Genomic DNA, 57266 nt, shown 5'->3' on the forward strand with positions numbered 1-57266 from the left:
CCCGGCCCACGGCAAGATCCTCTCCCGCATCGGCGCCCACCACGTGATCTTCCCCGAGGCCGACGCCGGCCGGCGCACCGCGCACCTGGTCTCGGGCCGGCTGCTGGACTACATCGAGTTCGACGACGACTTCGCCATCGTCAAGATGCACCCGCCGCGGGAGGTGCAGGGCTTCACGCTCGGGGAGGCCCACGTGCGCTCCAAGTACGGCGTGACGGTGGTGGGCGTGAAGTCGCCCGGGGAGGACTTCACCTACGCCCGTCCCGAGACGAAGGTGACCTCCCGGGACCTGCTCATCGTCTCCGGGCACGTGGACCTGCTGGAGCGCTTCGCCGCCCGGCCCTGACCGGACCCAAGCGGGCCCCGGGCGGGCCGGCGCAGGGGGCACGGCGCGCCCGGGTCCGGGGGCGGCGCGGGGCTCAGCCGGCGCTGAACTCCCGGGTCAGCTCCGCGGAGCGGTCGGCCGAGGCCTGCGCGGCGGCGGCGACGAGGTCCTCGAAGCCGTTCTCCTGGAAGGTCGTGATCGCCCGGTCCGTGGTGCCCTTGGGGCTGGTCACGGCCCGGCGCAGCGCCGCGGGGTCGGCCTCGGCCGGGCGCAGCAGCTCACCGGCGCCGGAGACGGTCTCCTTGGCCAGCACCCGGGCGACGTCGGCCGGCAGCCCCATCCGCTCCCCCGCCTGCTGCATCGCCTCGGCCAGGAGGAACACGTAGGCCGGTCCGGAGCCCGAGACCCCGGTCACGGCGTCGACCTGGTCCTCGGGGACCTCCACAACGGTGCCGACGGCCTCGAGCACCCGGCGCACGGCGCGGGTCTGATCGGCGGTGGTGGCGGCGCCCGGGGTCACCGAGACGACGCCGCGGCCCACGCTCGAGGGGGTGTTGGGCATGGTCCGCACCACCGGCTGTCCGGCGGGCAGGGCCTGCTCGAGGGCGCCGACCGAGATGCCGGCGGCCACGGAGGCCACGACGGTGCCCGGGCGCAGGGCGGGGGCGATCTCGCGGGCGAGCTCGAGGATGCCGACCGGCTTCACGCCGAGCAGCACGACGTCGGCCTCGCGGGCGGCCCGGCGGTTGGCCTCGGGGTCCTCCCCGGTGACGTACGGGCGCACCTCCGTCTCCTCCTGGAGCCGGTGCGCGCTCTCGGCGGAGCGGACGGTGGCCCGGACCTGCTCCACGGGCACGCCGGAGGCCAGCACCCCCCGCAGGATGGATCCGTTCATGGAGCCGCAGCCCAGGAAGGCGAGCACAGGTGTCATGGTCGGTGGGGTCCTCTCGAAGCGGGGATGGGTCGGTTCGGGGCGGCCGTCAGCCGCCCGGGGCCTCGTCGGCCGGTGCCCCGTCGGCCGGGGGGTCCTCGGCCGGGGCGTCCTCGGCGGGGGTCGTGTGGCGCCGGGCGAAGTCCAGGGACTCGGCGAGCCACTGGGTGCGCTCCTCGGTGCTCGTCGAGCGGCGGGTGGAGACCTCCACCCCGATCACCCCCTGCCACCGGGTGGCGGCGAGGTGCTGGAGCGACTCGGCGACCGGCTGCACGCCGTGGCCGGGCAGCAGGTGCTCGTCCGCGGTGGTCTCCCCCGACCCGTCCGTGAGGTGGACGTGGCCCAGGCGGGGACCGAGCTCCTGGATCGCGGCGAGGGAGTCCATCCGGGCGGTCGCGGCGTGGGAGAAGTCCCACGTCACCCAGTCGTAGTCCTGCCCGAGCGGGCTGTAGTGCGGGGCGTAGACCACGGTGTCGCGCCCGCGCACCCGCCAGGGGTACATGTTCTCCACGGAGATCTTCACGCCCGTGGCCTCCGAGACCACGCGCACGCCCTCCACGAAGTTCGAGGCGTACTTGCGCTGCCACCGGAAGGGCGGGTGCACGACGACGACCTCCGCGCCGACCTGCTCGGTGAGCGCCGCGGCCATCTGGATCTTGGTCCACGACTTGCCCCAGACCTGCTGGGTGAGCAGCAGGGTGGGGGCGTGGATGGTGGAGATGGGCAGCTGGTGGCGCTGCACGAGGTCGCGCAGCTGGTGGTTGAGCTGGCTCATCCGCTCGTGGGTGACGAGCACCTCCACGCTGTCGTAGCCCAGCTCCACGGCCGCCTCGAAGGTCTCCGGGACCCCGAGCGGGTAGAGCGAGCTGGTGGACAGCGCCACGTGCGCCCGGTACGGCTCCGCGGCGGAGCCCTGCTGCTCGCTCATGCCGCCCCCACCAGGTGCCGGGGGTCGACGGTGCGGACGTCGGCGTGGCTGCTGAGCTGGTCCAGACGGCGCAGGATCAGCCCCTCCCGCAGGGCCCACGGACAGATCCGCAGCGAGTCGATCCCGTAGGCGTCCATGGCGGCCTCGGCCACCACCGCGCCCGCCAGGATCTGCCGGGCCCGGGCGGGCGAGACCCCGGGCATCTCGGCCCGCTCGTCCGGGGTCATCGCCTCCATCCGCCGGGTCCACAGCCGCAGGTCCTCCAGGTGCAGGGTCCGCGGGACGTAGGGCCCCATGGCGTAGGGGGCGGCCCCGCAGATCCGGGCGAGGGAGCGGAAGGTCTTCGACGTGCCGGCCACGCAGGTGGGCTCCCCGGCCGCCCGGACCTTCGCGACGGCGGGCTTGAGCTCCCGGCGCACGTGCTTGCGCAGGGCCTTCATCTCCTGGGGCGTGGCGAGGTCACCGGCGATGAACGTGCGGGTGAGCCGCCCCGCGCCCAGCGGCACGGAGGTCGCCACGGCGGGCAGGGCGTTGTCGCCCAGCGCCATCTCGAAGGACCCGCCGCCGATGTCGAGGTCCAGGACGGTGCCCGCCCCCCAGCCGAACCAGCGGCGCACCGCGAAGAAGGTGACGGCCGCCTCCTGGTCCCCGGCCAGCTCGGTGAGGGTCACCCCGGACCGGGACTGCACGTGGTCCAGCACCTGGGCCCCGTTGCCGGCCTCGCGGATCGCGGAGGTGGCGAAGGCCAGGAAGTCCTCCGCGGCGTTGTCCACCGCGAAGTCCCGGGCCTCGATTACGAAGGAGGTCAGGGCGTCCCGGCCGGCGTCGGAGATGTTGCCGTCCTCGTCCAGGTACTGCACGAGCCGCAGGGCCAGCTTGTGGGACGCGTACGGCTCGGGCCGGGAGCCCGGGTAGACGTCCAGCAGCAGCAGGTGGACCGTGTTCGATCCGACGTCGAGGACTCCCAGACGCATGCCGTGGTGCTCCTTCGAGTTCCGTGTCCGTCCCGCGGCGCGGGGCGGCTCAGCCCTTGGTCCCGGCGCGGGCGGGGCGGCCCGTCGCCGGCTTCCCGGCCGTGCTCTTCCGCGTGCCGCTCTTCGCGGCCGGGGACTTCCCTGCTGCCGACTTCCCGGCTGCGGACTTCCCCGCTGCCGACTTGCCGGCCGTGGACTTGGCCGGGGCCTTGGCGGTGGAGCGCGCGGCGCGCTTGGGCGCCGGGCCCTGGGCGCGCTTCTCGGCGAGCAGCTGGCTGGCGCGCGCCGGGGTGATCTGCTCCACGGTCTCCCCGCGGGGGACCGTCACGTTCGTCTCCCCGTCGGTGATGTAGGGCCCGAAGCGCCCGTCCTTGATCACCATGGGCCGCTCCGTGATCTGATCGGTGCCCAGGTCCGCGAGCGGCGGCTTGGCGGTGCCCCGCCCGCGCTGCTTGGGCTGGGCGTAGATCTGCAGCGCCTCCTCGAGGGTGATCGTGAACAGCTGCTCCTCGGACTGCAGGGAGCGGGAGTCGGAACCCTTCTTGAGGTAGGGGCCGAAGCGGCCGTTCTGCACGGTGATCTCGTTGCCCTCGGCGTCGGTGCCCAGGGTCCGCGGCAGGGACAGGATCTTCAGCGCGTCCTCGAGGGTCACGTCCTGCAGGGTCATCGAGGACAGCAGCGACCCCGTGCGCGGCTTCTCCTTGACCGGCTTCTTCGGGGGCTTCGGCTTGCCGTTCTTGTAGTACTCGACCGGCTGGGCCGCGAGCTCCTCGGCGGTGGGCTCGGGGATCACCTCGGTGACGTAGGGGCCGTAGCGGCCGTCCTTCGCGATGATGGCCCGCCCGGTGCCCGGGTCCCGGCCGAGCTCCCGGCCGTCGGCCTTGCCGGTCTCGATGAGCTCGCGGGCCTTCTCGGGCGTCAGCTCGTCCGGGGCCAGGTCCTCCGGCACGTTCGCGCGGATCGGCTCCGTGATCTCGCCCGTTCCGGGGTCCACCGCGCCCGCGACCTCGAGGTAGGGGCCGAACTTGCCCACGCGCAGGGTGATGGTGTCGGTGACGGGGATGGAGTTCACCGCGCGGGCGTCGATCTCTCCGAGGTCGTCGACGATGGGCTTGAGCCCGTTCTCGTGCTCCTGGGAGCCGAAGTAGAAGTCCTGCAGCCAGTCGGTGCTGTCCTCCTCCCCGCGGGCGATGCGGTCCAGGCCCTCCTCCATCTCGGCCGTGAAGTCGTAGTCCACGTAGTCGGAGAAGTGCTCCTCGAGCAGGCGCACCACGGAGAACGCCGTCCACGACGGGATGAGCGCCGAGCCCCGGACCCGGACGTAGCCGCGGTCCATGATCGTGGAGATCACGGCCGCGTAGGTCGACGGCCGCCCGATGCCCAGCTCGTCGAGGACCTTGACCAGGGACGCCTCGGTGTAGCGCGGGGGCGGGGAGGTGCGGTGGCCGTCCGCGGCGACGTCGGTCGCCTCGAGCCGGTCGCCCTCCGCCATGCGCGGCAGCCGCTTGTCCCCGTCCTTGCCCTCGGCCGGCTCCTCGTCGCGGCCCTCCTCGTAGGCGGCGAGGAAGCCGCGGAACGTGATGACGGTGCCGGACGCGGAGAACTCGGCGTCCCGCCCGGAGGACGAGGTCGCCCCGAGCCGCACGGTGGCCGTGGAGCCCTTGGCGTCGGCCATCTGCGAGGCGACGGTGCGCTTCCAGATCAGCTCGTAGAGCCGGTAGGCGTCCGCGGAGAGCTCCCCGCGGACCTGGTTCGGCGTACGGAAGGAGTCCCCGGCGGGGCGCACGGCCTCGTGCGCCTCCTGGGCGTTCTTCGACTTCGAGCTGTAGACGCGCGGGGAGCCCGGCACGGCGTCGGAGCCGTAGAGCTCCGCGGCCTGCCGCCGGGCGGCCGAGACCGCCTGGTCGGACAGCGCCACGGAGTCGGTGCGCATGTAGGTGATGTAGCCGTTCTCGTAGAGCTTCTGCGCCACCTGCATCGTGGTGCGCGAGGTGAACCGCAGCTTGCGGGCGGCCTCCTGCTGCAGCGTGGACGTGGTGAACGGCGCGGCCGGGCGGCGGGTGTAGGGCTTGGTCTCCAGCGACCGGACCGCGAACGCGGCGTCCTCGAGCCCGGCGGCGAGGTCCCGGGCCGCCGTCTCGTCCAGGTGCACGAGCTTGCCGGCCGCACCCTTGAGCGCGCCGTCGTCGCCGAAGTCCCGGCCCCCGGCCACCCGCTTGCCGTCCACGGAGGACAGCCGCGCGCTGAAGGCCGTGCCGGCGTCCTCGCCGTCGGTGCGGGCGAAGGTCCCGCTGAGGTCCCAGTAGTCGGCGGGCACGAAGGCCATGCGCTGGCGCTCGCGCTCCACGACCAGGCGCGTGGCCACGGACTGGACGCGGCCCGCGGACAGGCCGGAGGCGATCTTGCGCCACAGCACCGGGGAGATCTCGTAGCCGTAGAGCCGGTCCAGGATCCGCCGGGTCTCCTGCGCGTCGACCAGGTCCTGGTCCAGCTCGCGCAGCTCCCCGAAGGCGCGCTCGATGGCCTCGCGGGTGATCTCGGGGAAGGTCAGCCGGTAGACGGGGACCTTCGGCTTGAGCACCTCCAGCAGGTGCCAGGCGATGGCCTCGCCCTCGCGGTCGCCGTCGGTGGCGAGGTAGAGGGCGTCGGCCTCCTTGAGCTTGCGCTTGAGCTCGGTGACCTTCTTCTTCTTGTCCGGGTTCACCACGTAGTACGGCTCGAAGCCGTGCTCCACGTCCACCGCGAACTTGCCGTAGGGCCCCTTCTTGAGCTCCGCCGGCAGCTCCGAGGGCTGCGGGAGGTCACGGATGTGCCCCATGGAGGACTCCACCTCGTAGGCGTCGCCGAGGTACCCGGCGATGGTCTTGACCTTGGAGGGGGACTCCACGATGAGCAGGCTCTTGCCCGTTCCCGGGCTCTGGGTGGCCTTCGTTGGCACGGTACTCCTTGCTGCGGTCCGCGCAGGCCGCGGGACGCGGCGCTGCTGGACGTCGGGTCGGACGGGCGGGCGTCGTCCGGCCCGCCTTGCGCTCCACCATAACGTGTCGCCGGCGGCGTCCCTCGCGCCGCGGAGGACACGGAGGACGCCGTCGGCCGCCGGCGCGGTCGGACCCGTGGCCGGGCCGCCGGCTCAGGAGGGGTAGTGCTCCGGCTCCTCGGCGATCGTGAACTCGCGTCCGGTGGCGGTCTCCACGTCGATGACCACGAAGTTGTACTTCAGCGTGGGCGCCCACGGCTTCAGCGGCAGCTCCTCGGCGGCCTCGATCTCCGCGCGGGTCTCCAGCCGGCGGGCCCGGCCGTGCACCACGACGGAGCGCACCACGTCGTCGTCCGTGACCTCGTCGATCTCGAAGGCCACCTGGTCGTTGACGATCAGGCTGGAGAGCTTGGAGCCCTGGGCCGTGCGGAAGTACAGCTTGTGCTGGTGCACCACGTAGTTCACCGGGAAGATGTCCACGAGCCCGGCGGCCTCCACGGCCAGGCGGCCGAACGGGTGCTCGGCCAGCAGCTGCCAGACGGTGTCCTTGTCCAGGGTCTTGATGGGGTTGAGGTTGTCTCCGATGCTCATGCCCTCATCCTTCCACCCGCGACGCCCCGGCGTCCCGTGCTCATCCGCCCACATCCGTCCGGGCCCGAGGTCAGGCCGGTGGCTGCTCGAGCGGCACGAGGAAGCCGTCGAGCACGAGGTGCCGGACCTCCTCCGTGAGCCGCTCCCGCTCGTCCCCGGCCCACTCCAGCAGCGCGGCGAGCGCGGCGAGGATCTGCCGGGCGCTCAGCTCGCCGTCGCAGGCGCCGGCGAAGCCGCGGCCTCGCTGGTGAGCACCGTGGTCCGGCGCAGCCCCGCCCCCTGCCGGAGCAGGATCACCCCCGGGTGCTCGGCGCCGGGGCGCTGGTGGCGCTCCTCCGTGACGTCCTCGGCCGCGACCAGGTGGGCGTCCGGCCAGTCCTGCGGGTGCTCCGCGAGCCAGTCGGCGCGCGCCCACGCGGCCGCCAGCGCCGGGGCGAGCGGCTGCTGCACCGGGTGCGGGACGTGCTCGAAGCGGCGCAGTGCCCCGCCGTGCGGGCGCGGCGCGTGCGGTCGGCGCAGCCGGATCATCCCGAAGCCCACGGCCTCGACCCCGCGGGCGGCGAAGTCCTCGAGGTAGGCCCGGTAGGCCCGTTCGTAGTGCTCCGGGTCCCGGGACTCGGCGGCGTCGCGCAGCCACGTCTCGGCGTACTCCTCCGGACCGGCCAGCTCCCGCTGGATCCACCACGTGTCGATCCCCTCGGGCACCCAGCGCTGCGGCCGGTGCATCCACCGCTCGGCGACGGGCACGGGCTCCCCGGCGTCCTCGGCGGTGTCCTCGGCGGCGAGGACCTCCCAGTTGCCGAGCAGGTGCGCGGTGGCCCCCGGGGCCATGACCCCGGGCAGCGCCCGCACGAGGTCGGCCACGATCCGGTCCCCGGCCAGGCCGCCGTCGCGGTAGGTGAAGCGGTCCGCCGGGGTCTCCCCCGGGGCGCGGGGGGTGATGACGAACGGCGGGTTGGAGACCACCAGGTCGAACCGCTCCCCGGCCACGGGCTCGAGCAGGGAGCCCGCGCGGAGGCTCACCCGGTCCTCCAGCCGCTGCGGGTCGAGGGCGAGGGCCTCGGCGTTGAGCAGCAGGTTGAACCGCGTGAAGCCCAGGGCCCGGTCGGAGAGGTCGGTGGCGGTCACGTGCCGGGCGTGGGCGAGCAGGTGGAAGGTCTGGATGCCGCAGCCGGTGCCCACGTCCAGCGCCCGCCCCACCGGCCGGCGGTCGGTGGTCTGCGCCAGCGTCAGCGAGGCCTGCCCGATGCCCAGCACGTGGTCGCGGCGCAGCACGCCGGGGCGCTGGGACTCGCCCAGGTCGCTCGCCACGTAGAGCTCGGTCCCGTCGTCGGCGGCGTGGGGCCGCAGGTCCACCGTGGAGCGCAGCCCGCCGGGGATCTGCTCCGCGAGGCCCAGTCCGACCAGGTCCTCGGGGTCGACGGCCGAGGCGGCGAGCACCTCGGCCGGGACGGCGCGGCCCAGCAGGAACAGGACGACCAGTCCCGCCGTCCCGCGGTCCGGGTGCCCGGGCGTGCCGAGCACCGGCTCGAGCACCCGCAGGGCGGGCACGGCCTGGTCGCGGGCGAGCGCGTCCATCGCGGCCGCGCCCAGCAGCCCGGCCACGCGGTCGTGGGTGAAGCCGCTGCCGCGCAGGGCGCCGTGCAGGGCGGCCAGCCGGCGCGGGTCGTCGGAGACGGGGGTGCCGGGCACCCGGGAGAAGGCGGGGGCGACGTCGGGGCTGTCCGGGACCATGTCAGTGCTCCTGTCCGGGCGTGGTCGCGCCGTGCGGGAGCAGGGCGGGGGGCGGGGTGCCGCCGGGCGTGCTGCCGCACCCCGCCGGGCAGGTTGCCGCAGGGTGCTCCCCGCGGCAGGCCGGGCAGGCCAGGAAGAGGGCGCGGCAGGAGCCGTCCGCGCAGTTGACGAAGCGGTTGGCGGGCGCGCCGCACCGGTCGCAGCGCCCGATCGTCACGGCCTCCGGGGTGAACTGCACGTGCATCCGCCGGTCGAAGACGTACAGGGACCCCTCCCACAGGCCCCGGTCCCCGCGCTCGCGGCCGTACGCCGCGATGCCGCCGTCGAGCTGGTATACCTCGTCGAAGCCGCGGCGGCGCATCAGCGCGGAGAGCACCTCGCAGCGGATGCCGCCGGTGCAGTAGGTCACCACGGGCCGGTCCTTGAAGTGGTCGTAGGCCCCGGAGTCGAGGGCGGCCACGAAGTCGCGGGTGTGCGCGACGTCCGGCACCACGGCTCCGCGGAAGCGCCCGATCCGCGCCTCGTGGGCGTTGCGCCCGTCGAAGAACACGACGTCCTCGCCGCGCCGTGCCACCAGGCGGTCGACCCCGTCCGGGCTCAGCCGCGTCCCGCCGCCCACCACGCCGTGCTCGTCCACCTCGAGCTCGTCCGGGGCGCCGAAGGAGACGAGCTCGTCACGGACCTTGACCGACAGCCGGGGGAAGTCCTCGGCCGAGCCGTCCGACCAGCTGAGTGCCACGCCCCGCAGCGCCGGGTGGGTGCGGGTGTCCCGCGCGTACCGCTTGAGCGCCCCGACCTCACCGCCGACGGTGCCGTTGAGCCCGTGCGGGGACACCAGGATCCGCCCGCGCAGCCCCAGGGTCTCGCACAGGGTGCGCTGCCAGAGCATCACGGCCGCGGGGTCGGGCAGCGGGGCGAAGACGTAGTGGGAGAGGATCCGGTGCTGTGCCACCGCACCAGGCTACAAGTGCCGCGGCGCCCCCGCGCCGCCCGGGTCAGTCCCCCCGGGTCAGTGCCCCAGGCGGAACACGCGGCCGGTGACCTTCGTGGGGGCCACCTCCACGTACTCGGGCTTGGTGGTCTCCACCCACGGCCGCAGCGGGAGCTCGTCCACCCGGGCGGTCTCCTCGGGGTCGGTCAGCCGGCGGGCCGTGCCGCGCACCATCACCGACCACGCCTCCCCGCCCTGGGCGTGGTCGACCTGCACCGCGACGTGCTCGTTGAGCACCAGGTGCAGCAGCTTGGTGCCCTGGGCGGTGCGGAAGTAGATCTTCCCGTCGTCGGCCACGAGGTTGACGGGGGTGATCTCGATCTCGTCGCCGTCCGTCGTGGCGATCCGCCCGAAGCGGGCGCTGCAGAGGTGCTCCCAGCACTGCTCCTGGGACAGCTCCGTGACCGGGGGCCGGTGCGTCCGGTCCTCCTTCGCGGGGTTGTGCCCGGAGATGTCCATGGGGTTGCTCATGCGGTCATTCTGGCACGCGGGCCCGGCGGGAGTGACGCGTGTCATGTTCGTGACCACCCCGTCGTCGCCGCGTGCGCGGGCCCGCCCGCTGGGCGCGAGCGGGTCCTCCCCGCGGTTCGGGCCCCTCGCCGGGACCGGCCGCGCGCCCCGGTGCGGTGTCCGCCCGGGGCGGGGCGGCGGGCTCAGCGGACCCGGCCCGCCCCCTCCCCGGGGGCGACCACGAACGTGCCGGGGGCCCGGTGGCCGGCCCGGGCGAAGGCCTCGGTCACCGCGGCGGCGGTCCGCTCGGCCTCCCCGGCGGCCACGAGGGCGATCGCCGAGCCGCCGAAGCCGCCGCCGGTCATCCGCGCCCCGATCGCCCCGGCGGCCAGGGCCGCCTCCACGGCGAGGTCCAGCTCGGGGCAGGAGACCTCGTAGTCCTCGCGCAGCGAGGTGTGGGAGGCGATCAGCAGCTGCCCGGTGCCGGCCACGTCCCCGGCGCGCAGCCGCTCGACGGTGGCCAGCACCCGGGCGTTCTCGGTCAGCACGTGGCGCACCCGCCGGGCGGTCACCGCGTCGAGGGCGCTCAGGTCGGCGTCGGCGGGGACCTCGCGCAGGGAGGCGGCCCCGAGGGCGGCGGCCCCGGCCTCGCAGGAGGCCCGCCGGGCGCCGTAGCCGCCGTCGGCGTGGGAGTGGGCGACCCTGGTGTCGATCACCAGCACCGCCAGCCCGTGCTCGGCCAGCGGCAGCGGGACGGTCTCGGCGGCCAGGCTCCGGCAGTCCAGGAACAGGGCGGCCCCGGCGCGGCCCATCAGCGAGGCGGACTGGTCCATGATCCCGGTCGGGGCGCCGACGAACTCGTTCTCCGCCCGCTGGGTCAGCCGGGCCATGCCCGGCCGGTCCAGGCCCAGGTCCAGCAGGTCGTTCAGGGCCACGATCGTGGCGACCTCCACGGCGTGGGAGGAGGACAGTCCCGCGCCCACCGGCACGGTGGAGTCCAGCAGCAGCTCGAAGCCGGGCACCTGCACCCCCTCCAGCCCCGCCAGCACGTGCACGACCCCGGCCGGGTAGGCCCCCCAGTCGCCGACCGCCCCCGGGGCGAGGTCGGGGATGCGGAAGCGGGCCCGGGACAGGCGCTGCCCGTCGGGGGCGTAGGTGGAGGCCAGCTCCACCGTGCCGGGGTCCGGTTCCGAGGCCCGGCGCAGCCGCACCGCCACCATCGCGGAGCGGTCGATGGCGAAGGGCAGCACGAACCCGTCGTTGTAGTCGGTGTGCTCCCCGATCAGGTTCACCCGCCCGGGGGCCCGCCACACCCCGTCCGGGGCGTGGCCGTACACCTCGGCGAAGCGGTCCGCGAGCTCGCCGGCCCGGGCGGCGTCCCGGCCCCCGGTGTGCCGACCGGCTCCCGGCCGGGCGGTCTGCTGGTGGGTGCGCGGTGCGGTCATCGTGCGGCCTCCCTCAGGCGTGCGGCGGTCTGCTCGGCGGTGACGTCGTTGATGAACGCGCCCATCGCCGCCTCCGAACCGGCCAGGAACTTCAGCTTGTCCTCCGCCCGCCGCGGACTGGTCAGCTGCAGGTGCAGCCACCCGGCCGCACGGTCCGCGGCGTTCACCGGGGTCTGGTGCCAGGCGGCGATGTAGGGCGTGGGGGTGGTGTAGAGCCGGTCCACCCGCTGCACCAGGTCCTGGTAGAGCACCGCCAGCTCGTCGCGCTCGGGACCGGTCAGCGCCGCCAGGTCCGGGACCTGCCGGTGCGGGAGCAGGTGGACCTCCAGCGGCCAGCGCGCGGCGTAGGGCACGTAGGCGGAGAAGTGCTCCCCGGCCAGCACCATCCGCTCCCCCGCCGCGGTCTCGTCGGCGAGCACCTCGCCCATCAGCGCCCGCCCGGTCTCCTGCAGGTGCGCCCGCGAGCGGGCGGCCAGGCGGGCGGCGTGCGGGGCCGGATACGGATAGGCGTAGATCTGCCCGTGCGGGTGGTGCAGGGTCACCCCGATCTGCTCGCCGCGGTTCTCGAAGGGGAACACGTGCCGGATCCCGGCCGTCCCCGAGAGCGCCTCGGTGCGCTGGGCCCACGCCTCCACCACCGTCCGCGCCCGCTCGGGGGCCAGGTCCGCGAAGGAGCCCCGGTGCTCGGGGGTGAACACCACGACCTCGCACCGGCCGTAGGCCGGGGACGGGACCCCCCACAGCGTCCGCTCCTCCGCCCCGGCCGGCACCGGCAGCGCCCCCAGCTCCGGCCCCAGGGACGGGAAGCGGTTCTCGAAGACGACGACGTCGAAGTCCTCCGCCGGGATCTCCGACTCCCGCCCGCCCACGGACGGGCACAGCGGGCACTGGTCGGCCGGGGGCAGATAGGTGCGGGTCTGCCGGTGGGCGGCCACCGCCACCCACTCCCCGGTCAGCCGGTCGAAGCGCACCTCGCCGTGCCCGGCCCGCTCCCCCAGCGGACGACGGTCGGTCACCTGCTCGACCGGCTCCGTGCCGCGGTCGGCGAAGAACACCGCCTCCCGCCCGTCGGCCAGGTGGTGCACCCGGTGCGCGATGGCCGCGTGCCGCCCCCGCGTGGTCGGGACGGCGGGAACCGGGGGTGTCTGCTGCTGGGGCACGTCGGGCCCTTCCTGACGGTGGGTGGTCGTTGGGGAGGTGTGCACGGCCCTACTGTCCCCCCATGCCGGAGGTCGCGAAGCCGCGGATGATGTGGCGCTGGAAGAGCATGAACACGATCAGCAGCGGCAGTGCGCCGATCACGGCACTCGCGAGCTCCTGGGCGTACTGCACCCCGTAGGCATTCTTCACCGTACCGAGCCCGACGGGGATCGTCATGAGCTCCGGCGAGTTGGTGACGATGAACGGCCAGAGGAAGTTGTTCCACGCGCTGATGAAGACGAAGATCGCGACCGCGGTGAGGATCGAGCGGGACAGGGGCAGGATCACCGACCAGAACACCCGCAGGTCCCCCGCCCCGTCGAGGCGTGCGGCCTCCTCCAGCTCGACGGGGATCTGGTCGAAGAAGTTCTTCATCACGATGACCATCAGGGGCATGACCACCTGCGGCAGCGCCACGCCCAGCAGGGTGTCCGACAGGCGCATCGCGATCATCTGGTCGAACAGCGGGACGATGAGGATCTGCGGCGGGACCATGATCGCCGCGACCGTCAGGACGAAGAGACCGCGGCGCCCCCGGAACCGCTGACGGGAGAAGCCGTAGGCCGCCAGCGCGGAGATCGTCACGGTGACCACCGTGACGAGGGTCGACACGAGGACGGAGTTCCAGATCCACAGCGGGAGGTCGCCGGCGGCGATGACGTTGCGGTAGGCCTCCGTCGTCCACCCCTCCTCGGGCCAGAAGGACAGGGGCGCGGCGGAGACGTCGGCCTCCGACTTCAGCGAGGAGAGCACGGCCCACACCATGGGCAGCGCCCAGACGGCGGCCAGCACGGCGACGGTCGCGTAGGCGACGGTCCGGCCGGTGGGTCCGTGGCCCAGGGTCAGCCGCCGGGTGTGCTCGGCCTCGAGCTGCGCCTGGGCGCGGGCCCGGGCACGGGCGCCGGTCGCGGGGGTGGTCGTCGACATGTCAGGAGTCCTTCCGCTGGGCGATCCACATCTGGCCGAGCGAGACCATGACGATGAGTGCGAAGAAGATGTAGGAGGTGGCGGAGGCGAAGCCGAGCCGGTAGCCGGTGAAGCCGGCGTCGTAGATGTACTGCAGGATGGATCGGGTGGCCCCGTTGGGCCCGCCCGCGGTGAGCAGGAAGATCTGGTCGAAGACCTTCAGGGAGGCCAGGATCTGCAGGAGGATCACCAGCCAGGTGGTGCTCTTCATCATGGGCAGGGTGATGGAGAACAGCCTGCGCCACACCCGGCGCCGTCGAGCTGCGCCGCCTCGTAGAGGTGGTCGGGGATGTTCTGCAGGGCCGAGAGGTACAGCAGGAAGTTGAAGCCCACGGTCCACCACACGGTCACGAGGGCGATCGACCACATGGCGACCCGCTCGTCGCTGAGCCACCCGACCTGGGCGATGCCGAGGCGGTCCAGGGACCCGTTGATCAGCCCGAAGTCGTTGGTGAACAGGAAGCCCCAGACGGCCGTGACCACGGAGACCGGCAGCAGGAACGGCGCGAAGAACGTGAGGCGCCACAGCCACTGGCCCTTGAGCCCGGTGTAGACCAGGTAGGCCATCGCGAAGGACACGACCACGAGCGGCACCGAGGAGATCAGGGTGAAGAAGACGGTGTTGCCGAGGGCGGACCACATGTCCGGGTCCGTCAGGGCCTGCGTGTAGTTGCCCAGGCCGACGAACTCGGAGCCGGTGGAGGCCAGCGACCGGTCCGTGAGGCTCATCCACAGGCCGTAGACGATGGGCCACACCAGGAACAGCGCGAAGAAGAACAGGTAGGGGGCCAGGAACCAGATCCCGGAGCGGGCCGGGACCCGGGCGCGGGTGCGCGGCGTGGCGTGCACGGGGGCCGCGGTGACGGGGGCGTTGGTGGTGGTCGTCATGGTGGGGTCCTCAGTCGGTCGGGTCCGGGGCGGAGAGGAAGCCGTCGATGGCGGCGAGCATGCTCCCGACGGCGTCCATCGGCTGCTTCCGTCCGCGGAAGGCGTCCGTCAGTGCCTGGGACATCCGGTTCTGGAAGTCGGTGCCGGCACCGGTGAACCACGCCGGCGGGTCGAAGACGACGTGCTCGCCGGCGGAGGCGTACTCGGTCTGGGGGTGGAGGGACCGGTACTCCGGGGTGTCCTGGACGGGCAGGTAGGCGGGGATGTGCCCGGCGGTCCCCCACCGCTGACCTCCCTGGCGGATGACCCCGGCGACGAACTCGTAGACGGCTCTCCGGTGCTCGTCGGTCATCGACCGCTGCTTCGGCAGCACGTAGCTGTGGGAGTCGGCGTACACGGCCGGCTCCCCGAACATCGTGGGCATCGGCATGGCGCCCAGGGCGGGCACCGCCTCCTGGAGCCCGCCGAGCTCCCAGACCCCGGACAGGATCATCCCGACCCGGCCGCCGTGGAAGGCCGCGAGCCCTCCCTCGTAGTCGAGGTTGTCGGTCATGGCGGGCCCTGCCATCCAGGACGCGACGGAGCGCAGCACCTCGGCCGCACGGTCCTCGTCGAGGGCCGCCTTCCGGCCGGGCTCGATGGTCCAGCCGCCGCCCGTCTGCCGGTAGAGCCCCCAGAACAGGCGCCACGCCTGGCCCGTGTCGGTCAGGTAGCCGAAGGAGATGCCCTTGCCGCCGGTGACCTCGGCCAGCTTCGTGCCGACCTCCTCGAGGCGCTCGGCCGAGGAGATCTCGACGGTCCCGTCGGACTCGAGCACGCCGGCCCGCTCGGCGATCTCCTGGTCGAAGAACGAGGTGAAGGGGTGGGTGTCCAGGGGCATCGCGAACAGCTCGCCCTCGTAGTAGCAGGACTCCCACAGGGCCGGGGTGAAGTCGGCCTCGGTGATCCCGACCTCCGCCAGCAGCGTCGGGTCCCAGGGCTCGAGCAGGCCCCCGGGCGCGTAGCCGGGCATCCGGGACAGGTGCATGATGGCCGTGTCCGGCGGCTGCTGGGAGGCGGAGCTCATGGCGAGCTTCGTGTAGTAGGGGGAGCCCCAGGACAGGGTCGTCGCCCGCACGGACAGGTCGGGGACGGCGGCCTCCACCTCCTCGATGATGGCGCGCATGTTCACGCCGTCCGCGCCCTGGAACAGGTCCCAGACGGAGACCCGCCCGGCGGCGCCCGCCCCTGCCGCTCCGGCCGCCGGCCCGCAGGCCGACAGTGTCGAGGCCCCGGCCGCGGCCGCGAACACCCCCAGTGATCCCCGCAGCACCTGGCGGCGGGTCGGTCGGACCGTGTCGTTGATGTTCATCTGGCTCCCACTCCGTGGAGTACGTCCTGGCTGGTCGAGACGGTGCCCTCGCACGGCGTGTGAGCTGCACCACTGCTACCGGATTCTAACGTTAGCATTTCGCGGAAGGCTACCCTTGATCCCGACAGGACTTACCGGCCCGGGCGGAGCACGCGGCCCGGGGCGAGCACGACGGAGAGGACGAGGGTGGCGAAGAGGGTCGGGGTCAAGGAGGTGGCCGAGCACGCCGGGGTGTCCTGGAAGACGGTCTCCAACGTCATGAACAACCGCCCCGTCGTGCGGCCCGAGACGCGGGCCCGGGTGCTCCGGGCCGTCGAGGAGCTCGGGTACACGCCCAACCTCATCGGCCGCCAGCTGCGGCAGGGGTCGACCCGCACCATCGCCCTGGTCGTGCCCGACCTGCGCAACCCGTACTTCGCGCGGCTCGCCCAGACGCTCCAGGAGGCGGCGCGGCCGCGCGGCTACACCGTCTCGATCGAGCTGTCGGGCGGCGAGATCGAGGCCGAGCAGCACTACCTGCACGGCCGGCACGGCCGGTTGTTCGACGGGCTGATCTTCTCCCCGTCCGCGGTCACCATCGACGCCATGGCCCGCCGCACGGACCCCACGCCGCTGGTCCTGCTCGGGGAGCGGGTCGCCACCGCGCGGATCCCGCACGTCGCGATCGACAACGTGGCCTCCAGCGTGGACCTCGTGCGGCACCTCATCGACGGCGGCCGCCGTCGCATCGGCTTCCTCGGGGCGGAGGCCGTCGGCGGCACGTCCACGGGCAGCCAGCGCTTCGAGGGGTACCGTGCCGCGCTGCGCTTCGCGGGGCTGCCCCTGTCCGACGACCTCGTCGCGGCGGCGGACTCGTGGCAGCGGGAGGACGGGCACCGGCTCGCCCAGCAGGTCCTGCGCAGGTCCCCGGAGGTCGACGCCCTCGTCTGTGCCAACGACCTGCTGACCGTCGGCGCCCTCTCCGCCGCCCGGGACCTGGGCCGGAGGGTGCCGGACGACCTGGCCCTGGTCGGCTGGGACGACATCGACGAGGTCCGCTACGCCATGCCCCCTCTGACCTCCGTGGCCCCGGACCTGGACGCCCTGGCCGAGGCGGCCCTCGCCGCCGTGCTCGGCGAGCGGGAGGAGGGGCGGGTCGTGATCGACCACCGGGTCGTCGCACGGGAGTCCTCGCGTCCGGTCCGCGCACCCGGGGGCTGAACCCTCCCCCGCCCCCCCGGCGCGCGGCGACATGTGCTGTTTCCAAATTCTAACGTTGCAATGTTCGGGTCCGTCCGGTTGACTGGACGGCACTGCCACCTGCCCCACTGGAGGACCCACCATGACGACCACCGCCTTCGAACCCCTGCCGTCCGGTGCGGCCGGCATCCCCCGGCCCGAGCACCCGCGCCCCCAGTTCGTGCGCGAGCAGTGGCTGAACCTCAACGGGACGTGGGACTTCGAGATCGACCGCAGCGACTCCGGCATCGACCGCGGCCTGCTCGAGCGGCCCCTGGCCGCGACCATCACGGTGCCGTTCGCACCCGAGTCCGCGCTCTCCGGCGTCGGCGACGCCGACTTCCTGGACGCCGTGTGGTACCGCCGCAGGATCACCGTCCCGGCCGAGTGGCAGGGGCTGCGCCCCGTCCTGCACTTCGGGGCCGTGGACCACGACGCCACGGTGTGGGCCGACGGGGTGGAGGTCGCCCGGCACCGCGGCGGCTTCACCCCGTTCTCCGCGGACCTCTCCGGCGTGGCCGGGCCCGGGGACGAGGTGGAGATCACCGTGCGCGCCCGCGACCTGCACGGCGAGGTGCAGGCCAGGGGGAAGCAGGCCACCTGGTACGCGAACACCCACTGCCAGTACACCCGGACGACGGGCATCTGGCAGACGGTCTGGCTCGAGGGCGTGCCGCCCGTGGCGCTCACCCGACTGCAGGTCACCCCGAACGTGGCCGCCCGGACCCTCACCGTCGTGGCGCCCCTCACCCGCAACGTGGCCGCAGGCGCCCTGCGCGTGCGCCTGAGCACCCCCGAGGGCCGGCCGGTCGTGGAGGAGACCGTGGCCACCGGTTACGACCTCGCGCCGAGCCTCGTGCTGCGCGTCCCCGAGGAGGACGTGCGGCTGTGGGACGTCGGCGACCCGCAGCTGTACGGGCTGGAGGTCGCCCTGCTGTCCGAGGCGGACGGCCCGGAGCTCGACCGGGTGCGCAGCTACACCGCCCTGCGCTCCGTAAGCATCGAGGGCAACTCGTTCCGGCTCAACGGCCGCCGGGTCTTCCAGCGACTGGTCCTCGACCAGGGATACTGGCCCGAGTCGCTGATGACGGCGCCGAGCGACCAGGCCCTCGTCGACGACATCGAGCTGTCGCTGGCCGCGGGGTTCAACGGCGCCCGCCTGCACCAGAAGGTCTTCGAGGAGCGCTTCCTCTACCACGCGGATCTGCGCGGCTACCTGGTCTGGGCCGAGTTCGGCGACTGGGGGGTCTCCGGCCAGGGACCCGTGGGGCACAACCAGAAGCCCGACGCCTCCTTCGTGGCGCAGTGGATGGAGGCGGTGCGCCGCGACGTCAACCACCCGTCGATCGTGGGCTGGTGCCCGCTCAACGAGACCCACCAGGTGCTCCACGACCGGATCACCGTGCTCGACGACGTCACCCGGGCCATGTTCCTGGCGACCAAGCTGGCCGACCCGTCGCGGCCGGTCGTCGACGCCTCGGGGTACTCCCACCGGGTGCCCGAGACCGACGTCTACGACTCCCACTCCTACGAGCAGGACCCGGAGGCCTTCCGGCGGGAGCAGGCCGGGCTGGCCGAGGGTCGCCCGTTCGTGAACCGCTCCCGCGACCTGGGGGACATCGGCCTGCCGCACGGCGGCCGGGAGTTATCCGTGCCGTACGCGGGGCAGCCGTTCTTCGTCTCCGAGTACGGCGGCATCTGGTGGAACGCCCGTGAGGCCGCCGAGGCCGAGGCCCGGCGCGCGGACCGGGAGGCGGTCGGCAACGACCAGGCGGACTCGTGGGGCTACGGCGACCGGGTGCGCTCCGAGGAGGAGTTCTACACCCGCTTCGAGGGCCTGACCGACGTCCTGCTGGACCACCCCGACATGTTCGGCTACTGCTACACCCAGCTCACCGACGTCTTCCAGGAGAAGAACGGGATCTACGGCTTCGACCGTGGCGGCAAGTTCGACGTCGAACGGCTGCGCCGTGCGCAGCAGCGTCCGGCCGCCTACGAGCAGCGGACGGACTGAGCGCGCCTCGGCGCACGCGCCCGGGCCCGGTCGTCGAGGACGACCGGGCCCGGGCGCACCGGCAGGCCCTGCTCTCCCGTCGTCGGCCCTGCTCCTGCTCTCCTGTCGTCGGCCCCGCTCTTCCATGGCCGGCCCCGCCCCGCCGTCACCGGCTCCGCTCCCCCGTCGTCGGCCGGGACGCCCGCGCCCGGCCCGGACCGTCAGGACGCGGCTCCCGGTGTGCCGACCTCGCCGCGGCGCCGGCGTCCGCGCTGCGGTTCACGCTCCCGGGGCGGACGGGACGCCGGCCCCGGCGACGGGGTCCAGCCCTTCGGCGAAACGGGACAGCAGCCCGCCCAGCAGCGCCACGTCCGCCGGGTCCCAGTCCTCCAGCTGACCGGCCAGCCAGGAGAGGCGCGCGGCCACGGCGCGCTCGCGCAGGGCGGACCCGGCGGTGGTCAGCTCCAGGGCGGTGCGCCGGGCGCTGACCGCGGACGGGGCGCGGCGCAGCAGACCGGCCGCCTCGGCGCGGTCCACGAGCCGGCTGGCGGTCGAGGCCGTGACGTCGGCGAGCCGGGCCACGTCGCCGACGGTCACCTCACGGCCCTCGGCCGCCCCCCGGGCGCAGGCCTCCACCACCAGCAGGCTGGACATCTCCACCGGGGTGGCGCCGTCCTCGACGACGCGGGTGCGCGAGGCGCTCCACAGCCGGCGCAGACGGATCAGGGCGTCGTCGAGGACGGACAGATCGGCGCTCATATGTGTACTATACACATGAGAGTTGAGCCGTTCTGATGCCCGGCCGACGCGGTGCCCCGGCACCAGGAGGACGTCGCGCACGGGCCCACGGATCCGGCGCACGGCCACCACGGCCACGGAGGAGGGCAGCATGAACGTCACCGTGCTCGGGGCGTCCGGACGGACCGGGCGGCTGCTGGTGCAGGAGCTCCTGCGGCGTGGTCACCGTGTGACCGCGCTGGTCCGCGAGCCGTCCCGGGCCCCGGAGGACACGCGGGTGGTCGCCGGGGACAGCAGGGACGGCGAGGCGCTGCGCGCCGCCCTCGCCGGAGTCGACGCCGTGGTCTCGGCGCTGGGGCCCAGCGGGAAGGACGCGGACCTGCACCGGCAGACCGTGGCGCAGCTGGTGCCCGCCCTGCGCGCGGCCGGAGTGAGCCGCTACGTCGGGGTCAGCGGCGCCGGTGTCACCGCGGCCGGTGACCGCAAAAGCGTCCGGGACCGGGTGATCTCGGCCGCCATGGGCTGGTTCGCCCCGTCGATGGTGGCCGACAAGGCCGCGGAGCTGGCCGCGTGGCAGGACTCCGGTGCGGAGTGGACGCTGGTGCGACCGCCGCGGCTGCTGGAGGGGGCCCCCACCGGCCGGGTGGAGCACGATGCGCACGTGTCCACGCGTTCCACGGGCATGCGCCGGGCCGATCTGGCGGTCTTCCTCGCCGACGTCCTCGACCAGGGCCTCTACATCCGGCAGGCCCCGTTCGCGGCCACGGCCGGCCGGGGCTCCTGACCCGGCACGGCAGGACGTCCTGATCAGGCACGAGCGGATGCCCCGGCCCGGCACGGCCGGGGATCCGGCTCGGCCCCGCCCGGGCAGTCAGCCGGTCCGCAGACCCGGCTCAGCCGGCGCGGCGGACTCAGAACGCGCGGAGCTCCCAGTCCAGCGTGTGCTCGGTCCCCGGGGCGAGCACCACGAGGTCCTGGCCCGAGTTGAAGGCGTCGGGCGGGCAGTCCATCGGCTCGACCGCCAGCCCGCTGCGCGGCGCCCCCACGAGGTGGTCGCCGGTGTGGATCTGCACCCAGGCGGCGCGGGGGTCCCAGCCGAGCAGCGCGCCGTGTCCGTCCGGGGCGGTGAGGCGGACCGTGCACCGCCCGTCGTGCGGGACCACGCCGGTGAACGCGTTGTCGACGAAGGCGCCCCGCAGCGGACGCCCCGCCCGGAAGTCGAAGGCGCCTCCCGCCGTGTCCTCCAGACCGGTCGGCAGCAGCCGGTCGGGGGAGACCTGCAGCATGCTCGACGCGTCGAGCTCGAGGACCCAGTCGTCCACGTCCCCGGCACCGGCCACGACGTAGGGGTGCGAGCAGCACCCGAAGGGCGCGTCGGCCTCCCCCTCGTTCCGGGCCCGGATCCCCACCCGCAGGCCGTCCTCACCGAGCGTGTAGCGCACCTCCACCCGCACGGCGAAGGGGTACCCGGGGTCCGCGCCCAGTCGGAGGGCGAGCACCACGTCCGTCGAGCTGCTGGAGACCACCTCCCACTCGCGGTCGAAGACCAGCCCGTGCAGGGCCGTCCTGCGCTCGGGCTCCGTGACGGGGACCTCGAGCCGGCGGTCGCCGAAGCGGTACCGGCCGTCGGCCAGGCGGTTCGGCCACGGGGCGCACACGACGCCCCGGAAGTCCTCGGTCGTGGTGCCCGGCTCCCGGGCCACCACCAGGGCCCTGCCGTCGTGCTCGAGCGCGCACAGCGCGGCCCCGAGGGTGTCGACGAGTGCGGTGTAGCCGCCGGCGGCGAGCGGGAACGACGTCACGGGGTCCTCCTGGAGGGTGGGGCCGCTCGCGGCGGCCGCGAGGACGGTGGGGCGACCGGGACGGCGGTCCGGGCCGGGGGCGGGGAGCCGCTCCTGCGCCGGGGGCGGCGGAAGGGCGTACCGGATCGACGGTATCAGCGCGGTGCCGCCGGTGGCGCAGCGCACACGCCACGGGCGCGCAGGTCCTCCGCGGCGGCCGCGGCGCGCTGCGCCCGGAGGGCCTCAGCCGGCCGCCGCCCCCAGCTCCAGGTCCAGGGCGTGGCGCTCCACGTGGTCCAGGGCCAGGCGCACCGCCCCCACCGAGACGACCGCGTCCCCGAGCACGGAGACGGCGACCCGCGGGGGCGTGGCGGTGAACCGCGGCAGCTGTTGGTCGATGCCCTCCAGCAGGACGGCGGAGGACTCGGCCACGGCCCCGGCGATGACCACCAGCTCGGGGTCGAGGAGCGTGCCCAGCAGGCCGATGACCCGTGCGAGGCGCTCGGCCAGCCGGTCGAGGATCCGCCGGGCCACGTCGTCCCCGGCGGCCGCCGCGCGGAAGACGTCGCGGGCCTCCACCGTTCCGGCGGGCCCGGCCAGGTTCCGCAGCGCGGTGGCCGGCGCGCCCGGCAGCAGCGCCTCGGCGCCCCAGGCCCGGCACAGCGCCGCGATGCCGTCCGGGCTGCCGACGCCCTGCACCAGGGCCAGGCCGCCGAGCTCGCCCGCCGCGCCGGAGCGGCCGTGCAGCAGGCGGCCGGCCTCCATCACCCCGGTGCCGATCCGCTCCCCGGCCAGCATGACCACGAGGTCGTCCACCCCGGCGGCGGCACCGCACCAGCGCTCGGCCATCGCGGCGAGGTTGGCGTCGTTGGCCAGCAGGGTGGGCCAGCCGCGGCGCTCCTGCAGCCGGCGCTCGAAGCCGAGGTCGAAGGCCGCCCAGAACGGCTGGCCGTGGGAGATCCTGCCGCGGCGGTCCACCGGCGCGGCGATCCCCACGGCGGCGGCCAGGACCGCGTCCGGGGCCACGGCGGCGTCCGCGAGCGCGCCGTCGACGGCGGCGTCCACGGTGCCCAGGCGCCGCGCCGGGGCCGGGTCGGCGAAGACGCGGGTCGCCCGGCCCAGGACGCGGCCCCGGAGGTCGGCCACCACGGCGGTGGTCCTGGCCTCGCCGACGTCCACGCCGACGACGAAGCCCGCCCGGTCGTCGAACCGGAACCGCCGCGCGGGCCGGCCCACCTGCGCCCCGGAGGTCCCCTCGACCTCCTGGATCCAGCCTCGGTCCAGCAGGTCGTCGCACACGGCGATCACCGTGGTGCGAACCAGGCCGGTGGCGGCCATCAGCTCGGTGACGGTGACCACGCCGGCGTCGCGCAGGACCTGCAGGACCGCGCCCATGTTGGTCCGCCGCAGCAGCTGCGGAGATGTTCCGGCACGGCTCACTCGATCCCCCTTGACGCTCGTCGGATGTGATCCGCATAATAGTCCAAGCAATAAATCTAAGTCATAAATATATTCCCGGAAGACCCGGTCGGCGACCACCGCGGGTCGCCACCGCAGGAGATCCGCATGCGCACCAGGTCCCGCCCGTCCTCCCGGCCCGCCGCCCCGCCGTCAGCGGGCCCGAGGTGACGGCCTCCGCGACCGCCCGCCGGTCGCTGCTCCGCCGGACGGGCCTCGCCGCGTGCGCACTGCTGCTGACGGGCTGCTCCGCGGGCGAGGCGCAGCAGCCCACCACCATCACGTTCTTCCAGTTCAAGGGCGAGGCCGTGGCCTATTTCGAGGAGCTCGCCCGGCAGTTCGAGGCGCAGAACCCGGACGTGCGCGTGGTCGTGGACAACGTCCCCGACCCGGAGACCGCCCTGCGTACCCGTCTGGTGAAGGAGGACGTGCCGGACGTGCTGACCCTCAACGCCAACGGGACCTTCGGCGAGCTGGCCTCGGCGGGCGTGTTCGCCGACTTCGCGGGCTCCGCGGCGCTGGAGGACGTCAACCCGGCCTACGCCGAGATCGTCCAGGAGCTCGGTGCGGGCTCCGAAGGGGCGGTGAACGGCGTCCCCTTCGCGGCCAACGCCGCCGGCGTGCTCTACAACGAGGAGCTCTTCGCCGAGCACGGCGTCGCCGTGCCGCAGACGTGGGACGAGCTGATCGCCGCGGCGCGGACTTTCGAGGACCGCGGCGTCACCCCCTTCTACGGGACGCTCGCCGACGCGTGGACCGGCCAGGCGCCGCTGGCACCGATCGTCCCACAGACCACCCCCGAGGACTTCTGGGAGCAGCGCTTCGCCGGCGAGACGACCTTCCAGGAGGAGTGGCCGGAGGCCGCCGGGAAGCTCGCGGAGCTGTTCGAGCACACCCAGCCGGACCCGGTGGCCACCGGCTACGAGGACGGCACCGCCGCCTTCGCCCGGGGCGAGTCGGCGATGCTGCTGCTGGGCAACTACGCGGTGCCCCAGATCCGCTCGTTCGAGCCCGGCTTCACCATCGGCAGCTTCGCCCTGCCCGCCACGAACGACCCGGCGCAGACCGTCCTGGTCTCCGGCGTGGACGTGGTGATCACCGCCGGCGCGGACACCGAGCACCCCGAGGAGGTCCGGCGCTTCGTCGAGTTCCTCATGCAGCCCGAGGTCGTCCAGGACTACGCCGAGGAGCAGACGGCCGTGCCGACCCTCGAGGGCCTGTCCAACGACGACCCCGCCCTGACCGGGATCCAGCCCTACATCGACCAGGAGCGCATCGTGGGATTCTTCGACCACCAGTTCATCCCCGCCGTCCCCCTGGGTCCGCTGCTGCAGCAGTACCTCATCGACGGGGACCGAGAGGCGTTCCTGGCGTCCCTCGACGAGAGCTGGGACGAGGTCGCCACCCGGCGCAGCTGGGGCCTGGGAGCGGTGGAGTCCCGATGAGCGCCACGACCCGCCCGACCACCGCCCGCCGGCCCCGGAACCGCCGCACGGGTCCCGGGCGTGCCTACTACTGGATGGTGCTCCCCGCACTGGCGCTCTTCCTGCTCTTCCACACCGCCCCGGTGCTGCAGGGGGTCTTCTACAGCTTCACCGACTCCCCCGGCTACGGCGACTGGGACTTCGTCGGGCTGTCCAACTACGCCGCGCTGTTCGGCGACGAGAGGGTGCGCGCCGCCTACTGGTTCACCTTCCGGTTCGCCCTCGTGGCCACGGTCCTGGTCAACGTCCTCGCCCTGGCCCTGGCCGTGGGCCTCAACGGGAGGATCAGGTTCAAGAACACCCTGCGCGGGGTCTACTTCGTGCCGAACGTGCTCGCGGTGCTGGTCATCGGCTACGTGTTCAACTACCTGTTCACCAACTCGCTGCCGAGCATCGGCGCCGCCCTGGGCATCGACCGTCTCTCGACGTCCCTGCTGGCCGACCCCGAGCTCGCGTGGGTCGGGATCGTCGTCCTGGCCGTGTGGCAGGCGGTCGCGTTCAACATCATCATCTACCTCGCCGGCCTCCAGACCGTGCCGGCCGAGCTCTACGAGGCCGCCGCCATCGACGGCGCGGGTCCGTGGAGGCGGTTCTGGTCCATCACGTTCCCCATGATCGCGGCGTTCTTCACGCTGAACATGGTGCTGTCGCTGAAGAACTTCCTCCAGGTCTTCGACCACATCATCGCCATGACCGGCGGCGGACCGGGCACCGCCACGGAGTCCGTCTCCGTGCTCATCTACAAGGGCGGCTTCCAGGGCGGGGAGTACGGCTACCAGATCGCCAACGCCGTGGTGTTCATGGTGGTGCTGGTGGTCTTCGCCGTCGTCCAGCTCCGAGTCCTCCGCCGCGAAGAGGTGTCCGCCTGATGTCCTCCACCCACGTCGCCGCCCCGCCCAGCGGCACCGCCGCCCCACCCTCGGGCCGCCGCCCCGCGCCCCGCCCGACGACGGCGCACCGGCGCCCGGGTCAACTGGTGGCTCACCGCACTGCTGGTCGTGCTGGCCCTGACCGTCCTCGTGCCGCTGTACTTCACGGTGGTCACCGCCCTGAAGACCCCCGACCAGCTGGGCGGCAGAGGCTTCGCGCTCCCGACCGAGGTCCGGTGGGCCAACTTCGCCGACGCCTGGACGCTGACGGACTTCCCCCGGGCAGCGCTCAACAGCGCGGTCATCACGGTGTCGGCCGTGGCCCTGACCCTGCTGACGAACTCGATGGTGGCCTACGCGATCGCCCGGAACATGCACCGGCGCCTCTTCAAGGGCCTGTTCTTCTACTTCGTCTCCGCGCTCTTCGTGCCCTTCCCCATCCTGATGCTCCCCGTGGCCAAGCAGACCGCGCAGCTGGGCCTGGACAACCCGGCCGGGCTGGTCCTGCTGTACGTCGTCTACGGCCTGTCCTTCAACATCTTCATCTTCACCGCCTACATCCGCTCCATCCCCCTCGAGCTCGAGGAGGCGGCCCGGATGGACGGCGCCGGCACGTGGGGCGTCTTCTGGCGGGTGATCTTCCCCCTGCTCACGCCCATGAACGCCACCGTCGGGATCCTGACCTGCCTGTGGGCGTGGAACGACTTCCTGCTCCCGCTCATCATCGTCTCCGACCCCGGGCAGGCGACCCTGCCGCTCGTGCAGTACGTTTTCCAGTCCCAGTTCCAGACCAACTACACCGTCGCGTTCGCGTCCTACCTCATGGCGATGGCACCACTGCTCGTGGTGTACGTCCTCGCCCAGCGGTGGGTCATCTCCGGCGTGACCCGAGGAGCCGTCAAATGACCACCAGCCCCCAGCAGCACGACCTCGCCACTGCCCCGGCCCCCGCGTGGTGGACCGACACCGTGGTGTACCAGATCTACCCCCGCTCGTTCGCCGACTCGAACGGCGACGGGATCGGCGACCTGGGCGGGATCCTCGCCCACCTGGACCACCTCGAGGCGCTGGGGGTGGGCGTGATCTGGCTGTCGCCGATCTACCGCTCCCCGCAGGACGACAACGGCTACGACATCAGCGACTACCAGGACGTCGACCCGTCCTTCGGCACGCTCGAGGAGTTCGACGAGCTGCTCGAGGCCGTGCACGCCCGCGGCATGAAGCTCGTGATGGACCTCGTGGTCAACCACACCTCCGACGAGCACCCCTGGTTCGTGGAGTCCCGCTCCTCCCCCGACTCCCCCAAGCGGGACTGGTACTGGTGGCGCACGCCCCGCCGCGGCATGGAGGCGGGGGCGCCCGGGGCGGAGCCGACCAACTGGCAGAGCATCTTCTCCGGGCCCGCCTGGGAGCTCGACGAGCCTCCGGCGAGTACTACCTGCACCTGTTCTCGGCCAAGCAGCCGGACCTCAACTGGGAGAACCCCGAGGTGCGCCGGGCCGTGCACGCCATGATGCGCTGGTGGCTGGACCGCGGGGTGGACGGTTTCCGGATGGACGTGATCAACATGATCAGCAAGGACGTCGCCGCCGACGGGCACCTGCACGACGGGCCGCCCGTCGGGGGGACGCCCTACGGCGACGGCTCGGCGTCCTACACCAACGGGCCGCGCATCCACGAGTTCCTCCAGGAGATGCACCGGGAGGTCTTCGCCGGCCGGGACGCCCAGCTGCTGACCGTGGGCGAGATGCCCGGCGTCACGGTGGAGGAGGCGGTGCTGTTCACCGACCCGGCCCGGGCCGAGGTGGACATGGTCTTCCAGTTCGAGCACGTCAACCTCGACCACGGCCCCGGCGGCAAGTTCGACCCGAAGCCGCTGCGCCTGACCGATCTGAAGGCCTCCCTGGGCCGGTGGCAGGAGGGCCTGGAGGAGGTGGGCTGGAACTCCCTGTACTGGAACAACCACGACCAGCCCCGGGTGGTCTCCCGCTTCGGCGACGACTCCCCGGAGCACCGGGTGGCCTCCGCCACGTGCCTGGCCACGCTGCTGCACCTGCACCGCGGCACGCCCTACGTCTACCAGGGCGAGGAGCTGGGCATGACCAACGCCGACTTCGGCTCGATCGAGGACTTCCGGGACATCGAGTCGGTCAACCACTACCGGCACGCCGTGGCCGCCGGGGCGGACCCCGCCGCCGTGCTGGAGGGCCTGCGCTGGACGGGCCGGGACAACGCCCGCACCCCGGTGCAGTGGAGCGCCGGGGAGCACGCCGGGTTCACCACCGGCACCCCGTGGATCCCGGTCAACCCGAACCACGACGTGGTCAACGCCGACGCCGCCCGGGCGGATCCGGGCTCCGTGTTCCACCACTACCGCCGGCTCATCGAGCTGCGCCGCACCGAGCCGGCGGTGGCCCTGGGCGACTTCACGATGCTGGTCCCGGAGCACGAGCAGGTCTACGCCTTCACCCGGCGGCTGGGCGACGTCGAGCTGCTCGTGCTGGCCAACGTCTCGGGCGAGGAGCTGCGCGCCGACCTCCCGGACGCCGCCGCATGGGCCGGCACCGAGGTGCTGCTCGGCAACCGGGGCGGCAGCGCCGCTCCGGCGGACGTCACCGTCCTGGCCCCCTGGGAGGCGCGCGTGCACCGGCGGGTCCACGGCGCGGCCGGACAGGACTGACGGAACGGGTCCGGAGCCGGGTCGCCCGTCCTGTCCGCGGCCGGCGCGTCCCGCGGCCCCGGCGGCCCCTACACGGGTGGGGCCGCCGGGACCGCGGTGGCACAATGAACCGGTGCCGTCCTCCGACCACGCCTCCCTGATCCCTCTGCTCGGCCGCGGCGACGCGCCGGAGCAGGTGCGTCACGTCCGGGAGCTGCCGGACCGGGACGCGGTGACGGCCCCGTGGCCCGAGCACCTGCACCCGGACGTGGTCGCGGCCTACGAGCGGCTGGGCGTGCACCGGCCGTACCTGCACCAGGTCCAGGCCGTGCTGGCCCCCCGGCACGTGGTGGTGGCCACCGGCACGGCCTCGGGCAAGTCCCTGGCCTACCAGCTGCCCGTGGCCGACGCCGTGCACCGGGGACGGCTGGCCGCGCTCGCGCATCCCGGCATGGTGCGCCACCCGGACGAGGCCACGGCCCTGTACCTCTCGCCCACCAAGGCCCTGGCGGCCGACCAGCTCAAGGGGCTGGAGGCGCTGGGCCTGCCGACCCTGCGCGCCGCCACCTACGACGGCGACACCGACCCGGCCGAGCGCCGCTGGGTCCGGGACCACGCGGACGTGGTGCTGTGCAATCCCGACATGTTGCACTACGGGGTGCTGCCCAACCACGCGCGCTGGTCCCGGTTCTTCCGCCGGCTCCGGTACGTCGTCGTGGACGAGGCGCACTCCTACCGCGGGGTCTTCGGCTCGCACGTGGCCAACCTCATGAGGCGGCTGCGCCGGATCTGCCGGGCCTACGGCGCCGACCCCGTCTTCATCGGGGCCTCGGCCACCTCGTTCGAACCGCACGCCTCCTTCGCCCGGCTCGTGGGCGTGCCCGAGGCCGAGGTGACGCCGGTGACCACGGACTTCTCCCCGCACGGGCCGGTCACCGTGGTGCTCTGGGAGCCCGAGCAGACGGACGGCGTGGGCGAGAACGACGCCCCGGTGCGCCGGACCGCGCTGGCCGAGGCCGCCGACATGCTCACGGACCTGGTGCTGCACCGGGTCCGGACGATCGCCTTCATCAAGTCCCGGCGCGGCGCGGAGACGATCGCCCAGATCGCGCACCGCCAGCTCGAGGAGGTCGACCCCTCGCTGGCCCACCGGGTGGCGGCCTACCGCTCCGGTTTCCTGCCCGAGGAGCGCCGTGCCCTGGAGGCGGCCCTGCGGGACGGGCGGCTGCTCGGCGTGGCCAGCACCTCCGCCCTGGAGCTCGGCATCGACGTGGCGGGCCTGGACGCCGTGGTGGTGGCGGGCTGGCCCGGCACCCGGGCCTCCTTCTTCCAGCAGATCGGCCGGGCGGGCCGGGCCGGGCAGGAGGCGCTGGCGGCGTTCGTGGCCGGCGACGACCCCCTCGACACCTATCTGGTGAACCACCCGGAGGCCGTCTTCGACGTGGACGTCGAGGCCACCGTCTTCGACCCCTCGAACCCCTACGTGCTGGCCCCGCACCTGTGCGCGGCGGCGGCCGAGCAGCCGCTGCGGGCCGAGGAGGTCGGCGCGTTCGGCCCCACGGCGGCGGAGGTGCTCTCCTCCCTGGTGGCCAACGGGCACCTGCGCCGCCGGCCGAGCGGGTGGTTCTGGACGCACCCGCAGTCCGCGGCCGGGATGGTCTCCCTGCGCTCGGACGGGGGCGGGCCGATCCGGATCATCGAGACCGACACGGGCGCGGTGCTGGGCACCATGGACGCCCCGCAGTCCCATTACCAGGCCCACCCCGGGGCCGTGTACGTGCACCAGGGGCGGACCTACCTCGTCGACGAGCTCAACGAGGCGGACTCCTACGCGGCCGTGACCCGGGCGCACCCGGACTTCTACACGACCGCCCGGGACGTCACCCAGGTCACCGTGGTGGCGGAGGAGCGCTCGGAGACGTGGGGGCCGGTGACCGTCCACTTCGGCCAGGTGCAGGTCACCACGAAGGTGGTCTCCTTCCAGCGCAAGGCCGTGACCTCCAACGAGGTGCTCGGCGAGGAGCCTCTCGAGCTCGACGCCCGGGACCTGTTCACCAAGTCCGTGTGGTTCACCGTGCCCGGGCCGGTGCTGAACGGCGCCGGGATCGAGGAGCCGGACGTCCCCGGCTCCCTGCACGCGGCCGAGCACGCCGCCATCGGCCTGCTCCCGCTCGTGGCGTCGTGCGACCGGTGGGACGTGGGCGGGCTCTCCACCGCCCTGCACGCCGACACCGAGCTGCCCACGGTCTTCGTCTACGACGGGCACCCCGGCGGCGCGGGCTTCGCGGAGCGCGGCTACGACACCGCGGTCGCGTGGCTGCGCGCGACCCGTGAGGCGATCTCCTCCTGCGAGTGCGAGCACGGCTGCCCGTCCTGCGTGCAGTCGCCCAAGTGCGGCAACCGCAACAACCCGCTGGACAAGCACGGCGCGGTGAAACTGATCGACGCCCTGCTGCGCAACGCCCCGGGCGCCTGAGCGCTCACGGGTCTCCGGGCGGACCGGCCCGGGAGACCCCGCGGGCCGCGCCGAACCGGGCCAGCGGCCCCTCGAGCGCGACCGCGGTTCCCACGTCGACGACGACCCGGTCCGGCTCCACCAGCTCGCACAGCTCCAGCTGAGCGCCGTTGGCCTGCGCGACGCGGGCGGCGGTGCCGCACGGCTCACCGGCCGCGAGACCGCGGGCGACGTCCGCGGCGGCGAGCGCGGCGAGGTCCGCGGCCTTGCCCGCCCGGTGGGTCGCGATGCCCGCCTGCGCCAGCAGCAGCACCGTGACCAGGAGCACGCCGAGCACGAGGGAGAGCGTCAGGGCGTGCACGGTGCCGCTGCCACGGTCATCGTCACGGTCACGGTCACGGTCGGCGGCCGGTGCGCCGCCGGCCGGTACCGGGCGGACCTCCGGGCGGGCTGCCGGGTCAGCCACCGTGGTCCCCGGCCGTGCGGGCGCCCTCGGTCTCGGCGGAGGCCTCGGCGCGCAGCTCCCAGCCGCCCCAGGTGCCCAGGAGCCCGGGGGCGGGGCCGGCCACGACCACCGTGGAGGTCCCGGTGCCGGCCTCGACGTGCACCGCGGCATCCCGGCCCGCCACGGACAGCGCGGTCGAGCGGACGGTCGCGGAGCTCTCGCCGCGGGCTGCGGCCCGGGCCGAGGCCCGCGCGGCCTCCTCGTAGCGGATCAGCGTCATCCCGGCCGCGGCCGCGGCGAGCAGCACGGCCAGGAGCAGCACGAGCGCGGGCAGCAGGACCGCCGTCTCGGCGGTGACGGCCCCGCGGTCGGGACCCGCGGTGTGCGGCGACGGACGGGGGCGTTCGGCGGTCATGGCGGTCTCCTCGGGGACGGTGAGCGAACGGTGGGCAGGCGGAGGGCGGCGGTGATGAGCCGGTGCTGAGGCTGTGAGGAACCGGTGAGCCGGTGGGTGAGTGGACGGGACGGCTGCGAACGGCCGGGCGCAGAGGACGGCCGGCTCCGGGCGCGGGGAACGGTCACCCACCCCGCGGGGCGCCGAGGATCACGGGGAGCCAAGGACCGTGGGAGAGGGAGGACCGCGGGACGGGAGGACCGTGGGATCCGCGGCGCCGGGACCGGCGCCGCGGATCCCACGCGGCACGGTTCTCAGACCCCGAGGGCCTTCTCGATGATCGCGGTCAGGAGCTCGCGCACCTGGCCGGAGGAGAGCACCGCGGCCATGACGCCGCCGAAGGCCGCGGCGGCGAGCACCACCATGGCGTACTCGACCGTGGTCGCCCCGAGGTCCGCCTCCTCCGCCCGCCGGAGCGGACGGGGCGGGGCGGAGGCGCCACGGCGGGCGGCTCCGCCGGCGGCCGGTGTGAGGCCGGTGCCCCGCGCGAGATCGGGTGCCACGGAGCTGCGGCGCCGGAACGCCTCGCGGGAGGAGAACCGGGGCCGGGAGAGCTGCTGCTGGGACATGACGGGTCCTTTCGGGATGAGTGGAGCAGATGGAGGGAGGCGGCCTGATCCGCCTCGATCGGTGGACGGTGCGGCGGGCGGAGCGGGCTCCCGCGGACGGGGGCGCGCGGCTCCGGGCGCGGCGGGTCATCGGAACACCTCCGGGACGAGGCCCATCACCACCGGCAGCACGCCCCAGCAGACGAAGGCCGGCAGGGAGCACAGCCCCAGCGGCAGCACGAGCTGCACGGACAGCACCTCCGCGGCGCGCTCGGCCCGCCGGTAGGCGGCCCGGCGCACCTGGGAGGCCTGGGACCGCAGGCTCCGCGCCGAGGGTGCCCCGGAGGTCGCCGTGAACGCGAGGGCCTCGCGGTAGTCCTCCAGGTGCGCCGGCAGCTCGCCGGCCGCGGCCCAGGCGGTGGCCCACGGCAGCCCCAGCCGCAGCCCGGCGCCCACCCCGGCCAGGGCACTGCCGGGCGCGTGTCCCCGGCTCCCGCCCAGCACGGCCACGGCCTCTCCGAGCGGCAGCCCGGCGTCCAGCATGGCCGCGGTCAGCTCCACGAGGACCCCGGCGGAGACGTGCGCCGCGGGAGCCCGGCGGCCCACCGTGGCCGGGCCCGAGCACGCCGTCAGGCGCGCCCGGTACGGCAGGAGCACCACGATCGCGGCCGCGAGCAGGAGCAGGCCCACGGCGGCGGCGATCAGGGCCGTCATCGCGCACCCACGGCCTCGGCCCGGCCGATCAGCGCTCGCGTCCACGCCCGGCCGAGGACGGTGAGGACCGCGCCGGCGACGAGCGCGGCCGCGCCCCACGGCGTGGTGAACAGGGTGCGCAGCGGGTCGATGCCCATCAGCATGCCCAGGGCGATCCCGAGCACCGGCAGCCAGGACAGGATCCGGACGGTCGACCGGGGGCCCGCCAGTGCGGTGCTCCGGGCCGCCTCGGCGTCCAGCTCGGCCTCGAGGGCGTCGGCGAGCCCGCCGAGTAGCTCGGCCAGCGGTGCACCGGTGCGCTCGGAGACCTCCCAGCACAGCGTCAGCTCGGCCGTGGCCGAGGCCGCCCACCGCTCCAGGGGCCGGTGGCCGAGCGCCGGGGCGGGAACGGCGGCGAGCGCGTCCGCGGTGCCCAGGCCCAGGTGGGCGGCGGCCGCCACGGCGGCGCACAGCTGCTCCAGGTGACGGGCCGTGGGTGTGCGGGACCGGTGGCCGGCTCCACCGGGGGCGCCCTCGAAGGCCGTCGCCGGCGACCGTCCCGCCTGCAGCAGCGCCGCCAGCCGGCGCAGCAGCGCGACCCACTCGGCCGACTCCGCGGCGGCGTCCCGGGAGAGACGGGACCGCCATGCCGTCATCCGCTTCCTGCCGGGGTCCCGCCGTGCGGCCGCCCGGACCCGGTGGAGCGGTCCGCCCAGCAGGGCGGCGGAGCAGCCGGCCAGGCACAGGGCGAGGACCAGCAGCGCGTTCACGGGGTGCTCCGCGCGGTGGCCGGTGCCGCGGCGAGGGACCGGTCCAGCAGGGCGCACAGTCCCTCCCAGCCCGGTCCGCGGCGCAGCCGCCCGTCGGCCTGGACGGCGGCGGGCACCGTGGCGAGGGCTCCGGCGCGCTCCTCGAGCAGGGAGACCGCGCGGACCTCGCGGTGCCCGCCCGCACGGGCGACGTGGATGACCAGGTCCAGGGCGCTCACGGCCTGCAGCGTGACCGCCTCCCGGCTCATCCCGGCGAGCGCGCCCAGGGCCGCGAGCCGGGCGGGCAGCGCCTCGGCGGAGTTCGCGTGGACCGTGCCCGCTCCCGTGTGCCCGGTGTTGAGCGCGGTGAGGAGCTCGCGCACCTCGGCCCCGCGGCACTCCCCCACCACGAGCCGGTCCGGGCGCATCCGCAGCGCCTGGCGGACGAGCTCGGCCAGGTCGATGCCTCCCGCGCCCTCGGCGTTGGCGTGCCGGGCCTGGAGCCCGACCACGTGGGGATGCTCGGGGCGCAGCTCGGCGGCGTCCTCGATCAGCACGATCCGCTCGTGCTGCGGCGACCGGGACAGCAGGGCGTTGAGCACGGTGGTCTTCCCGGCTCCGGTCGCCCCGCTGACCAGGAAGTTCGCCCCGGACTGCACCGCCCCGGCGAGCAGCTCGGCCGTGTCCGGGTGGACGGTGCCCACGTCCACGAGGTCCTGCAGGGACAGGGGCCGGTGGGTCCGGAAGCGCACGGAGAGCAGGGTCCCTCCGGTGGAGACGGGCGGCAGGACGGCGTGCACCCGGTACCCGCCGGCGGTCTGGACGTCGGCGCACGGGTGGGCGGCGTCGAGCCGGCGACCGGCGGCGGTCACCAGCCGCACCGCCAGGGCTCGCACCTCGGCGTCCGAGCGGAACGGGGACGCGACCCGCCGCACCCCGGCCTCGGTCTCCAGCCACACCTGGTCGGGCCCGTTGACGTAGACGTCGGTGAGTCCCCGGTGCGGCAGCAAGGGCTCCAGCGGGCCGAGCCCGGTGAGCTCGGCCCGCACCACCTGGACCGCGTGCAGCGTGCCGGCCGCGCCCAGCACGCGGCCGCCGGCGCGCACGGCCTCGGCGATGTCGGCGTCGGTGACGGGGCCCGGGGCGGACAGCAGCCGGTCCCGCACGTCCTCCAGCAGCGCGTCCGGCAGCTCGGGCGGGGAGGCGCTCACCGCAGCGCTCCCACGGCCGAGAGCAGCCCGGCCACGTCCCGGCCGAGCCGGCGGGAGCGGCCGGCCTCGAGGAGGCGGCCCGTCTCGGCGGCCTCGGGCACCCCGCCGCAGAAGCGCACGGACCCCGCGACCGGCAGGCCGGTCGCGGCGGCGGCGAGGGCGTCGTCCACGTCGGCCACGTTGAGCCCGGCCGGCACCAGGCGGGCCGGGACGCCGGCCAGCAGGTCCGCGGCCCACCGGGCGGCCAGCATGCCGCGCACCGTGCGGGGCGCCGGCACGAGGACCTCGTCGCACAGGACGGCCGTGTCCGCCGCCGCCGGGCCGGCCCGGCCGAGGTCCACGACGACGAGCTCCGCGGCCCGGCGCAGGGCCTCCAGCACGGGCGCGTAGGGCGCGGGCGCGCCGTCCGGGCGGGAGCGGTCCCAGGAGAGCCACCGCAGCCGGCCGGCACGGGCGAGGGCCGGCCACAGCTGCTCCGCGTGCACGGTCCCGGCGATGCGCTGCAGGTCCGGCCAGCGCAGCCCGTCCCGGTCCTCGAGGCCCAGCAGGACGTCGATGCCGCAGCCCTCGCGGTCCGCGTCCACCAGCACGGCCGTGCGCTCCTCCTGGGCGGCCCGGTCCGCGAGCCAGCACGCCAGCGTGGAGGCGCCCGCCCCGCCCACCGCACCCAGGACGCCCACGACGTGCCCCGTCCCGCCGGGGCCGGGTCCGCCCGTGCTCCTCGCGCAGAGCAGGTCGGCGAGCCAGCCGGCGGCGTCCGGCAGCACCGCGACGGTGCAGCCGCCGAGCTCGGCGGCCCGGTCCCACAGCCCGGTGTCCTCGGGCCGGCCCACCAGCACGGTGCCCGGCCGGACCCGGCCCCGCACCGCGTGGTGCACGTCCACCAGCTCGGTGTCGGCGAGCGGCGCCCGCGTGGAGGAGGTGGGGCCGGCGGGCTCGGCCAGCAGCTCGGCGCCGGCTGCGGCGCAGACGCGCCCGACCGTGGCGCGCAGGCCGGGGTCGTCGCTGACGAGGCGGACCGTGCGGACCCGGGCGGCGGGGACGCCCGGGGTCCGGGCCGGGGCGGGGCGGTGGGCGGCGGTGCTCATGGCCCCACTCTCGGTCCGGGCGGCCGGACCCGGACCGGCCGGGCGGGCCGTGTGGACGGGCTGCCGGGCACGGCGCGGCGCGGGCGCGTGTGCAGTCCGGGCACCGGCCTACGGTGACGGACCCGTGCAGGACAATGGCCGGATGCACATCGTGGTGGGAGCAGCGGAGGAGGGACGGGCCGGGCACCGTGCCGTGGTGGTGTCCGATGGGGTGGCCGGCGCCGCCGTGGACGTGCCCGCCGGGGAGCTGGCCGCGTTCGTCGCCGCGCGCGAGGAGGCCGCCCGCCGGGCCGGCGACACCGCCCCGCGCTGGGCGTGGGAGCGCACCGGAGCGCTCTATCCCGAGCTGCTGGCCGCGGGAGCGCGCGTCGAACGGTGCCACGACCTGCGGCTGTGCCAGGCGATCCTCGCCACGGCCGCGACCGCGCACGGCTCCGGGGCGCAGGGCCCCCTCCCCTACGCCCCCGTCCTGCCGGCGCTGCCGGAGGACGAGGCGCCCGGCCTGCTCCCGCCCCCGCGGCCGGCGCAGGACCAGTCGAGCCTGTTCGAGCTGCCGCGCGCCGCCGGGCCGGGGGTGGACGAGCTCGTGGGCGAGCTGCTGGCCCAGCTCGCCGCCGTGGCCGGCGCGGCGGACCCCCGCCGGCTGACCCTCCTGCTGGCGGCGGAGTCCCAGGGGGCGCTGATCGCCGCGGAGATGCAGCATGCCGGGGTGCCCTGGCGCGAGGACGTCCACCGCGCCCTGCTGGAGGACGCGCTCGGGCCCGAGCCGGCCCCCGGGGAGCGGCCCGAGCGGATGGAGCGGACCGTCCGGCGGCTGCGGGAGGTGCTGCACGCCCCCGGGCTGAACCCGGACTCCCCGCAGGAGCTGCTCAAGGCCATGCGCGCGGCGGGCATCGACGTGACCAGCACCCGGCAGTGGGAGCTCGTCGAGTGGGCCCGGGCCGTGCCCGACCTGGCCGCGCGGCGCCAGGCGCTGATCGAGCCGATCCTGGAGCACAAGAAGCAGGCCCGGCTGCTCAGCGCCAACGGGTGGCACTGGCTGGACAGCTGGGTGCGGGAGGGCCGCTTCCGGCCCGAGTACGTGGTGGGCGGCGTGGTCACCGGACGGTGGTCGGCCCGCGGCGGCGGCGCCCTGCAGATCCCGCACGTGGTGCGGGACGCCGTGCGGGCGGACCCGGGACGGGTGCTGGTCGTCGCCGACGCCGCCCAGCTGGAGCCGCGCGTCCTCGCGGCCCTCGCCCACGACGACGCCCTGGCCGCCGCCTCCCACGGCCGTGACCTGTACCAGGCCATCGCGGACCTGGGCGAGGAGCGCGGATCGGAGCTGACCGAGCGCCCGCAGGCGAAGGTGGCCATGCTGGGCGCCATGTACGGGGCCACCACCGGGCAGTCCGGGCGGCTCATGCCGCACCTGGCCCGGATGTTCCCGCGGGCCGTGGACTACGTCGAGCGGGCGGCCCGCGTCGGGGAGACCGGCGGGCAGGTGTGCACGCACCTGGGCCGCTGGTCGCCCCGGCCGGGGCCGGACTGGGACGCGGCCCAGCGCGACACCGCGACGGCGGAGGCCGAGCGGCGCGCCGGGGCGATGGCCCGCGGCCAGGGCCGGTTCACCCGTAACTTCGTGGTGCAGGGCACCGCGGCGGAGTGGGCGATGTGCTGGATGGGCGCCATCCGTTCCGCCCTCGTGCGGGAGGGGATCGACGCCGAGCTCGTCTTCTTCCTGCACGACGAGATCGTGCTGCACTGCGCCCGGGAGGAGGCCGAGCGCGCGGCCGAGCTGGTCCGGGGATGCGCCGAGCAGGCGGGGCGGATGGTGTTCGGCCGGATCCCGGTGGAGTTCCCCGTCAGCGTGGCCGTGGTGGAGTCCTACGCGGACGCCAAGTGAGCGGCCCGCCGGCCCCGCCCCGGGCCCGGCTCGGGGCCCGGCACCGGCCGGGGCGCAGCGCTCGGCGCGGCCCCCGGCACAGGGCCCCGGACGGGAACGGCCGCCGGCGCCGGGCTCAGCACAGGTCCCGGTACGGGGCTCCCGTCACGTGCCGGCTCCACTCGTCCTCGGTGATCCGGTCCCCGCGGGCCGCGCAGACCGCGCTGACCGCGTCCTCCGCCTGCACCAGCCAGCTGCGCACCACGCCGTCGTCGCCGGTGGCGATCAGCTGGTCGCCGACGAAGCGCACGTCGTTCATCCGGTCCCCGGAGGCGGACAGGGCCGCGTAGACGCTCAGGTCCGCGGCGCCGACCTTCCAGATCCACACGAACTTGTCCCCCGAGGCGCCCGCCAGCAGGGTGCCGTCCGGGGAGAACTGCAGTCCCTTGACCGAGGACAGGGCGTCGGAGGTCTCGCCCAGGGGGTGGGGCTCGGACGGGTCCGCGACGTCCCAGAGACGCACCCGCCCGCCCTCGGTCCCCACGGCCAGGACGTCGGCCACCGGGGAGAACACGGCCGAGGTCACGACCGAGTCCAGGGTGAGCTCCGCGGTCCGGCGGGGCGCGGCGGGGTCGGAGACGTCCCACAGCTGCACGTGCCTCGAGTCGTCCGCCGCCGCGAGCACCGTCCCCGAGGCGTTGAACCGCGCCGCCTCCGTCCCGGCCACCGGGATCGTGGACACGCGCCGGACTCCTCCGCCGGCGTCACGGCGCAGGAGGGCGACCTCGGTGCCGACCTCGGACCACGCCGCGATCGTGGAGCCGTCCGCCGTCACGTCGGCGCCCGTGACCCCCACGTCCAGGGCCGCGGCCCGCGCCGGCTCCTGCGGGCGCCCGTCCTCGAGGGGCCAGGCCAGGACGTCCCCGTCCTCGGTGCCGCCGGCCACGAACGAGGCGTCGGGGGCCACGGCGCCCGCGTACCAGAGGGTCTTCCCGGGCGGGGCCTCCGGCGACGGCAGCGGCACGGGCACCTCCCCGGTGAGGTCGAACAGGGAGACGACGCCCGCGCCGATGCCCACGGCGCTGAGCACCGTGGCCGAGCGGTCGGCGGAGAGCTGGTACACCGGCTCCCCGCGGCGGTGGATCACCGGGCCCTCCAGGTCCCACGAGCGGGTGGTGCCGTCCTGGGAGGCGGTGATCAGCCGCTCGCCCACCCGCAGCGCCCCCGTCACCCGGGCCGCCGTGGGGAACACCTCCACGCGCGCGAGATCGGGCAGCCGGTGCACGTAGGCGTTCTGGTCGAAGCTCGCGGCCACGATCTGCTCCCCGTCCGGGGAGAAGCTGACGTCGCTGACCCAGCTGCCGAAGTCGCGGACGGTCCCGGCCTCGGCCAGACGCTCGCCCTCGACGTCGTAGAGCCGCAGCTCGCGGGCGCTCAGCCCCACGGCCAGGCGGGCGCCGTCGTCGTCGAGGGCCAGGGACCGGACGGTCCGGCCCGTGGGCACCGGGTCGAGGCGCTCGGCGTCCCGGCCGTCGGTGGCGTACCGGACGAGGCCCGCGGAGCTCCCGCCGGCGTAGACGGTGCCGTCGGCGGCCGCGGCGACGGCGAGGACGTCGGCGTCCTCGCCCAGGGGCAGCCGCGGCAGCGCCCGCGGGGACCCGGGGTCCTCGAGCGACCAGCGCAGCACCTCGCCCCGGCCGCCGGCCAGCAGCTGCCGCCCGCCGGGCGAGAACACCACCGCGTTGAACGGGGTCCCGGTGTCCACCTCCAGGCCGGCGATCCGCCGCACGGGCCGCTCGGTGACGTCCCACAGGCTGACGTGGCCGGTCCCGGCGACCGCCGCGAGCACCCTGCCGTCCCGCTCCACGAGGTCGACGTCGGCCAGGCCCCGCTCCGCGTCGTCGAGGACCACGACGTCCTCCCGGTCCTCGACCAGGCTCTCGAAGTCCCACCACACGGACAGCCGGCCGTCCCCGGCGGCGCGCGCCACCACCGAGCCGTCGTCCAGCGCCGCGAGCCGGGACGCGCCGTCCGGACCCAGCCAGCGCTCCGGGGCGCTCACCGCGGTCGCGTCGATGAGGGCGGAGACGCCCTCCCGGGTGGGCGACATCCGGTACGCCGCGAGACTGAGCTGGGCGGCCAGGTTCGGCGACTCCCCCCGGATGCGGGAGGCCTCCAGCGCCGTCTGCCGGGACAGGGCCTGGTCACGGGCCGTCTCCGCGTCGACCTGGAAGCGCTCCGCCCGGATGCCCAGGGCGCCCGCGACCACGGCCGCGCAGACCGCCAGGGCCAGCAGGACGAGCGCCACGTGGCCGCGCCGCTCGATCTCCCGGGCCGTGCGCTTCTGCCGCTCGAGGGCGTCGTCGTAGTGCCGTTCGCTCTCCGCCAGGTACTCGCACTCGGCCGGGCTGAGCAGCACCTGCTGCTGCGGGTCCCCGGTCCAGTCCCGGAAGGAGGCCAGCTGGCCCAGCGGGATCAGCGCGAGGGGATCGCGGTCGTTGGCCAGCCACATCTGGGTGGCCCGCTGCAGCTGCTGCCGGACGTAGAGGTCGCGCCGGCCGTCCTCGATCCAGCGGCTGAGCCGGGACCAGTGGTCGAGCAGGGACTCGTGGCTGAGCTGGACCTCGTCCCGGTCCACGGTCAGCAGCCGGGCGCGGGCGAAGTGCTCCACCACGGCGGGACCGCCCTCGGGCAGCTCCTCGCGCGGGACCGGGGTGCGCACCACGGCGGCGGAGGAGCCGGTGCCCACCACGCGCACCAGGCGCAGGAAGATGGCCCGGGCGAGGTCCCGCTCACCGGGCTCCAGCGCGGCGTAGACCTCCTCGGCCCGGCGGTCCACGGCCTCCGTGATGCCGCCCGCGGCGTGGTAGTCGGCCACGGTGAGCTCGCGGGTGCGGGCGTGCTCCCACGTGCCGAGCAGGGCCTGGGAGAGCAGGGGCAGCAGCCCCACCCCGATCTCCGCGCCGCGGGGGGCCACGTCGCGCAGGATCACCTCGACCAGGTCCGGGGAGACACGGGCGCCGACGGCCTCGGCGGGGCCGACGACGATCTGCTGCAGCTGCTCGCGGGTCAGCGCGCCGAGCAGCACGGGGCGCTCCAGGGCGGCGCGCAGCTCGGCGTGGCTGCTGGCCTTGCCGAAGAAGTCCGCGCGCAGGCCCACCACGACCACCCGGTCCCGGCTCGCGGCGGCGAGCCGGTCCAGGAACCGCCCGGGCTGCTCGGCGTCCCGGGTGCCGGTCCACAGCTCCTCCAGCTGGTCGACGACGAGCAGGTCCGGGCCGGCCTCCACCGCGTCGTCGAGCCGGCGCTCGGGGTCCAGGCCCGGTGTGGTGGCCAGGGCGCTCCACCCGTGCAGCGGCTGGCCCTCGGCGCGCAGCCGGCCGAGCAGGCCGGCCCCCAGCAGGGAGGACTTGCCCGCGCCCGAGGCGGCCACGACGGCGAGGATGCGGGCCCCGTCGGCACCGGCCAGCCGGGTCACCCGCTCCCCGAGCTCGGCGACCTCCGCGGTCCGCCCGAAGAAGTGCGCCTCGTCCTCGGCGCGGTAGGAGCGCAGGCCCACGTACGGGGTGGTCGCGGGCTGGACGGGCGTGCGGGAGCGGTTGACGTCCTCCCACCACTGCTCCGCCGGGCGCTCCTCGGTGAGGCCGAGGGCGTCCAGGAGGGCCGTGAACTCCTCGCGCAGGGCCGGGCCGGGCAGGTGCGCCCCGCTGAGCCAGCCCTGGATGGTGCTGGCGGGCAGGCGGCAGGCCGCGGCGAGCGCGCGCACCGACAGGCCGCGGCGGCGGCGGGCGGCGCTGAGCTGCTCGGCGAGCCGCGGCCGGTCGGCGCCGGGTCGGGGCGAGGCCACCGGGAGCCTCCTCGGGGGTCGTGGGCAGGGGGGACCCTGGCATCGTAAGTCGGCTTGCCTGCGCTCCGGCAATGTTGCGCCCGGAGGTGCGCGATGTCCCCGGGACCTGCTAGAGCGGTGCCGGCAGGACCCGGTCGGTGTCCCACGGCACGGCCCAGCCGAGGGCGGTGAGCACCCGGTCCAGGAGCACGCCGGTGAACCCCCAGACGGTCACCCGGGCGTCGGTGCCGGCCACGGGCACCGCGAAGGCCGGCGAGCGGTAGGTCTGCCGGCCGCGCGTCACCGCTGCGTAGTGCCGGTTGGCCGGGTCGATCAGGTCCAGGACCGGCACGCGGAAGACCAGGGAGGACTCGGCGTGGTCGACGACGTCCACGGGCGAGACGTCCTGCCACCAGCCGAGCACCGGGGTGACGAGGTGGTTGGAGACCGGCAGCGGCACCGGGGCGAGGGCGCCGAGCACCTCCACGCCCCGCGGGTCCAGCCCCGTCTCCTCCTCGGCCTCGCGCAGGGCGGCGCGCACGTGGGCGCCGCTCACCCGGCCGCCGGGCACGGGGACCAGTTCGTGCGGGTCCCCGTCCTCGGGGTCGAGGCGGCCGCCGGGGAAGGCGACCTGTCCCGGGTGGGAGCGCAGGGTCGCGGCGCGCTGGACGAGCAGGACGTCCAGGTCGCGTCCCACCCCCTCCGCGTGCGCGCGGCTGCGGGAGGGAAGGTCGTCGAGCGCCCCGAAGAGGATGAGCACCGCGGAGCGCCGGTAGTTCTCGTCGATGCGCCCGATCCGCCACGGCTCACGGTCCTCCATCCGCAGGCTGTGGCCGTTGCGAGCCACCCGCAGCAGGTCCCGGTAGGCGTGGCCCCGCGGTGCTCCCCCGACGTCCTCGGCGGCGCTCACGAGCTCAGCGACCAGCCGTCGGCCTGCAGCTCGGCCCGGGTGCGGCCGGCGAGGAACTGCCCCAGCAGCTCCTCCCGGCCGGGGGCGAACTCGTACTTGAGCAGCGACGCCGCCTCGGCGGTGTCCGTGGGGCCCTCGCCGTAGGACGGGCACAGGTCCGCGACGGGGCACACCCCGCACGCCGGGCGGCGGGAGTGGCAGATGCGGCGCCCGTGGTAGACGAGGCGCTGGGACAGGTCCGTCCAGTCGCGCGGCTCGAACAGCGCCGCGACGTCGCGCTCCACCTTGACCGGGTCCTCCTCGGCCGTCCAGCCGAAGCGGCGGGCCAGCCGGCCGAAGTGGGTGTCCACGGTGATCCCGGGCACCCCGAAGGCGTTGCCCAGCACCACGTTGGCGGTCTTGCGGCCCACGCCGGGCAGGGTGACCAGGTCCTCCAGCCGGCCGGGCACCTCACCGTCGTGGTCGTCCACGATCTTCTGCGCCAGGGCCTGGATCGCCCGGGTCTTGGCCCGGTAGAAGCCCAGCGGCCGCACGATCTCCTGGACCTCGGCCTCGTCCGCCTCGGCGAGCGCCCGCGGCGTCGGACAGGCGGCGAACAGCCGGGGCGTGGTCGCGTTCACGCGCACGTCCGTGGTCTGCGCGGAGAGCACCGTGGCCACGAGCAGCTCGTAGGGCGAGCGGAAGTCCAGTTCGGCGACCGCGTAGGGGTAGGCCTCGGCGAGGACCGCGTTGATCCGCCGGGCCCGGCGCTTGAGCGACAGCGGTGATTCCGGCGTCCCGGTGCGGCGGCGGCGCGCCGCGCCGGCCCGCGCCTTCGCGGGGTCCACGAGGCGCAGGTGGCGGCGGCACGGCGGATGGGACCATCCCTCGATTCTAGGCCGCTCCGGGGGCCCGGTTCCGTGACTCCTCACGGCGGGGCGTCTGTGGAACCGGGTGGGGCGATCGTCTAGGGTGACTCTGACACCATGTGAGCCGCGACACGGGCGTCCGGGGGCACCGGGGGTCCGTGCGGGGTGCGCCACGAGAAGGGAAGACCAGATGGCTTCGGACACCACGCCCGCCGAGACCCAGACCTTTGCCCCCAGCCCGGAGTTCACCGCCCAGGCCAACGCCGGCGCCGAGCTCTACGACCAGGCGGAGGCCGAGGGCGTCGATTTCTGGGCCCGTCAGGCCCGCGAGCTGCTGACCTGGAACAAGGACTTCACCGAGGTCCTCGACTGGTCCAACCCGCCGTTCGCCAAGTGGTTCCAGGACGGCACCCTCAACGCCTGCTACAACGCCGTGGACCGGCACGTGGAGGCCGGCAACGGGGACCGCGTGGCCATCCACTTCGAGGGCGAGCCGGGCGACAGCCGCAGCTACACCTACGCGCAGCTCAAGGACGAGGTGTCGAAGGCCGCCAACGCGATGCAGGGCCTGGGTGTGGTCAAGGGCGACCGCGTGGCCCTGTACCTGCCGATGATCGCCGAGGCCGTCATCTCGATGCTGGCCTGCGCGCGGATCGGCGCGATCCACTCCGTGGTCTTCGGTGGCTTCTCCGCGGACGCGCTGCGCTCCCGCGTCGAGGACGGGCAGGCGAAGCTGGTGGTCACCGCGGACGGTTCCTTCCGCCGCGGCAAGCCCTCCATGCTCAAGCCCGCCGTCGACGAGGCCCTCTCCCAGGGCGCGTCCTCCGTGGAGCACGTCCTCGTGGTGCGCCGCAACGAGGCCGAGGTCGAGATGACCGAGGGCCGGGACGTGTGGTGGCACGACGCCGTCGGCTCGGCCTCGACCGAGCACACCCCGGCCGAGCAGGGCGCCGAGGACCCGCTGTTCGTGCTCTACACCTCGGGCACCACCGGCAAGCCCAAGGGCATCATGCACACCACGGGCGGCTACCTCACCCAGGGCGCGTTCACGCACAAGTACGTCTTCGACCTCAAGCCGGAGACCGACGTCTACTGGTGCACCGCCGACGTCGGGTGGGTCACCGGCCACTCCTACGTGGCCTACGCGCCCCTGGTCAACGGCTCCACCCAGGTCATCTACGAGGGCACCCCGGACTCCCCGCACCGCGGCAGGTTCTGGGAGATCGTGCAGAAGTACGGGGTGACCATCATGTACACCTCCCCCACCGCGATCCGCACCATGATGAAGTGGGGCGAGGAGATCCCGGGCGAGTACGACCTCTCGTCGCTGCGCGTGCTCGGCACCGTGGGCGAGGCCATCAACCCGGAGGCGTGGACCTGGTTCCACCGGGTCATCGGCGGCGGGCGCTGCCCGATCGTGGACACCTGGTGGCAGACCGAGACCGGCGCCATCATGATCTCCCAGCTGCCCGGCGTGACCGTGGCCAAGCCGGGCTCGGCGCAGGTGCCCATGCCCGGCATCAAGGTGGACGTCGTGGACGACAACGGGCAGCCGGTGCCCGACGGGACCTCCGGGTTCCTGGTGCTGCGCGAGCCGTGGCCGTCGATGCTGCGCACCATCTGGGGCGACGACGACCGCTACGTGGACACCTACTGGTCCCGGTTCGGGGACATGTACTTCGCCGGTGACGGCGCCAAGCGCGACGAGGACGGGGACGTCTGGATCCTGGGCCGGGTGGACGACGTGATGAACGTCTCCGGGCACCGCCTCTCCACCCCGGAGATCGAGTCCGCGCTCGTCTCCCACCCCTCCGTGGCGGAGGCCGCGGTGGTGGGCGCCACGGACGAGACCACCGGGCAGGCCGTGATCGCCTTCGTGATCCTCTCCGACCAGGCCGACGCCGAGGGCCGGGACAAGGCGGAGCTCGCCGAGGAGATGCGCGCCCACGTGGCAAGGAGATCTCCCCGATCGCCAAGCCGAAGAAGGTCCTGATCGTGCCCGAGCTGCCGAAGACCCGCTCCGGGAAGATCATGCGCCGCCTGCTCAAGGACGTCGCCGAGGACCGGGAGGTCGGCGACGTCTCGACGCTCGCGGACCAGACGGTGATGCAGCAGATCGTGGACTCGCTGGCCAAGTAGTCCCGCCCGGGACTCCCGCACCGGACCGCGGCGCCCCCTCGCCCCTGCCGCGCGAGGGGGCGCCGCCACGTCCGGGGACCGGTGCGCCGGGGGTGAGAGGATGCGGGGCATGACCACCACGCGCAGACCGATCTACGTCCTCAACGGCCCGAACCTCAACCTGCTCGGCACCCGGCGCCCGGAGGTGTACGGCACCACGACGCTCGCCGACGTGGAGCAGAACGTGCGCGCCCGGGCCGCGGCCGGCGGGTGGGAGGTGGAGTTCCGCCAGACCAACCACGAGGGCGTCCTGGTGGACCAGATCCACGAGGCCCGGACCGCGGGCGCGGCCATCGTCATCAACCCCGCGGCGTACACCCACACCTCGGTCGCGATCCACGACGCGCTCGAGGCGGCGGAGCTGCCCGTGGTCGAGGTGCACCTGTCCAACGTGCACCGGCGCGAGCCGTTCCGGCACACCTCCTACGTGTCCCTGCAGGCGGACGTGGTGATCGCCGGTGCGGGCGCCCTCGGCTACGAGCTGGCCGTCGAGCACCTGCTGCGCACCCTGGAGGGCTGATCCCTCACGCCGCGCACGTGCCCGGCACGAGCGCCTCGGTCCGGCCCGCGGCCTGGTCCAGGGCGCCGCGCAGCTCGGCCAGGGTGAGGGCGTAGCCGACCTGCCCCTCGAGGGCCTTGGCGAAGACCACCCCGACCACCGTCCCGTCCTGGGCCACCAGCGGACCGCCCGAGTTGCCCTGCTGCACCTCACCGGCCAGCTGGATGATCTCCATGGTCGCGGGGGCGGCGCCGTCGCCGGGCACCGGGGCCAGGGCGGCGCCCTGCACGGTGGCGGGCCCGACGGCGAAGGGCCCGCCCAGGGGGTAGCCCATGAACGCGACGAGGTCCCCCGGCGCGGGGTCCTGCCCGAGTGCCAGGCCCGGCACCTGCAGGCCCGGGGCGGAGAGCACGGCGAGGTCCGCGTCCGGGTCGTAGTGCACGACCGAGGCGGTGTGCACCCGCCCGTCCCGGGTCTGCACGACGGGCTCGGTGACCCCGGCGACGACGTGGGCGTTGGTCACCACCTGACCGGGGGCCGTCGCGAAGCCGGAGCCGGTCTGGTTCTGCCGGCACTCGTCCGCGGTGCCGTACACCTTCAGCACGGACTCACCGGCCTGCTCCTGCGCCGGTGTCGCCGCGCCGGCCGCGGGGGCCTCCGCGGCCGGGAACAGCAGGGCGTCCAGCTGCCGGATGCCGGTGGCCCCGCCCACGGCGTCCCGCGCCTCGGTCACCACCTCGCGGACCGGGGCGGGGGTGCGCTCGTCGATCGTGCGCAGCACCGCGGAGGAGGCGACCTGCTGGGACACCGAGGGGATGCCGAGCTGGCCCACGAGCGAGGCGAGCAGCGAGAGCACCAGCGCCGCCACGGCCACGTCCAGGGCCGCCCCGGCGATCCGGTTCAGCAGCCCCAGGCGCATCCGCTCCGTCACCGCGGACAGGGCGCGGCCGAGCATCCCGCCGAGCATCTGGCCCGCGATCAGCAGCACGAGCACCGTGGCCAGCACGGCGCCCACCCGGTACTGGGCGTCGACCTGCGCGCTGACCCACGGCGCGGCGGTGAACGCCGCCACGGCCCCCAGCACGAGGCCGGCCAGCGAGAACAGTGAGTTGAAGAACCCGCGGCTGAACCCGTAGAAGAGATAGCCCAGCAGCACCACGACCAGCAGGCCGTCGAGCAGGTTGAAGGACGGAGACATCGGGTTCCTCTGGGTGTTCGGGGTGTTCTGGGGGCCGGGGCCCGGGAGCGAGCCACCAGCATAGGGACCCCGGCTGTGAGATTCGTAGGGCTCGTCCGTCCCCGGCCCCGGCCCGCCACGCCCGTCCTTGGGAATCGCGCGCCGGAGACACTACAGTGAACGTCAGGTACGTTAGGTCGCTCACACGCAGGTGCGGGCGACCCCCGCTGACATCGGCCGCCGCGGGCCACGGCTCGACGGCGGCGTTACTCTGAGGAGAACCATGGATATCGACGTCCTCCGCCGCGCGCCCCTGTTCGCGTCCCTGGACGACCAGGCGTTCGCCGCCCTGACCGAGGAGCTCACCGAGGTCGACCTCTCGCGCGGCTCCACGCTCTTCCACGAGGGCGATCCGGGCGACCAGCTGTACTTCATCGTCTCGGGCAAGATCAAGCTCGGGCGGACCGCCGCGGACGGACGCGAGAGCCTCGTGGCCATCATGGGCCCGGGCGAGCTGTTCGGCGAGATGGCCCTGTTCGACCCGAGCCCGCGCTCCACGTCCGCCACCGCCGTGTCCGAGACGCGCCTGGCCGGGCTCAAGCACGAGAACCTCAAGAAGGTCATCGAGCGTTCCCCGGACGTGTCCGCGCAGCTGCTCCAGGCCCTCGCCCGCCGGCTGCGGCGCACCAACGAGAGCCTCGCCGACCTCGTCTTCTCGGACGTGCCCGGCCGCGTGGCCAAGGCCCTCCTGGACCTGGCCGACCGCTTCGGCCGCCCCGCCACGGACGGCATCCTCGTGGCGCACGAGCTGACGCAGGAGGAGCTGGCCCAGCTCGTGGGCGCCTCCCGGGAGACCGTCAACAAGGCGCTGGCCGAGTTCGTCCAGCGCGGCTGGATCCGGCTGGAGGCCCGCGCCGTGGTGATCCTGGACCTGCAGCGGCTCAAGCAGCGCAGCCGCTGAGCCCGCCCGGACGGACACGGCCCGGTCACCCTCGCGGGTGACCGGGCCGTGTCCGTTCCCGGCGATCGGGCCGGCGGCTCACGACCAGTCGAGGCGCAGCACCGGGCGGCCGTCCCGGACCTCGAGCACCGGGTTGCGGGTGACGACGGGCCGCTTCCGGGCGAGGAAGGCGATGGCCGAGGAGCACTCGGCGACCGACTCCAGCACGCACTGGACCCCCGGTGAGGACAGGTCCCCGACCGAGCGGCCCACGGTGTCCTCCTGGCCCACCAGGTCCCCGAGCCGGCTGCCCACCGGGTCCGAGACGACCTCGGCGGCCTCCACCCACCGGCCCCAGACGCCCTTGGACTGGAGCGGGACGGGGACCTGTCCGTCGGGGACCACCGCGGTGAAGTAGTGGATGTCGTAGCGGCGGTGGGCGAAGTCCGAGGTGACCCAGTGCGCCAGGGGCCGCAGCAGGTCCGTGCGCAGCACGAGCCGGCGGCGTCCGAGCACCTGGGCCAGGGACACGTCCCCGACCGCCAGCGCCTCGCGCGAGCTCATCCACTCCGCGCCCTCCGCGGACTCCACCGTGCTCATCGGGTCCGCGCCGGCCAGCAGCACGCCGGCCTCCTCGAACGCGTGGCGCGCCGCGGCGACCACGGCGCGCCGGGCGCGGCTGACGTCCCCGTCCATGCCCAGCCGGCGCGCCCACTCCGTGGGCGCGGGGCCGGTCCAGTCCAGGGGCTCGTCGTCGTGGGCCTCCACGGGCCCGCCGGGGAAGCCCACGGTGCCGAGCGGCGAGTTGCCCGGCCGGTAGGTGAGGTACGTCTCCACGCCGTGCTCCCCGTCGCGGACGAACACCACCGCCGAGGCCGGTGTCGGTGTGCTGCCGGGAATGCCGGAGCCGCGCTCCACCCAGGCCTCGGCGGCCCCGCGCTGGCGCTCCGGGACCTCGAAGTACCGCACCTGCGGCGCCCGCCCCCGCCGGGGGGCGCCGCCCGGGGGCTCAGCGGAACTCTGCAACGAGCTCCACCTCGACCGGCGAGTCGAGCGGCAGGACCGCGACGCCCACCGCGGAGCGGGCGTGCACCCCGGCGTCGCCGAAGATCCGGCCCAGGAGCTCGGAGGCGCCGTTGATCACCGCGGGCTGCCCGGTGAAGTCCGGGGCGGAGGCGACGAAGCCCACGACCTTGACGATGCGCACCACCCGGTCCAGGTCCCCCACCGCGTCCTTGACCGCGGCGACGGCGTTGAGCGCGGCCCGGGCCGCGAGCTCGTGCGCCTCCTCCGGGGAGACGGTGCCGGGATCACCGGACGAGGAGACCTTGCCGGTCGCGGGCAGCTCGCCGCCCACGAAGGGCAGCTGGCCCGAGGTGTGCACCCAGGAACCGGTGACCACGGCGGGCACGTACGCGGCCACGGGGGCCGCGACCGCCGGCAGCTCGAGGCCGAGCTCGGCCAGACGGGCGTCGACGAGGGATGGGTTGCTCATGGATTCCTCCGCGGATCTCTGGTGCCGTGGTGTCCGGCCGTCAGCCCTTGGGGCGCTTGAAGTAGGCGATGGGGTTGGTCTGCACCGGGGCGGTCATGTTGCCCGCCGGGACGTCGGCCGGCGTGGAGCCCGGCAGCACGGTGACGAGCTCCCACCCGTCGTCACCCCAGTTGTCGAGGATCTGCTTGGTGGCGTGGATCATGAGCGGCACGGTGGCGTATTCCCAGGTAGTCATGGGCCCAGCGTAGCCAGGAACGGCGGGACGTGCTCCGCGGTGACGGCCCGTCCACCGGTTCCGGCCAGGTTCGCACTTGTAGACTGTCCCAATGGCTTCCCGCAAGAACTCTGCCGCGCAGTCACCGTCGGCCCTGGGCAACGTCGTGGCGTTCATCGCCACCAGCATCGTTGCCGGCATCGTGGCCGCCGGTCTCCTGGTCCCGCCCGCAGCCGCCGCGGGCCTCGCCGCCAACGCCTCGATCGGGTGGTTCAAGGACCTCCCGGCCCAGATGGAGGCCGGGCCGATGTCCCGCGCCTCCACGGTCGTGGCCCGCGACGGGACCGAGATCGCCTCGTTCTACGCGCAGAACCGCACCCCCGTCCCGCTGGAGCAGATCTCCCCGCACATGCGGGACGCGATCCTGGCCATCGAGGACCGGGACTTCTACGAGCACGGCGGCGTGGACCTCGGCGGCATCGCCCGGGCCCTGGGCAACAACATCATCCGCCCGGACGCGCGCCAGGGCGCCTCGACGATCACGCAGCAGTACGTGAACAACCTGATCATCGACTCCCAGGTCCGCGCCGGCGAGGAGGCCACGACCATCGGCGCCGACAAGGGCTACGCGGACAAGATCAAGGAGATCAAGCTCGCCCTGTCCATGGAGCAGGAGCTGTCCAAGGACCAGATCCTCGAGGGCTACCTCAACATGGTCCTCTTCGGCGGACAGAACTACGGCGTGGAGGCCGCCGCCCAGTACTACTGGGGCATCCCGGCCGCGGAGCTGAGCATCTCCCAGTCGGCGGTGCTGGCCGGCATGGTGCAGTCCCCCAACTACTACGATCCCGCCGCCAACCCCGAGGCGGCCACGGAGCGGCGCAACATCGTGCTCGACACGATGCTGGGCACCGGGGCGATCACCGAGGCGGAGCACGCGGCCGCCGCGGCCGAGCCCATCCAGCTGGACCTGAACCCCACGAACTCCGGGTGCACGGCCGCGGAGATCGCCCCCTACTTCTGCGACTACGTCCAGAACCTCATCCTGCAGGACCCGGCGTTCGGCGAGACCCCCGAGGAGCGGCTCAAGACCCTGCAGCTGGGCGGCTCACGATCACCACCACCCTCGACGTCGAGGCCCAGCGCAGCGCCGAGGAGGCGGTCAACGAGACGCAGCCGCGCGACGACAACCCGGACAACGTCTCCACCGCGCTCGTGTCCCTCGAGCCCACCAACGGCGACATCGTGGCCATGGCGCAGAACACGTACTACTCCGGCGAGGAGGGCGACTCCAACACCACGTACAACTTCAACGTGGACCGCGCGATGGGCGGGGCCGGCGGCTTCCAGGTGGGCTCGACCTACAAGCCCCTGACCTACGCCACGTGGCTCGACGCCGGCAACGGGGCCGAGGACCTCCTGGACGCCACGCAGACCCGGTGGCCGGCGGACCACCGGTGGAAGGCCTCCTGCCTGGAGCGCGGCTACAAGATCGAGCCCGGCAACAACGGCGAGGGCTTCGAGATCCAGAACGCCGAACCCGGCTACACCCGGGAGATGGAGGCCGACTTCGGCCTGTACAACTCCATCAACACCGCCATCTACGCGATGGCCGAGGACCTGGACCTGTGCCACATCGGGGAGATCTCCGACGCCCTGGGCATCCACGACGGCAAGGCGGGCGAGCCCGTGGACACCACGGTCCTGTCCGCCCTGCTGGGCGGCTCCGTGGACATCTCCCCGATGACCATGGCCCGGGCCTACTCCGCCTTCGCCAACCGCGGCGAGATGTGCGAGCCGCGCGCCCTGGAGAAGGTCGTGGACTACACCGGCCGGGAGTACGACATCCCCGAGACCTCCTGCGAGCAGGTCATCGACGAGGACGTGGCCGACGGCGTCAACTACGCCCTGAACCAGACCCTGATCCGCGGCTCGGGCTGGCAGCGGGAGATCGACCTGCCGGGGGCCTCCGCCGCCAAGACGGGCACCACCGACAACTCGACCCAGACCTGGATGGTCGGCTACACCAAGGGCCTGGCCACCGCCTCGTGGGTCGGCAACTACGAGTTCGGCTCCCGCTCCCTCAACGGGCTGTCCATCGGCGGCGAGCGCACCGAGGGCGACGACTGGGTGGACGGCTCCACCTACGCCGGCGGCCAGTGGCAGCGCTTCATGCGCGAGGTGGCCCGCGACTACGACACCGGCAAGTTCGAGGAGCCCTCCGAGCGGGTCCTCGAGGGCCGCAACGGCACCTCGCGGCCGGGCTGACCCCGGTCCGCCGGATGAGCACCGCGAACACCGCCCACGCCGCCCCGCCCTGCGCGCGGCCGCCGCCGCCGCGGGGGCCGGCGCCGCCGCTGGCGGCGGGCCTCGGGGCGTGGGGCGTCGTCGTCGAGCGCCGCCGCTTCCAGCTGCGCACCGAACGGCTGCGGCTGCTGCCCGCGGGCAGCCCGCCGCTGCGCCTCCTGCACCTGTCCGACCTGCACGTGTGGCCCGGGCAGCGGTCGGTGCGGGACTTCGTGCACTCCCTGGCGGAGCTGGAGCCCGACCTGGTGGTGGACACCGGGGACAACCTCTCCCACCCCGAGGCGCTGCCCTGGCTGCTGGAGATCCTGGAGCCGCTCCTGCGCTTCCCCGGCGCCTACGTCCCCGGGTCCAACTGCTACTTCGCGCCGCGGCTGAAGAACCCGCTGCGCTACCTGTGGCGGGACACCTCCGGCGAGACCCGGGACGAGGCCCCCCGGCTGCCCACCCAGGCGATGCACGACGCCTTCGACGCCGCCGGGTGGACCCCGCTGATCAACCGCTCCGCCCGGATGGAGGTCGCCGGCCTGCGCCTTGACCTGTCCGGGGTGGACGACCCGCACCTGGGCTACGACCGGCACCCCGGCTTCGGGGCGCCTGGGACGGCGGACCTGCGCCTCGGGGTGGCCCACGCCCCCTATCTGCGGACCCTGGACCGCTTCGCCGCCGACGGCGCGGACCTGGTGCTCGCCGGCCACACGCACGGCGGACAGGTCTGCCTGCCGGGCGGGCGCGCCCTGGTGAGCAACTGCGATCTCGAACCGGAGCGGTGCAAGGGCCTGATCACCCAGGGTGGCGTCCCGGTCAACATCTCGGCGGGCCTCGGCACCTCCCGCTTCGCGCCCGTCCGGCTGTTCTGCCCGCCGGAGGCCGTGCTGCTGACGCTCACCGACTGACCCCGCGGACTGACCCCGACCGGCTGACCTCCACCGGTTGGCGCCCGCCGGTCGACCCGCGCCCGCCGTCCTTCGCCTGCCGTCTTTCGCCTGCCGGGCGTTGCCGGCCGGGACTCCCCGTCCGGCCCGCCACGGCGGGCGCGCGCTCAGCGCGGCGCGAGGGCGTCCAGGACGGCGGGCAGCCGCGTGATCCCGTCCCGGCCGCGGAAGTGCCCGGCCCCGGGCACCACCTGCAGCTCGGCGTCCAGCCGCGCCGCGAGGGCGTCGGTCGCGGCCGGCGGCACCGTGGGGTCGTCGTCGGAGCGGAGCACCAGCCGGCGCCGCACGTTGGCGCGCACCGCGGCGACGTCCACGTCCTCGGCGAGGAACGCGTCGAGGGACGGCTCGCTCTCGAGCGGGCCGGTGAAGCCGGCCACGAGCACGAGTCCGCCCAGCGCCCAGGGCTGCGGCAGGCCGGCGAGGTGGCGCAGGATCGTGATGCAGCCCAGGCTGTGGCCGACCAGGTGGACGTGCTCGTCGGGCTCCCCCACCGCCCGCGCCACGGCGGCCTGCCACGCCGCGGGTTCCGGCGCGGAGGGCTCGGGCAGCTCCAGGACCTCGGCGCGCACGCCGTCGGCGGCCAGCGCCGCCCGCAGCCACGGGAACCAGTGCTGGTCGGGGGCGGCGTCGTAGCCGTGCACCACCACGACGGTGCGCACCGCCGGGCCCGGAGCGGTCATCCGGAGATCTCGGGCACGGCCACGATGATCCGGTGGTTGGAGCGCTCGCAGAGGTACATCTCCTCGGTGCCGTCGGGCACCGGTCCGCCCTCGGGCCACTGGTCCTCGGGGATCTGGCGCAGCGGTCCTCCGCAGGACGGGCAGATGGGGTCCATGGTCGTCTCCTCCAGGGTCGGGTCGCGGGCCCGGGTGCCCGTGGGGCGAGCTTCCCGCAAATCGGCGCCGGTCACAACCGCCCGCGCGCAACGGCCCGATGCGGATGCCCGCCACCGCCCCTGTGGTCCTACCATGGGCTGTGGCACGTGCCACACCGGCTGCCCCGACCCCCGGAGGACCCCCATGACCGTCGCCGACCACCGCCCCGTCGCCACCGGGGCACTGCTGGAGGACCTGCGGACCTGGTGCGGCCGGGACGCGGTCGTGGACTCGGAGCTCGAGCACCGCGCACTGGCCCACGACGCCTCGCACTACCTGCTGCAGCCGGCCGCGGTGGTCCGCCCCCGCTCGGCCGCGGACATGGGCAACCTCTTCCGGACGGTGTCGCGGCACGGGCTGGGTCTGACCTTCCGCTCCGGCGGCACGTCCCTGTCCGGGCAGGCGGTGACCGACCAGGTGCTCGTGGACGTGCGCCGGAACTTCCGGGACGTCGAGGTGCTCGACGGCGGCCGGCGCGTGCGGGTGCAGCCGGGGGCCACGGTGCGCCAGGTCAACGCCCGGCTGGCTCCCTACGGGCACAAGCTGGGCCCGGACCCGGCCAGCGAGGCGGCGTGCACGATCGGCGGCGTAGTGGCGAACAACTCCTCCGGCATGGCCTGCGGGACCCGGGCCAACACGTACCGCACGCTCGAGTCCATGGTGGTCGTGCTGCCCTCCGGGACCACCGTGGACACCGCCGCACCGGACGCGGACGCCCGCCTGCGGGCGCTGGAGCCCGCGCTGCACGCGGGGCTGCTGCGGCTGCGCGAGCGGGTCCGGGCCGACCCGGCGTCGGTGCGCACGATCGAGCAGCAGTTCTCGATGAAGAACACCATGGGCTACGGCCTCAACTCGTTCCTGGACCACGACGAGCCGGTCCGGATCCTGGAGCACCTGCTGATCGGCAGCGAGGGCACGCTGGGGTTCGTGGCGCGGGCGGTCTTCCGCACGGTGCCGATCCTGCCGTTCGCCTCGACCGGGCTGCTGGTGTTCCCGGACCTGGCCTCGGCCACCCGCACGGTCCCCGCCCTCGTGGGAACGCACTCGGCCACCGTGGAGCTGCTGGACGCCACGTCCCTGAAGGTCTCCCAGCGCACGGGCCTGGCGCCGGCGCAGATCATGGACGTGGCCGTGGACGAGCACGCGGCGCTGCTCGTGGAGTACCAGGCGCCACCCCGGAGGAGGAGCGGGAGCTCTCCGCGGCGGCCGCCGGGCTGTTCCGCTCCCTGGACCTGGCCGCGCCGGCCGCCCTGACCGACGACCCCACGGCCCGGGCCGCCCTGTGGACGGTGCGCAAGGGCCTCTACACCACGGTGGCGGGCAACCGGCCGAGCGGGTCCAACGCGCTGCTGGAGGACGTCGTGGTCCCCGTGCCCGAGCTGGGCGAGACGTGCGAGCAGCTCACCGCGCTCTTCGACGCCCACGGCTACCGGGACTCGGTGATCTTCGGTCACGCCAAGGACGGCAACGTCCACTTCATGCTCAACGAGCAGTTCGACCGCCCGGACCTGCTGGCCCGCTACGAGCGCTTCACCCAGGACATGGTCGCCCTCGTCCTGGACCACCGGGGGTCCCTCAAGGCCGAGCACGGGACCGGGCGCAACATGGCCCCGTTCGTGCGCCGCCAGTACGGCGACGAGCTCTACGACGTGATGGTCGAGCTCAAGCGGCTGGTGGACCCGGCGGGGCTGCTCAACCCCGGGGTGCTCCTCAACGAGGACCCCGCGGTGTACGTGCGCGACCTCAAGACCGCGCCCACGGTGGAGCAGGAGGTGGACCGGTGCGTGGAGTGCGGCTACTGCGAGCCGGTGTGCCCGTCCAAGGACATCACCCTCACCCCGCGCCAGCGGATCGTGGGCCGGCGGGAGATCGCCGCCGCCGAGGAGCGCGGGGACGCGGCGCTCGCCGCGCGGCTGCGCGCGGAGTACGACTACGAGGGCCTGCAGACGTGCGCGGTGGACGGGATGTGCGTGACCGCCTGCCCGGTGCTGATCAACACGGGTGACCTGGTGCGCCGGCTGCGGGCGGAGAACCACAGCCGGGTGGCGGACGCCGGCTGGGGCGCCGCCGCGAGGGCCTGGGGCGCGACGACGACGGGGGCGGGGCTCGGCCTGACCGCCGCGAAGGCCCTGCCCACCGCGCTGCCGGCCGCCGCGACCGCCGCGGCCCGGGCGGTGCTCGGCGCCGAGCACGTCCCGCAGTACAAGGACGAGCTGCCCGCGGGCGGCCCCGCCCGGCCGCGCCGGCAGGACGCGGGCGCGGAGGCGGTGTTCTTCCCCGCGTGCATCAACACCATGTTCGGGCCTCGGACGGCGAGGGCCCGACGGCGTCCCAGGCCTTCCTGGCGCTGTGCGACCGCGCGGGAGTGCGCGTCACCGTCCCGGAGGGCATCGGCAGCCTGTGCTGCGGCACGCCGTGGAAGTCGAAGGGCCTGCCCAGCGGCTGGGCCACGATGTCGCAGCGCACCCTCGCCGCGCTGTGGGAGGCCTCCGGGCAGGGCGCGCTGCCGGTGGTCTGCGACGCCGCGTCCTGCACCGAGGGCCTGGAGACCATGGCGGAGCTCGCGGCGGCCTCGAGCGAGTACCACGCCCTGCGGTTCGTGGACGCGGTGGAGTTCGTCGCCGACCGGGTGCTGGGGAGGCTGCGGGTGACCCGGCCCGTGGGCTCCATGGCGCTGCACCCCACCTGCTCCAGCGTGCACCTGGGCGTCACCGGGGCCTTCGAGACGATCGCGCGGGCGATCAGCGAGGACGTGGTCGTGCCGAAGGCCTGGGGCTGCTGCGCCTACGCCGGGGACCGCGGCATGCTGCACCCGGAGTTCACCGCCTCGGCCACGGCGGCCGAGGCGCGGGAGGTCAACCAGCGCCGCTTCGACGCCTACGCCTCCCTGAACCGCACGTGCGAGCAGGGCATGACGGAGGCCACCGGGCACGCCTACCGGCACGTCCTGGAGCACCTGGAGGCGGCGACCCGCTGAACCGGCCCGCCCGCGTTAGGTTGTGCGCAATTGAGTTGCGTGCAACCATGAGGGCATGGATGCAGACCTCCGGCTCGACGCGCAGCTGTGCTTCGCGCTCTACGCGGCCTCCCGGGCCACGACCGCGGCCTACCGCGAGCCGCTGGCGGAGCTCGGGCTGACCTATCCGCAGTACCTGGCGCTGCTGGCGCTGTGGGAGCAGGACGGGCAGACCGTCACCGAACTGGGCTCCCGCCTGCGCCTGGACAGCGGCACGCTCTCCCCGCTGCTGAAGCGGATGGAGACCGGCGGGCTGCTGGAGCGCCGCCGGGGCCGTGCGGACGAGCGCCGCGTCACCGTGCACCTCACCGCGGCCGGCGACCGGCTGCGCGAGCGCGCCCCGGACGTGCAGCGCCGCGTCCTGGAGGCCTCCGGGCTCACCCCGGAGGAGATGGCCACCCTGCGCCGGCTGGCCCGGCGGATCGGCGCGGCCGACCCCGGAGCCGCCGCGTCAGGGGCCGCCGAGCCAGGAGCCGCAGGCCCCCGGGCCACCACCCCGGACTCCCCTGTGCCCGGGGTCGTCCCGGCCCCGTCCACTCCGCTCGCCACCCAGCACACCAGCGAGCGGACCGCCCGGCACCCTACCCAGCA

The 57266-nt window shown here is 74.5% G+C and carries 47 protein-coding genes and 4 pseudogenes (1 of these 51 only partly in view); 18 read left to right on the plus strand and 33 right to left on the minus strand.

Annotated elements, in window-relative coordinates; translation table 11 throughout:
• On the plus strand, positions 1-346 hold a 346-nt coding region (locus BJF77_RS21975; RefSeq protein ID WP_304441000.1), incomplete at its 5' end, for a TrkA C-terminal domain-containing protein.
• A gap of 73 nt (positions 347-419) precedes the next feature.
• Here the strand turns inward: BJF77_RS21975 and proC are convergent.
• From proC to BJF77_RS14725, 14 genes are all read right to left on the minus strand, one after another.
• Positions 420-1256 carry a pyrroline-5-carboxylate reductase gene (gene proC / locus BJF77_RS14665; RefSeq protein ID WP_075872618.1) on the minus strand — a complete coding sequence of 279 codons (837 nt, stop codon included), beginning with the start codon at positions 1254-1256 and terminating at the stop codon, positions 420-422.
• Between the two features lie 49 nt (positions 1257-1305).
• Positions 1306-2184: a sugar phosphate isomerase/epimerase gene (locus BJF77_RS14670; protein WP_075872619.1), complete on the minus strand. Its 879-nt coding sequence runs from the start codon at positions 2182-2184 to the stop codon at positions 1306-1308.
• Entirely contained in the window at positions 2181-3158 is a 978-nt protein-coding gene (locus BJF77_RS14675) for a Ppx/GppA phosphatase family protein (protein WP_075872620.1), read from the minus strand. Before BJF77_RS14675 ends, BJF77_RS14670 begins: the two co-directional genes overlap by 4 nt.
• Positions 3159-3207: 49 nt before the next feature.
• The gene (topA, locus tag BJF77_RS14680) at positions 3208-6096 is read right to left on the minus strand and encodes a type I DNA topoisomerase (protein ID WP_047804680.1); all 2889 of its coding nucleotides are present in this window, start codon (positions 6094-6096) and stop codon (positions 3208-3210) included.
• Positions 6097-6288: 192 nt separating this feature from the next.
• Positions 6289-6726, minus strand: a complete 438-nt coding sequence (locus tag BJF77_RS14685; protein ID WP_053005083.1) for a pyridoxamine 5'-phosphate oxidase family protein — start codon at positions 6724-6726, stop codon at positions 6289-6291.
• Positions 6727-6930: 204 nt separating this feature from the next.
• Positions 6931-8460, minus strand: coding sequence for a methyltransferase (locus tag BJF77_RS14690; RefSeq protein WP_369821421.1), 1530 nt, complete (start codon positions 8458-8460; stop codon positions 6931-6933).
• Between the two features lies 1 nt (position 8461).
• Positions 8462-9412 carry a rhodanese-related sulfurtransferase gene (locus BJF77_RS14695; RefSeq protein ID WP_075872621.1) on the minus strand — a complete coding sequence of 317 codons (951 nt, stop codon included), beginning with the start codon at positions 9410-9412 and terminating at the stop codon, positions 8462-8464.
• 57 nt (positions 9413-9469) lie between these two features.
• Positions 9470-9922: a pyridoxamine 5'-phosphate oxidase family protein gene (locus BJF77_RS14700; protein ID WP_238986104.1), complete on the minus strand. Its 453-nt coding sequence runs from the start codon at positions 9920-9922 to the stop codon at positions 9470-9472.
• A 182-nt stretch (positions 9923-10104) separates the two neighbouring features.
• On the minus strand, positions 10105-11346 hold the full coding sequence (galK, locus tag BJF77_RS14705; protein WP_047803091.1) for a galactokinase: 1242 nt from the start codon (positions 11344-11346) through the stop codon (positions 10105-10107).
• Positions 11343-12443 carry a galactose-1-phosphate uridylyltransferase gene (gene galT / locus BJF77_RS14710; protein ID WP_047803096.1) on the minus strand — a complete coding sequence of 367 codons (1101 nt, stop codon included), beginning with the start codon at positions 12441-12443 and terminating at the stop codon, positions 11343-11345. Before galT ends, galK begins: the two co-directional genes overlap by 4 nt.
• A gap of 112 nt (positions 12444-12555) precedes the next feature.
• Complete coding sequence (locus tag BJF77_RS14715) at positions 12556-13473, minus strand: carbohydrate ABC transporter permease (protein ID WP_047803090.1); 918 nt, start codon at positions 13471-13473, stop codon at positions 12556-12558.
• A gap of 1 nt (position 13474) precedes the next feature.
• Entirely contained in the window at positions 13475-13726 is a 252-nt protein-coding gene (locus tag BJF77_RS22795) for a carbohydrate ABC transporter permease (RefSeq protein ID WP_369821422.1), read from the minus strand.
• On the minus strand, positions 13723-14400 hold the full coding sequence (locus BJF77_RS14720) for a carbohydrate ABC transporter permease (RefSeq protein ID WP_369821423.1): 678 nt from the start codon (positions 14398-14400) through the stop codon (positions 13723-13725). Before BJF77_RS14720 ends, BJF77_RS22795 begins: the two co-directional genes overlap by 4 nt.
• 10 nt (positions 14401-14410) lie before the next feature.
• Positions 14411-15751 carry an extracellular solute-binding protein gene (locus tag BJF77_RS14725; RefSeq protein WP_083665182.1) on the minus strand — a complete coding sequence of 447 codons (1341 nt, stop codon included), beginning with the start codon at positions 15749-15751 and terminating at the stop codon, positions 14411-14413.
• 186 nt (positions 15752-15937) lie between these two features.
• Between BJF77_RS14725 and BJF77_RS14730 the strand changes: the two genes are divergently transcribed.
• A complete protein-coding gene (locus tag BJF77_RS14730) occupies positions 15938-16951 on the plus strand; it encodes a LacI family DNA-binding transcriptional regulator (RefSeq protein ID WP_075872622.1) in 1014 nt (337 codons plus the stop codon).
• 121 nt (positions 16952-17072) lie between these two features.
• On the plus strand, positions 17073-18983 hold the full coding sequence (locus BJF77_RS14735) for a glycoside hydrolase family 2 protein (protein WP_075872623.1): 1911 nt from the start codon (positions 17073-17075) through the stop codon (positions 18981-18983).
• Between the two features lie 258 nt (positions 18984-19241).
• Here the strand turns inward: BJF77_RS14735 and BJF77_RS14740 are convergent, their stop codons facing one another.
• Positions 19242-19853, minus strand: a complete 612-nt coding sequence (locus tag BJF77_RS14740) for a MarR family winged helix-turn-helix transcriptional regulator (RefSeq protein WP_083665183.1) — start codon at positions 19851-19853, stop codon at positions 19242-19244.
• Between BJF77_RS14740 and BJF77_RS14745 the strand changes: the two genes are divergently transcribed.
• The gene (locus tag BJF77_RS14745) at positions 19852-20484 is read left to right on the plus strand and encodes an NAD(P)-dependent oxidoreductase (RefSeq protein ID WP_047803086.1); all 633 of its coding nucleotides are present in this window, start codon (positions 19852-19854) and stop codon (positions 20482-20484) included. The two genes, BJF77_RS14740 and BJF77_RS14745, sit on opposite strands and share 2 nt — an antisense overlap.
• A gap of 127 nt (positions 20485-20611) precedes the next feature.
• Here BJF77_RS14745 and BJF77_RS14750 read toward each other — a convergent pair whose 3' ends face one another.
• Both BJF77_RS14750 and BJF77_RS14755 read right to left on the minus strand, forming a co-directional pair.
• Entirely contained in the window at positions 20612-21502 is an 891-nt protein-coding gene (locus BJF77_RS14750) for an aldose 1-epimerase family protein (protein ID WP_075872665.1), read from the minus strand.
• Positions 21503-21724: 222 nt separating this feature from the next.
• Entirely contained in the window at positions 21725-22921 is a 1197-nt protein-coding gene (locus BJF77_RS14755; RefSeq protein WP_255396288.1) for an ROK family transcriptional regulator, read from the minus strand.
• A 185-nt stretch (positions 22922-23106) separates the two neighbouring features.
• Between BJF77_RS14755 and BJF77_RS14760 the strand changes: the two genes are divergently transcribed.
• The 5 genes and pseudogenes from BJF77_RS14760 to BJF77_RS14780 all read left to right on the plus strand — a co-directional run bounded on the left by BJF77_RS14760 (position 23107) and on the right by BJF77_RS14780 (position 30427).
• On the plus strand, positions 23107-24384 hold the full coding sequence (locus tag BJF77_RS14760) for an ABC transporter substrate-binding protein (protein ID WP_047803083.1): 1278 nt from the start codon (positions 23107-23109) through the stop codon (positions 24382-24384).
• The gene (locus BJF77_RS14765; protein ID WP_082157328.1) at positions 24381-25292 is read left to right on the plus strand and encodes a carbohydrate ABC transporter permease; all 912 of its coding nucleotides are present in this window, start codon (positions 24381-24383) and stop codon (positions 25290-25292) included. The genes BJF77_RS14760 and BJF77_RS14765 overlap by 4 nt, the downstream gene beginning before the upstream one ends.
• Before the next feature lie 120 nt (positions 25293-25412).
• Complete coding sequence (locus BJF77_RS14770) at positions 25413-26198, plus strand: carbohydrate ABC transporter permease (RefSeq protein ID WP_075872626.1); 786 nt, start codon at positions 25413-25415, stop codon at positions 26196-26198.
• Positions 26195-27972 (plus strand): annotated as a pseudogene (locus tag BJF77_RS14775) (alpha-glucosidase). The gene BJF77_RS14770 and the pseudogene BJF77_RS14775 overlap by 4 nt, the downstream one beginning before the upstream one ends.
• A 112-nt stretch (positions 27973-28084) precedes the next feature.
• The gene (locus BJF77_RS14780; RefSeq protein WP_047803080.1) at positions 28085-30427 is read left to right on the plus strand and encodes a DEAD/DEAH box helicase; all 2343 of its coding nucleotides are present in this window, start codon (positions 28085-28087) and stop codon (positions 30425-30427) included.
• 4 nt (positions 30428-30431) lie between these two features.
• Here the strand turns inward: BJF77_RS14780 and BJF77_RS14785 are convergent, their stop codons facing one another.
• The 7 genes from BJF77_RS14785 to ssd form a co-directional block, all read right to left on the minus strand.
• The gene (locus BJF77_RS14785; RefSeq protein WP_075872627.1) at positions 30432-30872 is read right to left on the minus strand and encodes an Rv3654c family TadE-like protein; all 441 of its coding nucleotides are present in this window, start codon (positions 30870-30872) and stop codon (positions 30432-30434) included.
• The gene (locus BJF77_RS14790) at positions 30865-31266 is read right to left on the minus strand and encodes a TadE family type IV pilus minor pilin (RefSeq protein ID WP_075872628.1); all 402 of its coding nucleotides are present in this window, start codon (positions 31264-31266) and stop codon (positions 30865-30867) included. Before BJF77_RS14790 ends, BJF77_RS14785 begins: the two co-directional genes overlap by 8 nt.
• A 293-nt stretch (positions 31267-31559) precedes the next feature.
• Complete coding sequence (locus tag BJF77_RS19640) at positions 31560-31874, minus strand: DUF4244 domain-containing protein (RefSeq protein WP_083665184.1); 315 nt, start codon at positions 31872-31874, stop codon at positions 31560-31562.
• Positions 31875-32000: 126 nt separating this feature from the next.
• Positions 32001-32567, minus strand: coding sequence for a type II secretion system F family protein (locus BJF77_RS14800; protein ID WP_075872629.1), 567 nt, complete (start codon positions 32565-32567; stop codon positions 32001-32003).
• Positions 32564-33316 (minus strand): type II secretion system F family protein, encoded by a 753-nt coding sequence (locus tag BJF77_RS14805; protein WP_075872630.1) that lies wholly within the window; start codon positions 33314-33316, stop codon positions 32564-32566. The genes BJF77_RS14800 and BJF77_RS14805 overlap by 4 nt, the downstream gene beginning before the upstream one ends.
• A complete protein-coding gene (locus BJF77_RS14810; RefSeq protein ID WP_075872631.1) occupies positions 33313-34506 on the minus strand; it encodes a TadA family conjugal transfer-associated ATPase in 1194 nt (397 codons plus the stop codon). Before BJF77_RS14810 ends, BJF77_RS14805 begins: the two co-directional genes overlap by 4 nt.
• A complete protein-coding gene (gene ssd / locus BJF77_RS14815) occupies positions 34503-35594 on the minus strand; it encodes a septum site-determining protein Ssd (protein ID WP_083665185.1) in 1092 nt (363 codons plus the stop codon). The genes BJF77_RS14810 and ssd overlap by 4 nt, the downstream gene beginning before the upstream one ends.
• Positions 35595-35736: 142 nt before the next feature.
• Here ssd and BJF77_RS14820 point away from each other — a divergent pair, with 142 nt between their 5' ends.
• On the plus strand, positions 35737-37479 hold the full coding sequence (locus BJF77_RS14820; protein ID WP_075872667.1) for a bifunctional 3'-5' exonuclease/DNA polymerase: 1743 nt from the start codon (positions 35737-35739) through the stop codon (positions 37477-37479).
• 115 nt (positions 37480-37594) lie between these two features.
• Here BJF77_RS14820 and BJF77_RS14825 read toward each other — a convergent pair whose 3' ends face one another.
• The 3 genes from BJF77_RS14825 to nth all read right to left on the minus strand — a co-directional run bounded on the left by BJF77_RS14825 (position 37595) and on the right by nth (position 43021).
• A complete protein-coding gene (locus BJF77_RS14825) occupies positions 37595-41305 on the minus strand; it encodes a helix-turn-helix domain-containing protein (RefSeq protein ID WP_075872632.1) in 3711 nt (1236 codons plus the stop codon).
• Positions 41306-41414: 109 nt separating this feature from the next.
• Positions 41415-42104 carry a CoA pyrophosphatase gene (locus tag BJF77_RS14830; protein ID WP_082157331.1) on the minus strand — a complete coding sequence of 230 codons (690 nt, stop codon included), beginning with the start codon at positions 42102-42104 and terminating at the stop codon, positions 41415-41417.
• 86 nt (positions 42105-42190) lie between these two features.
• A complete protein-coding gene (gene nth / locus BJF77_RS14835) occupies positions 42191-43021 on the minus strand; it encodes an endonuclease III (protein WP_075872633.1) in 831 nt (276 codons plus the stop codon).
• 211 nt (positions 43022-43232) lie between these two features.
• Here nth and acs point away from each other — a divergent pair.
• Both acs and aroQ read left to right on the plus strand, forming a co-directional pair.
• Positions 43233-45181: pseudogene (gene acs / locus BJF77_RS14840) on the plus strand (acetate--CoA ligase).
• 109 nt (positions 45182-45290) lie between these two features.
• Positions 45291-45740 (plus strand): type II 3-dehydroquinate dehydratase, encoded by a 450-nt coding sequence (gene aroQ, locus BJF77_RS14845; protein WP_075872634.1) that lies wholly within the window; start codon positions 45291-45293, stop codon positions 45738-45740.
• Between the two features lie 4 nt (positions 45741-45744).
• On the opposite strand, the gene BJF77_RS14850 is transcribed toward aroQ, so the two are convergent.
• On the minus strand, positions 45745-46917 hold the full coding sequence (locus BJF77_RS14850) for a MarP family serine protease (RefSeq protein ID WP_075872635.1): 1173 nt from the start codon (positions 46915-46917) through the stop codon (positions 45745-45747).
• Between the two features lie 262 nt (positions 46918-47179).
• Between BJF77_RS14850 and BJF77_RS14855 the strand changes: the two genes are divergently transcribed.
• On the plus strand, positions 47180-47857 hold the full coding sequence (locus tag BJF77_RS14855; protein WP_047801914.1) for a Crp/Fnr family transcriptional regulator: 678 nt from the start codon (positions 47180-47182) through the stop codon (positions 47855-47857).
• 78 nt (positions 47858-47935) lie between these two features.
• On the opposite strand, the gene BJF77_RS14860 is transcribed toward BJF77_RS14855, so the two are convergent.
• The 3 genes from BJF77_RS14860 to BJF77_RS14870 are packed head-to-tail and all read right to left on the minus strand — an operon-like array spanning position 47936 to position 49566.
• On the minus strand, positions 47936-48862 hold the full coding sequence (locus tag BJF77_RS14860) for an NUDIX hydrolase (RefSeq protein WP_047801915.1): 927 nt from the start codon (positions 48860-48862) through the stop codon (positions 47936-47938).
• Positions 48846-49331 (minus strand): RidA family protein, encoded by a 486-nt coding sequence (locus BJF77_RS14865; RefSeq protein ID WP_047801916.1) that lies wholly within the window; start codon positions 49329-49331, stop codon positions 48846-48848. Before BJF77_RS14865 ends, BJF77_RS14860 begins: the two co-directional genes overlap by 17 nt.
• Before the next feature lie 40 nt (positions 49332-49371).
• The gene (locus BJF77_RS14870) at positions 49372-49566 is read right to left on the minus strand and encodes a hypothetical protein (RefSeq protein WP_047801917.1); all 195 of its coding nucleotides are present in this window, start codon (positions 49564-49566) and stop codon (positions 49372-49374) included.
• Between the two features lie 286 nt (positions 49567-49852).
• Between BJF77_RS14870 and BJF77_RS22800 the strand changes: the two are divergent.
• From BJF77_RS22800 to BJF77_RS14880, 3 genes and pseudogenes are all read left to right on the plus strand, one after another.
• Positions 49853-50389, plus strand: a pseudogene (locus tag BJF77_RS22800) (transglycosylase domain-containing protein); the annotation flags it as partial.
• 407 nt (positions 50390-50796) lie between these two features.
• Positions 50797-51813 carry a penicillin-binding transpeptidase domain-containing protein gene (locus tag BJF77_RS22805; protein ID WP_369821424.1) on the plus strand — a complete coding sequence of 339 codons (1017 nt, stop codon included), beginning with the start codon at positions 50797-50799 and terminating at the stop codon, positions 51811-51813.
• A gap of 14 nt (positions 51814-51827) precedes the next feature.
• Positions 51828-52745 (plus strand): metallophosphoesterase, encoded by a 918-nt coding sequence (locus BJF77_RS14880; RefSeq protein WP_139318596.1) that lies wholly within the window; start codon positions 51828-51830, stop codon positions 52743-52745.
• A 146-nt stretch (positions 52746-52891) separates the two neighbouring features.
• On the opposite strand, the gene BJF77_RS14885 is transcribed toward BJF77_RS14880, so the two are convergent.
• On the minus strand, positions 52892-53464 hold the full coding sequence (locus BJF77_RS14885) for an alpha/beta hydrolase (protein ID WP_075872637.1): 573 nt from the start codon (positions 53462-53464) through the stop codon (positions 52892-52894).
• Positions 53461-53619, minus strand: a complete 159-nt coding sequence (locus tag BJF77_RS20865; RefSeq protein WP_187347284.1) for a hypothetical protein — start codon at positions 53617-53619, stop codon at positions 53461-53463. The genes BJF77_RS14885 and BJF77_RS20865 overlap by 4 nt, the downstream gene beginning before the upstream one ends.
• A gap of 184 nt (positions 53620-53803) precedes the next feature.
• Here BJF77_RS20865 and BJF77_RS14890 point away from each other — a divergent pair.
• A pseudogene (locus BJF77_RS14890) lies at positions 53804-56636 on the plus strand (FAD-binding and (Fe-S)-binding domain-containing protein).
• 55 nt (positions 56637-56691) lie between these two features.
• Positions 56692-57266, plus strand: the 5' portion of a protein-coding gene (locus BJF77_RS14895) for a MarR family winged helix-turn-helix transcriptional regulator (RefSeq protein WP_083665187.1). Its footprint extends 28 nt past the window's final position; the window shows 575 of its 603 coding nt (coding positions 1-575); the start codon lies at positions 56692-56694; the stop codon falls past the right edge of the window.

The organism is Kocuria sp. CNJ-770, assembly GCF_001942375.1.
GTDB classification, from domain to species: domain Bacteria; phylum Actinomycetota; class Actinomycetes; order Actinomycetales; family Micrococcaceae; genus Kocuria; species Kocuria oceani.

Coding starts and splice junctions, on each gene's coding strand:
- proC (WP_075872618.1), bottom strand. CDS start 1,256: ATGACACCTGTGCTCGCCTTCCTGGGCTGCGGCTCCATGAACGGATCC.
- BJF77_RS14670 (WP_075872619.1), bottom strand. CDS start 2,184: ATGAGCGAGCAGCAGGGCTCCGCCGCGGAGCCGTACCGGGCGCACGTG.
- BJF77_RS14675 (WP_075872620.1), bottom strand. CDS start 3,158: ATGCGTCTGGGAGTCCTCGACGTCGGATCGAACACGGTCCACCTGCTG.
- BJF77_RS14685 (WP_053005083.1), bottom strand. CDS start 6,726: ATGAGCATCGGAGACAACCTCAACCCCATCAAGACCCTGGACAAGGAC.
- BJF77_RS14690 (WP_369821421.1), bottom strand. CDS start 8,460: ATGGTCCCGGACAGCCCCGACGTCGCCCCCGCCTTCTCCCGGGTGCCC.
- BJF77_RS14700 (WP_238986104.1), bottom strand. CDS start 9,922: ATGAGCAACCCCATGGACATCTCCGGGCACAACCCCGCGAAGGAGGAC.
- galK (WP_047803091.1), bottom strand. CDS start 11,346: ATGACCGCACCGCGCACCCACCAGCAGACCGCCCGGCCGGGAGCCGGT.
- BJF77_RS14715 (WP_047803090.1), bottom strand. CDS start 13,473: ATGTCGACGACCACCCCCGCGACCGGCGCCCGTGCCCGGGCCCGCGCC.
- BJF77_RS22795 (WP_369821422.1), bottom strand. CDS start 13,726: ATGATGAAGAGCACCACCTGGCTGGTGATCCTCCTGCAGATCCTGGCC.
- BJF77_RS14720 (WP_369821423.1), bottom strand. CDS start 14,400: ATGACGACCACCACCAACGCCCCCGTCACCGCGGCCCCCGTGCACGCC.
- BJF77_RS14725 (WP_083665182.1), bottom strand. CDS start 15,751: ATGAACATCAACGACACGGTCCGACCGACCCGCCGCCAGGTGCTGCGG.
- BJF77_RS14735 (WP_075872623.1), top strand. CDS start 17,073: ATGACGACCACCGCCTTCGAACCCCTGCCGTCCGGTGCGGCCGGCATC.
- BJF77_RS14745 (WP_047803086.1), top strand. CDS start 19,852: ATGAACGTCACCGTGCTCGGGGCGTCCGGACGGACCGGGCGGCTGCTG.
- BJF77_RS14740 (WP_083665183.1), bottom strand. CDS start 19,853: ATGCTGCCCTCCTCCGTGGCCGTGGTGGCCGTGCGCCGGATCCGTGGG.
- BJF77_RS14765 (WP_082157328.1), top strand. CDS start 24,381: ATGAGCGCCACGACCCGCCCGACCACCGCCCGCCGGCCCCGGAACCGC.
- BJF77_RS14790 (WP_075872628.1), bottom strand. CDS start 31,266: ATGACCGCCGAACGCCCCCGTCCGTCGCCGCACACCGCGGGTCCCGAC.
- BJF77_RS19640 (WP_083665184.1), bottom strand. CDS start 31,874: ATGTCCCAGCAGCAGCTCTCCCGGCCCCGGTTCTCCTCCCGCGAGGCG.
- BJF77_RS14800 (WP_075872629.1), bottom strand. CDS start 32,567: ATGACGGCCCTGATCGCCGCCGCCGTGGGCCTGCTCCTGCTCGCGGCC.
- ssd (WP_083665185.1), bottom strand. CDS start 35,594: ATGAGCACCGCCGCCCACCGCCCCGCCCCGGCCCGGACCCCGGGCGTC.
- BJF77_RS14820 (WP_075872667.1), top strand. CDS start 35,737: ATGCACATCGTGGTGGGAGCAGCGGAGGAGGGACGGGCCGGGCACCGT.
- BJF77_RS14830 (WP_082157331.1), bottom strand. CDS start 42,104: ATGGAGGACCGTGAGCCGTGGCGGATCGGGCGCATCGACGAGAACTAC.
- aroQ (WP_075872634.1), top strand. CDS start 45,291: ATGACCACCACGCGCAGACCGATCTACGTCCTCAACGGCCCGAACCTC.
- BJF77_RS14850 (WP_075872635.1), bottom strand. CDS start 46,917: ATGTCTCCGTCCTTCAACCTGCTCGACGGCCTGCTGGTCGTGGTGCTG.
- BJF77_RS14855 (WP_047801914.1), top strand. CDS start 47,180: ATGGATATCGACGTCCTCCGCCGCGCGCCCCTGTTCGCGTCCCTGGAC.
- BJF77_RS14865 (WP_047801916.1), bottom strand. CDS start 49,331: ATGAGCAACCCATCCCTCGTCGACGCCCGTCTGGCCGAGCTCGGCCTC.
- BJF77_RS14870 (WP_047801917.1), bottom strand. CDS start 49,566: ATGACTACCTGGGAATACGCCACCGTGCCGCTCATGATCCACGCCACC.
- BJF77_RS22805 (WP_369821424.1), top strand. CDS start 50,797: ATGGCGCAGAACACGTACTACTCCGGCGAGGAGGGCGACTCCAACACC.
- BJF77_RS14880 (WP_139318596.1), top strand. CDS start 51,828: ATGAGCACCGCGAACACCGCCCACGCCGCCCCGCCCTGCGCGCGGCCG.
- BJF77_RS14885 (WP_075872637.1), bottom strand. CDS start 53,464: ATGACCGCTCCGGGCCCGGCGGTGCGCACCGTCGTGGTGGTGCACGGC.
- BJF77_RS20865 (WP_187347284.1), bottom strand. CDS start 53,619: ATGGACCCCATCTGCCCGTCCTGCGGAGGACCGCTGCGCCAGATCCCC.